We start from the raw sequence: 48,426 nt of genomic DNA, 5'->3' as shown, positions 1-48,426 counted from the left end.
GCTGAAACCACACTCCTCCAGTATCGCAAAATCCACACGTCTAGAACACGACCCGCAGCTTTGATACAACCGAGTTTCATCCTGAAGTTCTCGCTTTCCCAGTTGCATCGCTTCGTCATCACAGCTTAAAAGTTGGCTGATATAGCTCAATCTACCTCGCCCTAATTTCAGGGCTTCGACTGCTGCATATCGCCGCCGAACACGTTCCGTGCAGCGAAGCTCTCTTTTTCCGACAAGGATTGGTAGAAGCGTCGCATTTGTTGTTCAACTTCAGGCGGGTAAGGTTGCATTGATTCACCAGGTCAATCTGAATCTCTTTACCCTAGCATCTACTCCGGTCTTATTTAATCCATAATCCTCAGAGTAGCGATCACACATTCCCTAAAGTCGCGAACAAGCGAAAGCCCTAAGCTGACGTTCACAAGAATGCTCTAATGCAGAAAGAGCAGCTACCTCAGATGAAGTAGCTGCTCTCGAGTAACGTTTAACGAGTTGTAACAGTTCGTTTAGCCCACAAGCTAAAGCAGTGTTTAGATATCCAAGTCATCAAACTTCAGCTTGGAGCCAAACGTTTCAATAAATTCCCGACGAGGGGCAACGCGATCGCCCATCAACACGGTAAAGACTCGATCGGCTTCTGCCGCATCCTCAATTTCAACCCGCTTCAGCGTCCGCGTTTCAGGATTCATTGTGGTATCCCAAAGTTGTTGCGGCATCATTTCACCCAATCCCTTAAAACGCTGGATGTTATAACTAGCGTTGGCTGGAAATTCTGCAATCCGAGCTTGCAAGTCGCGATCGCTGTAGCAGTAGTAGTGATTTCGACCCCGTTCGATCTTGTAAAGCGGCGGACACGCAATATAGACATAGCCTTGATCAACCATCATGCGCTGGTAACGGTAGAAGAAGGTGAGCAACAGGGTGCGAATATGAGCACCGTCTACGTCCGCGTCCGTCATGATGATAATGCGGTGATAGCGCAGTTGCGATGCATCGAATTCTTCGCCCTTGATGCCTAACCCGAGGGCGGTGATCAATGCTTGAATTTCAGTGTTCTTGTAGATCTTGGCATCGTCAGTTTTCTCGATGTTGAGGATCTTACCCCGGAGCGGAAGAATTGCTTGGAATCTGCGATCGCGTCCTTGCTTTGCAGATCCTCCTGCGGAATCCCCTTCTACAATGTAAATTTCTGATTCGCCCGGATCACGCGAAGCGCAATCGGCAAGCTTTCCAGGCAGCGTTGAAGATTCTAGAACCGACTTACGGCGCACCATTTCGCGGGCATGCCGTGCAGCTTCTGCCGCTTTGTAAGCTTGAACTGCTTTCTCAATAATCGCGTCACAAACGCTTGGACGGAAATCGAGATACTCGGTTAAGACTTCGCCGACTAAAGAATCAACAATGCCTCGAACTTCAGTATTTCCGAGCTTCGTTTTGGTTTGACCTTCAAATTCGGGGTCAGGAACCTTCACCGAAATAACGCCGGTTAAGCCCTCGCGGATGTTTTCACCGGCAAGATTGGGTTCGCCTTCCTTAAGCTTGTTGCGCTTCCGAGCGATCGCGTTCAAGGTGCGAGTCAGAACAGCTTTTAATCCTTCTAAGTGCGTTCCACCATCGACGGTACGAATATTGTTGGCAAAGCCAATAATGTTATCGGTATAAGCATCGGAACACCATTGCAGTGACACCTCAACCTGAACGTTGTTGCGCTCGCCTTGCACATAGACAATCTCTTCGTGCAACGGCTGCTTTTCACGGTTCATGTAGGCGATGTATTCCCGAATGCCGCCTTCATAGAAGTAGACTTCAGTATGCACATCCTCGCCTTCAAGCAGGTGGGAGCGGTAGTCAGTGAAGGTGATTTTGACGCCGCCATTGAGGTAAGCTAACTCCCGCAGTCGACCAGAAAGCAGTTTATAGTCGAACTCAATACCCGTGGTGAAGATGGTGGCATCGGGCATAAAGGTCATTGATGTGCCAGTTTTGACGGGAGACAGAGGCTTAACCTCTAACTCGCCCACCGCTATACCCCGCTCAAACCGTTGCGTATGAACTTTTTTGTCGCGCCAAATGGTAGCTTCAACCCAGTCCGACAGAGCATTTACAACTGAAATACCAACTCCGTGTAGACCGCCTGATACTTTATAGCCGCCGCCGCCAAACTTGCCACCTGCGTGCAGGATGGTCATTACAGTTTCGAGAGCAGACTTGCCGGTTCGTTCGTGAACATCAGTTGGAATGCCGCGTCCGTCGTCAGTAACGGTGACAGATCCATCAGCATTGAGCGACACTTCAATATTTTTACAGTAGCCAGCGAGAGCTTCATCTACGGAGTTATCTACAACCTCGTACACTAGATGATGCAACCCACGCGGTCCAGTTGTGCCGATATACATACCGGGGCGTTTGCGGACTGGCTCAAGACCTTCAAGGACTTGGATCTGTTGGGCACCATAGTTCGTCGTCATATGTGAAGCGCTCTTTTAGGGCAACTAAAGCTGGAATTAGTAATGGAAGACTAAAATCTATCAAAATTCTAGCACAAAAGGCTTGTAAGCGATTTTCAGGCAGTCTCGCAGGAAGTTTGAAATGGGGATCGATCAGTCTGTTTTGTATCAGAAGGAAAAAAATGGCTCTTTAGACCTCGGATCAGAGCTTGGCAGGACTCCAGAAAAATCGATAGAAGATACATTTGTACCATTTCTTATTATACTCTGTGGCGCAACGGCATCAGGAAAATCTGGTCTGGCAATTTCCCTAGCGCAGCGTTTGAATTCAATCATCATTAGTGCAGATTCGCGCCAAGTGTATCGAGAGTTTAACATCGGAACGGCAAAACCAACCGCACGAGAGCAAAATCTTGTGCCGCACCATCTAATTGATATCTGTGAACCAACGGAAACGCTGACAGTAGCAGAGTTTCAGGAGATGGCGAGGGAAATAATTGAAGGAAGGAATAAAAGTGGAGAGACACCTTGCGGTATCGTCAGCACCAAGCAGGATGCAAAAGTGAAGCCGAAACACTCTCATCCCTCATCCCTCACCCCTCATCCCTTATTAGTCGGCGGCACTGGGCTGTACATCAAATCGATTGTGCGGGGCATGAAGATTCCGAGGGTTGCTCCTCAAGCGGAGTTACGATCGCAGCTTCAGACATTAGGACAACCGCAACTTCACGCCTTTTTACAACAGGTCGATCCAACGTCGGCTCAGCGAATTCATGCCAACGATCAGGTGAGGACGCTGAGAGCGTTGGAAGTTTTCTATGTTACAGGTCGCCCAATTTCTGAGCAGCAGGGCGAAGAGCCACCCTCGTATCCGATTTTGCAAATTGGATTAGAATCAAGCATTCTAGATCAACGGATTGAGAAACGCACGGCGCAAATGATTGAAATGGGATTTGAAACAGAAGTGAAAATGCTGTGTGAGAAGCATGGTGAGGATTTGCCACTCCTTAACACCTTGGGCTACAGCGAGATGAAGCAGTATTTGCGCGGCGACGTTTCGTTGGCAGAAGCAGCACGATTAATTGTGCTGCATACACGACAGTTCGCGAAGCGTCAGCGCACATGGTTTCGATCGGATCAGACAATCGAATGGTTTGATTCTGACTCACCGGACGTGCTGGAACAGGTTTGGCAGCGTCTCACCCAGTTTTTGCAGGCTCATACAAAATGATGCGGTTGCCGTCTGGATCGTAGGCATAGATTTCTCGACCGTGGGACGGGTGGAGAATGGCTCCGGGCGGTGGGTAGCCGAGAGAAGTCAGGTGCGCGATCGCATCATCCAAATCCTCAACTTCGAGACAAAGGCTGATAGTCGGATGGGACAAGAGTAATGATTCAGCGTCACGGGGTTTGTAAAGTCCCAGGCGGATGTCCTTGATTTGAAATTCTGCATAGACGTTTGGTAGGTGAGTTGTCGCGCTTTGACTTAGCAATTGCCCGTAGAACGTTACAGATTGCTCAATGTTGGAAGCGGCGATCGTGGTCAACGCTCTGCTAATTTTCATCTTCCAAAATTCTCATGAACTACGAATCAGAAATCGCTAGATTGAGAGGGAACCTTCTTGAGGATATGGCAATGACTGCTACACTCTCTGCTCCTCAGTCTATTGAAACGTGGCTCGGTGATGAAGCTGAAGATTTGCTTACGTTTAAAGCGAAAGTGTCAAAAGACATGCTGCATTTGCCTGGAGCAGATTTCGTCGATCGAATATTTGTTGGAAGCGATCGCTCTCCCCAAGTCCTGCGAAACCTGCAACAGCTCTACTCAACGGGACGATTAGCGAATACAGGTTATCTTTCAATCTTGCCAGTTGACCAAGGCATTGAGCATTCGGCAGGCGCGTCGTTTGCGCCAAACCCCATCTATTTTGACAGCGAGAATATTATTAAGCTGGCGATCGCGGCAGAATGTAATGCGGTGGCAACGACGCTTGGAGTTCTGGGCAGTGTGTCTCGCAAGTACGCTCACAAGATTCCGTTCATTACCAAAATCAACCACAACGAACTGCTGACTTACCCCAATCAAGCTGATCAAATTTTGTTTGCCTCGGTTGAGCAAGCTTGGAATTTAGGAGCGGTGGCGGTCGGGGCGACCATCTATTTCGGTTCAGAAAGCTCATCGCGCCAGATTCAAGAAATTAGCCGTGCGTTTGCCCGCGCTCATGAGTTAGGCATGGCAACGATTCTTTGGTGCTACTTGCGAAATCCAGTGTTCAAGCAAGACAAAGATTATCACCTCGCTGCAGATTTGACGGGGCAAGCCAATCATTTGGGCGTCACGATCGAGGCAGACATCATCAAACAAAAATTGCCTGAATACAATAACGGCTATGGCGCAGTGGAAAAGGCGACTGGAAAAAGTTACGGCAAAACGAACGAACGAATTTACACCGATCTGACAACTGACCATCCGATTGATCTGACTCGCTACCAAGTGCTCAACTGCTACGCGGGACGGGCAGGACTGATCAATTCAGGTGGTGCGTCAGGAAAGTCTGACTTTGCGGAAGCCATTCGGACGGCTGTGATCAACAAACGCGCAGGCGGAAGTGGCTTGATTTCGGGTCGCAAAACCTTTCAGCGACCGTTTGAGGAGGGCGTCAAGCTCTTTCACGCGATTCAAGACGTTTACCTCTCTCCGGAGGTCACGATCGCGTAGTTAATTTAGCGTTAAGGTTTCTCGGCTAAGGATTAAGGTTTGAGTTAGAATCCTCTAGAATCCATGCCTGCTTCGGTTAGGTTTTGGATCTAAATTTTCTACTCAACCTTAATTTTTAATATGAAGTTGGCAGCACGGGTCAGTCAGGTTACGCCTTCATTAACGCTTGCGATCGATGCAAAAGCCAAAGCGATGAAGCGCGATGGGGTTGATGTTTGTAGCTTTAGTGCCGGAGAACCTGATTTTGATACGCCTGACCATATTAAACAAGCCGCCGTAGCGGCGCTGCAACAAGGTAAAACGCGCTATGGCCCAGCGGCGGGAGAACCCAAATTAAGAGACGCGATCGCACATAAGCTTCAGTCGGACAACAATCTCTGCTACAGCGCCGACAATATCATCATCACCAATGGCGGTAAGCATTCGCTCTACGGGTTGATGATGGCGCTGATTGAGCCGGGAGATGAGGTGATTATTCCGGTGCCATTTTGGGTGAGCTATCCCGAAATGGTAAAGCTGGCAGGTGGAACGCCCATCATGGTGAACACCACGGCAGAGGCGCACTACAAAATTACCCCGGATCAATTGCAGCAAGCGATCACTCCGAAAACGAAACTATTTGTCTTGAACTCGCCCTCGAATCCGACAGGAATGGTGTATACGCCGGATGAAATTCGCGCGATCGCGCAGGTGATTGTCGAGAAAGATATTCTGGTGGTGTCGGATGAAATCTACGAAAAGCTTTTGTATGACGGAGCCGAGCATCTCAGCATTGGAGCGGCTAGTCCAGAGGTCTTCGATCGCACGATTATTAGTCATGGATTTGCTAAGGCGTATTCGATGACGGGATGGCGGGTTGGATATTTAGCGGCTCCGGTCGAGATTATTAAAGCGGCAACGAAGATTCAGGGACACAGCACGTCGAATGTGTGTACGTTTGCTCAATATGGCGCGATCGCGGCGTATGAAGGATCTCAAGAGTGTGTCGAACAGATGCGCCAAGCGTTTGCAGAACGGCGACAGGCTATTTTTGATCTGATTACTGCTATGCCAGGATTAACGTGCGTCAAGCCAGATGGGGCGTTCTATCTGCTGATTAATATCAGCAAGTTTGGCATGGGTTCGTTGGAATTTTGCGATCGATTGTTAACCGAGCATCAAGTGGCGGCTATCCCAGGAATTGCGTTTGGGGTGGATGATCATATCCGGTTGTCCTATGCAACAGACATGACCACCATTGAACGGGGAATGGAGCGGTTGGCTATGTTTGTGAAGTCTAAACTGTAGAGGATTGAGCGCTATTTTCTAAAATCGTTCTTGTTTAAGCGGCGATCGCACTGCTTCAATCTGCGATCGCTGCCTGCAATTGTGCGATCGCGCTCCCCAAATTTGCAATCGCTGCTGACGATCGTGCTTTGTGTCTTGATCGTTCTTCGCTTGTAGTCTTTGGAGCACCGAGTGCAGTTTCAAAACTCAAGGTAGTCGCGATTTCGCATCAAAGCGTTCTGATTTCTAGCTCTAGAATGGATCTCTGTCTATCCCGCTCGGTTCACGAAAGTGAGTTTCTACATCTCTAAACACGCCGAACAGCAACTAGAGCGGCGTCAGATTCCCATCGAGCTACTCGATTCTGTGTTAGAAAGTCCTCAACAGGTGATTGAGCAAAACGATGGCACCCGCATTTATCAGTCTCAACTCCAATTCGAGAATGGGAGAATTTATTTGTTGCGCGTCGTTGTCTCAGACCGGACAGAACCGGCGATCGTGATGACTGTTTATAAGACAAATCAGATTTCTCGCTATTGGAGGTCGGAATGAAAGTTGTTTATGATCCGGAAGTGGACATTTTAACGATTGTGTTCTCTGAGGCGGAGGTTGAGGAGAGTCATGAAGATCGATCGGGGGCAATTTTAGACTATGATGCGGCTGGAAATTTGGTAGGGTTGGAGATTTTAAATGCATCGAAGCAAGTTAATAATCCACTCCAGTTAGAACATGTGATCACGGGGTAGGCGGCTTGAGGATGCAAGGAAAGATCTCTGCGATCGCACTGCTTCAATCTGCGATCGTGCCCTAATTTTCCGCATTCTGAATCTGTTGCAACAGCGATCGCTTGCAAACTCCAAAGGATTGCTTCGCTTTGTGGAGTGTTGGTTGCACTTGATAGAGCGCTTGTGCTGTCTGGTTATCGGTTAGGTTGGGTGCTTCTGCTTTTGAATGAAAAAGGCAATTCACAGAACTGAGAAAAGGAACCTATACTGAATTTAACGTTGGGAAAGGATGTGAATCAATGCAAACGCCAACCTATGAAGAGGTGTTAGATTTGGCTCAACGCTTGAATCTTGATGAACAAGTTCAGTTGTTGCAAGCGTTAAGTCACCTGATTTACCGATCTGCTGCCGTCGAAGGAAGTGACGAAGTGATTTCACCAGCAGAAATTGCGGAGAGTGAAGCTGCAATACAAGATTATTTGGCAGGACGAGATCGCGGCATCAGTTCAAAAGCGCTAAAACGGCAATTGTTGGGAGAGCATCTTGGCTGATTGGGATTATGTTCTCCTCAGACCTGCTCAGCGCTATCTAAAACGGATGCCAATTGAGGATCAGCTGAGGGTGATTGAAGCGCTCGATCGATTGGTGCAAGATGCAACGGGACTCGATATTAAACCGCTCAAGGGTCGCCCTGAACTGAAATTACGGGTTGGGAAATATCGGGTTTTGCTTGTGGAAGATCAAGAGAATGAGGTTTATGTGGTGACGACGATCGCACCTCGTGGGGATGTGTACAAGTAGCGATCGCTAGGGTTGTTTGGGAAAGGGCGATCGTACCCCTTCAATCTGCGCTCGTTCCTCAATCCGATGCGGCTTGCAATTGTTGGAGGAGCGATCGTGTCATTGGATCATCCGAGAGTTCATCGGTGCGATGCTCTTGCAGGGCGTTTTGGAGGAGCGATCGGAAGGTGTTTGACGCTTCCTGTCTCCAGATATGGTTTTCCTCTAACTTGCCAGACAAAATCGGTAAAGATTGCAGGTAAAGCGTTTCTGCCTCAGCATAGCGTCCTTGCAAATCGTAGAGGTGTGCCAGATGACTCATGACCCTTGCTGTTAAAGGATGTTCCACAAAAAGCTGATTTTGTAGAATGGAAAGTGATCGTAGAAAAAGTGGTTCTGCATCGCTGTAACGTGCTTGAGAACAGTAAAGCCTTGCCAAATTGTGCAGGCTCATTGCCACATCGGGATGGTTATCGCCCAACTGCCGTTGATTGATTGCGAGGGATTGTAGATAGAGGGGTTCTGCTTCCGCGTAGCGCTTTTGGGAATCATACAAGTTTGCTAAACGGAACAAGCTCCTTGCCACGTGGGGATGGTTGTCCCCCAACTGCCGCCGCCAGATTTCTTGAGATTGCACAAAGAGCGGTTCCGCTTCCTCATACCGTCCTTGAAGCCGATACAAGTTTGCAAAGCCGTGTAAGCTTACTGCCACGTGGGGATGGTCATCGCCCAACTGCCGCCGCCAGATTTCTTGAGATTGCGCAAAGAGCGGTTCCGCTTCCTCATATCGTTTTTGAGAATTACACAAAAATGCCAAGTTGCTCAGGATTTCTGCCACATCGGGATGGTCGTCTCCTAATTGCTGTTGCCGGATTTTAAGAGAACGTAGATAGAGGGGTTCCGCTTCTCCAAATCGTCCTTGGCTACAGTACAGTCCGGCTAGAGCATTCAAGCTTTGAGCCAGATCAAGATGGTCGCCTCCCAACTGCTTTTCCCGAATTGAGAGCGATCGCACAAACAGCGGTTCTGCTTCCCCATATAGTCCTTGCAAGCAGTAGAGTTCTGCTATCCAGAATAGACAGGTTACCAACTCAAGCGCTTGCTCTGGTCTTGCTAACCGTTCGGTCGCCGCTTGCAAATGAGCGATCGTCACGGTCGATTCCTGGATGAGCGATCGCTCAGGCTTCTTCTCGACTCTTTCTGCCTCAGCAATGACAACCTCATAAAATTTTCGCTTCAATCCCTCCACATCTGCCCGTTGCTCTCGCTTTGATGCAAAAAATTCCCGCAATAATTGATGGAGTTGGTACATCCCTTGATCCACGCGCTTCAGCAAATTACTCCCTAAAAGCACCTGATCTCGAATCTCCTCCAAGTCCTCAGCATCCATCTCCGGTAAACACTGCTCTACTATCGCCCACGGAATCTCGACTAAGGCAAATAGGCTTAATACCGCTGCCACTTGCTGGGTAGACTCCTCCAATGCCTGCCAACTTAACTCAAATGCGGCGGCAACTCCTAACGATGCGGTCATCCCAGGCTCTGTTTGCTTAAATGCTCTCGCTTCCAAGCGTTTTTCTTGCAACCGTTGCCACAAAAGCTCGATCGATGAATCCCGTTTCTTCGCCAAATACCGCCCGACTAGCTCCACTCCCAATGGCAGATAACCCAACCATTCGCACAATTGTTGCGATCGCTCCAACTGTTGATCAACTCGATCATCCTGCACTAACACTCTCAATAATTCCAGCGCTTTCGCTTCTGACAAGGCATCGAGTTGTAATTCTTGTACTGGCAATCCGAAGTGCGATCGCGTCGTCATCAAAACTTTGAAGCGTGAGTCTTGAGGCGGAAGCATGGATCGAATATCTTCATAGTCCTGCACATCATCAAAGATGAGTAATGCCGTTCCCTCGCGCCACCGTTCCCAACACCACCGCACCTTTTCTGCTAAGTCCAGATCCTCTGGTGGCGTTAAGTCCAACAGCGATCGAGCAAAACTAATAATTTGGGTTCCGACTTCCTCGCGTGCCCGCAACCAGCAGAGTCCACCAAGATAAGATCCCTCAAGACAGTGTTTAAGAGCATATTGCAATGCTAATTCAGTCTTACCAATGCCACCCATACCGGAGATTGCAGAAACCGCTACAGTCGTTCCCTCTTGCAACTGCTCATGCAACGATTTGAGGTCATCCTCTCGACCAACAAATGAGATCGCTCCACTGTACGGAAGGTTGTTAATACAAGACACCTTTTCATTCAAGCTCACAGACCCGATGCCCCGATTGATCTGCGAGCTTTCTAAGGGTTTTGAATCTTCTCCTTCAAAACTGGAATTAAATGTCCTGTAACACCTGCCATTTGAATGGCGTTGCAGCCGAGCTTATACGCAAAATGGATCGACTGTCCTGAACCCAAAGCATCGTAAAAGGCAACCGTAAACTCAATTGCGGCTCTACCATCAATGTCTTGGCTCATGCCAATCACGTATGGAATATGTTGCGCGATCGCCGTTGCTTGGTCTTCGCTATAGCAAGCATTCAGAACTACGCATTCCACACAATCTGCAAATAATTCAAACAATCCTGCCAGTGCTTCTGTCGAAACAAGCTGTGATTTGCCAGCGTCATTCTCCAGCACTAATCCTTGCCCGTCTTCCCCCCGTCCAGAAAACTGAATAATCTGGGGTTGAATATCCAACATCGCACGCCGCACATCTTTTGGACGTACCGCCCACTTTTGCTCAAGCTTAAATTGCTCTCTCTGCTGCGATCGCCGCAAGCCTTCTTCAATTTCGCGGGCTTCTTCATCAAGCCGCAGGGGAGATGTCCCTTTAGGATTCGACGCCAATATCAGAATCTTCTTCGCCGACACTTGTTTCTCCCCGCGATCTGTACGTTTCTCCACGTGTTCCGCCCTAGAAGAGTGATAATGCGTTCCCCCAACAAACGCTGTGCCTCCTTCTATCTTGGTTTGATAGCCCGTACTAGAGCCATAGTTATTCTGGGTCATCGAGCTATTATCTTGAATCTTGCCTGCATTAATTTGCTGCGCCATCACCCGAATTTCATCGGCAAACTTCGGATCATCATCGATAGCCACCTGCAAATAAGCAATGAGCCGATCAAATTCTGCCGTCGATCCTTGCTCAATTGAGGTAATTGCCAATTCCGCAGATGGCTTTCCCCGCATTTTTTCCCAAATCTTCTTGCGAAGGTCGCCCATCCTGACAATTGCACCCTCGGTAAACTTCTTCGCAAGCTCACCTGCCCCCGATTCAATGAATTTTCTGAACGCAAGATCCGCGATCGCAGCAGCCGTCAACGCTGTCACAGGATCAGTCATCACCACTCCTAGGTAGGGCTACTTCTTTTCTACTTCAAGAAGCAAACTTTTTCCGCAAAGCTTCACCATTTTTGTAAAAAATGGCATTCTTCCTATTTGAGATGCCATCATTCCTGTTTCAAGTAGGATTGTTCCTGTTTGAAATGCCATCGTTTCTGTTTGAAATGGCATCATTCCTGTTTCAGGTAGGATTGTTCCTGTTTGAAATGCGATCGTTCTTGTTTCAAGTAGGATCATTTGGGGTCAAAGCTCGATCGTTTGAGCTTAAAGCTTGACCGTCGGAATATGGAGAGCGATCGCAGATTAATAGAGACTCAAACCTGCTCCTTTCAAACCTATCGACAACACAGCGAGAACCCCCATTCTCCGCAATCTAGGGTTTGTCACCGCAATTTTGCGAGATGTTGTCCTCAGATATAAGCTACTTTAGAGATCGGGATTTCTTACGGTTGCTTCGCCAGTTCCGAAGAGATTCGTCACGCGAGATTCCAGCGATCCTCTGGAGCTTGGCAAAGCCAATCGCGCCTCTCCATCTATTTCTTTCAGCCATTAGCCTTCCATGAACATCCTTAGCAACCTGCTTCCAGCTCCCAAAAAACGTCGGGGAATCGAGATCAAATCCCCTCGAGAAATCGAGATCATGCGCCAAGCGGCCAAAATTGTCGCGATCGTCCTCAAAGAAATCTCCGAAACTGTCAAACCCGGCATGACCACTGCTGATCTCGACGCTTACGCCGAAAAGCGGATTCGCGAAATGGGCGCAACCCCAAGCTTCAAGGGCTATCATGGCTTCCCAGCCTCCATCTGCTCCAGCATCAACAACGAAGTCGTTCACGGCATTCCCAACCCCAAGAAAGTAATCCGCGCCGGAGATGTGCTGAAAGTCGATACTGGTGCATTTTACGAAGGCTTTCATGGTGATTCATGCATTACGATCGCCGTGGGCAACGTAACGCCCGACGCTGCCAAGCTCATTCGTGTCGCAGAACAAGCTCTCTACAAAGGCATTGAACAAGTCCGGGCCGGAGCCTTCTTGCTTGATCTCGCCGGAGCCATTCAAGATTACGTCGAAGAAAACGGCTTCAAAATTGTCGAAGACTTCACTGGACACGGCGTAGGACGCAACCTCCACGAAGAGCCATCCGTATTCAATTTCCGCACCCACCAGATGCCGAATGTGAAACTGCGAGCAGGCATGACCCTTGCGATCGAACCGATCGTCAATGCAGGCTCAAAAAATACGCGCATCCTTGCCGATCGCTGGACAGCCGTAACCGTAGACAAATCCCTTTCTGCACAATTTGAACACACGGTTTTGGTGACAGAAACCGGCTACGAAATTTTGACCGATCGCACGAAGATTTAGGGTGGCTCTGAATTGCTAATAAAGCTGGCAGGCAGCGGATCTGATAATAATGTAGCGGACGCCCTCTGCTGTATCTGTTATCAAATCCGCTGCCTGCCGAATGTTAAAGCCTTTCAGCCCCCATTAGCGCTACTCAATCAGCGATGTTACCCAAGTTGTTTCATTTTCAGTCTGCTGCGGCTGAGCCAATCGCCACGTTTTTCCTTCGCGTTGACGCTGCACATACACCTCGAAAGGATTATCGCGCTGGTTGGCTTCTTGAGTCTTTAGTTTAAGCGTGAAATCGTAGGTTCCTTGCACCCGGTAGGACGGCAGATCTTGAATTGTGACCGGAGTTTGCTCAGCAATTTCGACGCGATCGATCTTCAGCGCCGATTTAGGCAACGATAGTTTTAACTGCTGACTCAATTCTTGCTGAGTTTGACCGACCTGAAGCGCGATCGCTTTTCGCACCAAGTTTTTGCTCGGCAATCCATTTCCACTACAAGCGGTTAACAACGCCACTAGCAGCACCGACAACACAACTCGAATCCATCGATTCACGGCTCTATCCTCACCATATCGCTCCTTCTCCTAGCCTATCAGCGATAGCATAAGCCAGACGGGTTTGAGATGGAAATTTCACGATGGCTGAGAAATTTATTAGTTTAAGCGATTCGATTTACGAGTATCTCGTGTCTCATTCGGTGCGAGAGACAGACGCACTCGCTCAACTCCGAGCAGAAACTGCCACTCATCCGCAAGCTCGAATGCAGATTGCGCCAGATCAAGGTCAGTTTATGGCGCTGGTGGTTCGGTTGATGGATGCGAAAAAAGCGTTGGAAGTTGGGGTGTTTACAGGCTACAGTTCATTATCTGTGGCGTTGGCACTGCCGCCCGACGGCAAACTCATTGCCTGTGACGTGAGCGAAGACTACACCGCGATCGCGCGTCGCTATTGGCAGTTAGCAGGCGTTGCCGACAAGATCGATCTGCATATTGCACCCGCTTTAGAAACCCTCGATCGCTTGCTTGAGGAAGGACAGGCAGAAACGTTTGATTTTGCGTTTATTGACGCCGATAAAGGCAACTATCAACACTACTACGATCGCGCTCTGCAACTTATGCGTCCGGGTGGCCTCATCGCGATCGATAACGTGCTTTGGTCAGGTCGAGTTGCTGATCCAACCGATCAAGACAAGATTACCAACACACTCCGGGCGTTTAATCAAAAACTGGCAGCCGACGATCGGGTGAGCCTTAGTCTAGTTGCGATCGGAGATGGCTTAACGCTGGCCCTCAAGAAGGGTTAGGTTGAAAGGCTAGGTTGTGGCAATCCCGTGGATTTGACTCCGTGAATTTGATAGTGGTCTAGAAACTGCTCAAACTCTGGAGTGAATACGTCTACTTGAACCGAGGCATTGACGTCTCGAAGCTTTTCCCAACTGGAATCTAGCGTTGAACGAGTCTGTTGATTCATCGACAGAAACGATAGAGATTTTCCCAGTTTGACCGCCTGCGTCATGCCAGACAGTAAGATGGAAAGTCCAGCTTGGTCGATGGTGTCAATCCAAAGCAAATCGACGACGATAGCATCGGCTTGCGCGATCGCGTCTCCTAAATGTGTTCCAAACGAGGTTTCAGTTAAATCTGAAAGATTGCCGTTCGGCTGCAAAACTACTGTCGTTGGAAAGGTCTTATCATCCGTTGAGCCTAAAATCAATTCACCGTTTATCATGCCGGTTCTTTTGGTTTGACAAGTCTCTGAGTTCTTTAAGGATGAAGTAAATCAGACAGAATGGCGGCGTCATCCGTCACAAAGTACTGGTGTTTTAAATCACACGAAATTCTATGGACGTTCGAGCAGGCTATACGCTTCCGGTATTTGCATGTGCGGCGGCGATCGCGGCGCTAAAACAGCTCCAGACCGCTCAAGCGGTGGCTTCGGTTGAGGTAGATTTGATTGAACCCGCTCGAACGGTGGAAATTGAGATCGAGCAGGTGGCAAGTCTTCAACCCGGAGTTGCGCTGGGAATCACGCGGAGCGATCCGGGTGACAATCTAGATTTGACGCGGAATACTCCCGTCTGGGCGATGGTGAGTTACCAACAGGAAATGGGGGACGCTCGCATTGTGCTAGACGGAGGAGAAGGGGTTGGACGGACGGACGGGGGAGCCGCCATCTATGCCTATGCCAAGCGGTTATTGATTGAAAACTTGGAGCGATCGCTCCAACCCAATGAAACGATTCGAGTCACCATTATTTTGCCAGAGGGACGATCGCTCGCCAAACGCACGTCGAATGAAGCCTTTGGCGTGGTCGAAGGACTGTCGCTTTTGGGAACCTCTGGAATCGCTCAACCGCTCAGCGCTCCCGGTCAGCTAGAACGCTTTCGACAAGAATTGCAGGAGAAAGCGCAGCGATTTGACTGCCTAGTGTTTTGTGTCGGCGAGAACGGGTTAGATTTGGCGACTCGACTAGGAGTTGAACCAGAAAGACTGATTAAAACCGCGAATTGGCTCGGTTCGCTGCTTGTCGAAGCGGGTTTGCAACAGGTGAAGTCAATTCTGCTCTTTGGCTATCACGGAAAACTCGTGAAACTGGCAGGCGGAATTTTTCATACCCATCATCATGTTGCTGATGGTCGATTGGAAATTCTGACGGCTCACGCCGCTAAAGCAGGACTCCCAACGGTAGAGCTACAGAGGATTTTTAACTGTGCCACGACCGAAGACGGCTTGAACTATCTGAGAACTCTGGATGGAGATTGGGTCGAGCGAGTGTATAGCGCGATCGCAGAAACGATCGATCATCGCTGTCAAGCTTACATCTATAACCATGCCCAAGCCTCGGTTCAAGTTGGCTCTGTGCTATTTGATCGGTCTCGTCAGATTCTCATTCAAAGCCAAATTGCAGCCACACTGTTGAAGCAAGTTTGCTAATGTAATTAAAATAGCGAAATTACTCTATATTAAAGACGCATTTTTTAGTGTTCTTCAAAACAACGCTTAGCTAGTTTGTCTACCCACACTCAGACTTTGATCAGGTGAAATTTCCGTGACACCACAGACAGAACACTCCCTTCTTGATACGACCGCATCTACAAATACATCGACTCTCGACAGCCTCAACCGCCAAATGATCGTCATTCTAGACTTTGGCTCTCAATATTCTGAGTTGATTGCGCGGCGCATTCGTGAAACTCAAGTCTATTCTGAGGTGTTGTCGTACCGCATGACAGCTGAGCAACTGCGTCAACTCAATCCGGTTGGAATCATTCTCTCTGGAGGTCCGAGTTCAGTTTATGACAAGGGCGCTCCGCATTGCGATCCAGAAATTTGGAATCTGGGAATTCCAGTTTTGGGCGTTTGTTACGGAATGCAGTTGATGGTGCAACAACTGGGAGGCAAGGTTGAGCGGGCAGATCTTGGTGAATACGGCAAGGCGAGCTTGATGATCGACGATCCGACGGATCTGCTAACGAATGTGGGCGAAGGCTCCATTATGTGGATGAGTCACGGAGATTCTGTCACAACCATGCCTGACGGATTTGAGGTTTTGGCACACACCGCCAATACGCCTTGTGCCGCGATCGCGGATCACGATCGTAAACTTTATGGCGTTCAGTTTCACCCAGAAGTGGTTCACTCGCAGGATGGACAGTCTCTGATTCGCAACTTTGTTTATCACATCTGCCATTGTCATCCGACCTGGACAACCGATGCGTTTGTGGAAGAATCGGTGCGGGAAATTCGGGGTAGAGTCGGGGATAAGCGAGTGCTATTGGCGCTGTCTGGAGGTGTTGATTCATCAACGCTGGCGTTTTTATTGCATCGCGCGATTGGGGATCAGCTAACGTGCATGTTTATCGATCAGGGCTTTATGCGAAAGCTAGAGCCAGAGCGGTTAGTCAAGCTTTTTCATGAGCAGTTTCACATTAATGTGGAATATGTGAATGCTCGCGATCGCTTTTTAGCGGCTGTCGCCGGAGTGGATGATCCGGAAGAGAAACGCAAGCGAATTGGACATGAGTTTATTCGAGTCTTTGAGTCAGAATCAAGGCGGCTGGGCCCGTTCGATTACTTGGCGCAGGGCACACTCTATCCTGACGTGATCGAGTCGGCAGATACCAACGTTGATCCACAAACCGGGGAACGGGTGGCAGTCAAAATTAAGAGCCATCACAACGTCGGTGGATTACCTAAAGATCTCCGATTTAAGCTGGTAGAACCTCTGCGGAAGCTGTTTAAAGATGAAGTTCGGAAGGTGGGACGCTCGATCGGTCTGCCTGAAGAAATTGTGAATCGTCAGCCGTTCCCAGGCCCAGGTTTAGCCATTCGCATTCTCGGCGCAGTCGATGAAGAGAAGCTCGATATTCTACGGGATGCTGACTTTATCGTTCGTCAAGAGATCAATCGTGCAGGCATGTACAACGATTTTTGGCAGGCGTTTGCTGTATTGCTTCCCGTCCGCAGTGTGGGTGTGATGGGTGACCAGCGTACCTATGCTTATCCGATCGTGCTGCGATTGGTGTCGAGTGAAGATGGTATGACAGCGGATTGGTCTCGCGCTCCCTACGATTTGTTGGAAACGATCTCTAACCGAATTGTGAATGAAGTGAAAGGGGTAAATCGAGTGGTGTATGACATTACCTCGAAGCCGCCTGGCACGATTGAATGGGAATAGGATGAGGCGATCGCAGGAATCACCGCTAGTTCATCAAAGGGGCTAATTACATCCTGCATCTTCTAACTCAGCTTTGGTAAAGGCGCAGCATCATAGGTTTGCTGCGCCTTGATTCGTTTCGAGGAAAGTGCGATCGCACTTGCTTTAGGGCTCCTGTGCGCGATAGCTGGGTGCATAGACATTATTGTATTACTGACAAATGCTCAGCTTTTTTATGTCCAGTCCTCGATGGATAGACCTGCAATGTGCCCGAAGTCAGCACTATTTCGAGTCAATAGAACTGCTTTGTTCACCAATGCAACCGATGCAATTTTCAGATCCATCGTGCCAAGCCGTGGATACGCTTTCTTGAGACGCTGAAACTCTTGAGCAGCCTGTTCATCAAACTCAAGAATGGGGATTGAACAGTAATTTGTTAATTGTTGCTTGAGCTGTTTGTAAGGTTCAACCTGCTGTTTGACAGTCTTGGCTTTAGCTATGTAGCTTAACCATCCCCGCATTTGCTCCTCATAACTAATGATGCTTACCGCTACTTGAGTAGAACTAACATTCGCCAATCTTTGCATTAAGCGTTGAGCTTTGACTCCTCCACGCTCTAAAACACTGAGATGATCAGTATCGAAAATATACATCTATACATCTGATGGCAGTGTAGAACCCGGGCGAAGAGAGCTGCGATACTCGCACCCCAACTGCATCGCCTCATCATAAACTGAGTCATCATCAAATGTTCCAGCGATTTGCTCCCACCAGGGTCTAGAGGATGAATCGATTTCTAGTTTGCTTTTAAGCTGTGTATCTTCTTCTAAGGTTGATTCTACATTCTTAATATGCTCCTCAACCTTTAATACAATAAGGCTGCTATAAGCTCTAAGTTGAGTGACTAATTTCGACAATTCTGAGCCGTTCTCAAAGTACTCTATTACATCACGGGCAGAGACAGAAATCGCGTCCTTAGCACCATCATAAATTTGCTTCAGTTCTGAAATAGAGAAGAAGTCTGCAAATACATCAACAACTTCAGAGAGCCGAAGGAAACCTGAAACCATTCTTTCAAGATCAGCTCTGTACTCGCCTATCCTTCCTTCATTTATAAGAGAAAGGCTGAAAAGCAAATAGGAATATGCTATGGAATAATTGCTTAGATGATCAATGTCTTTGATAAGCTCGATCGCCTGAGGAGTGTCCTTGTAGTGCCTCCACGCATCAAAAAAAGATTCAGTCAATCGACTAAATACAACATATCTTTCGTGATACGTTTTTGAATCATCCTTAGCTTGTCCCAGTAAAAGTTCTGCCTCTTGAGTCAAATTTTCAATTAGAGTTTTATCTGAGCTTGTAAGAATATCATCAAGATGTTTTTTTAGGGAGTAAATATCCTCTAAAACAGCTCGACTGAGAGAACTATCAACCCCTTCTATCTGGATGTTATTCATAACGAGTATTTCCTAAACATTAAAGGGAGTTGATGACTATTCTTTCGTTATCCTCATTCACCAGAAGCTTTGTTAAAGGAATTTCAGCATAAGCATTAACAACTCAGCCTATTGCCGTATTTGACTAAAGTGACCGAAAGGCTCTTCCAGCCATTCCATTTTACCGTACACGCCAAAGATATTCAGGATTGCCCTCGCCGTGAATTAGATGCGATTGTACCTGCAACATGCTTTAAGTTAGCCCTAGCATTACGGCGCAGCATCGTGGGTTTGATGCGTCGCAATGCTGAAGCCGGAAATCGTCGCTCATACTCTTCATCAGAGATCTCGGCTAATTCTTCTAAAGTCGGATTCACGTTCCACGGGTAAGGCTGGAAGTCAGAAACATCAGTTTCTTGGGCAAAGCGTTGATTCCAAGGACAGACATCCTGACAGATATCGCAGCCAGCGACCCAGTTGTTGAGCTGAGGCGCGATCGCATCCGGCAAGGTTTCAGAGCGATTCTCAATCGTGTGATAAGCAATACATCGATTCGCATCAACGACAAAGGGTTGAGTAATTGCGCCAGTAGGACACGCTTCGATACATCGCGTGCAGGTTCCGCAATGCTGAGTGTGCGAGCGATTCCTCGGAGCTTCGCCAAGCGAATCGCGCTCTAACTCTACATTCGTCAACACCTCACCCAGAAACACCCACGATCCATACTCCCGCGTAATCACATTACCGTTCTTCGCAATCCAACCAATTCCGGCACGCTGCGCCCAAACTTTATCTTGCACAGGTCCAGTATCCGCATAGTAACGAGCCTCAATGCCATCGCCCTGAGTTTCTAGCCACGATGCCAACGCTTTGAGTTTCTTTTGCAACACGCGATGATAGTCTCGCCCCCAGCCGTAGCGAGAAATTTTGGCGTACTCCTTGCCCTCTAATCGAGCGTGGGACGTGTAGTAATTGAGCGCTACACAAATCAGTGATCGCACCTCTGGCATCACCTGAAAAATATCTTCTCGCTTAGGATTTGCCATCCATGCCATATCTGCCTCATAGCCTTGATCAAGCCACGATCGCAGAGATGCCGTTGCAGTTGTATCGTCCTTAAAATCTTCCACCTGAACGATTCCAACTTTGTGAAATCCAAGCTCTAACGCTTTTTGTTTAATTTGGTTCGTTAAGTCGTGCATTTCAATCTAGGGAGAGAAGATTATGTGCCCGTTGTAGTTCGTAATTTGTAGAAGCGCAATGAGAATGAACTATGAGTGACGTTACTTTAGATTCTACGAGTATTGAGATTGAAACGGTGCAACGGTATTTTGAAACGTTTAACGCGGGCGAGTTTGAGGCAACCGCAGAGCTATTCACGGTTGATGCCATCATGCATGCGCCGTTCAAGACTGAGGTGATGGGCAGAGATGCGATCGTGACCTATCTCCAGACGGAAGCGAAGGGAATGCAAGCCACTCCGCAGACTGTTGACACTCAAGACGAGCAGGTAGAAGTGACAGGCTTTGCAAAGTACGCAGGATTCAAAGTCAACATTGTCTGGACATTTCATTTGAATTCAGCAGAAGAAATTACCGATGTTTACATCAAACTAGTCGCCTCAGCACAAGAGTTGCTGAAGATGCGACGATGATTTGGACGAGACTTTGTAGGAAGCATAATAAAAATTCCTCCAGCGCTACGCTCAGAACACTAGAGGAATTTTTGTTGTGTTGAATTATTCACTAAACTTCGGCTGGAACGGATTGAGGAGCCGATTCGCTAGTGAAAACGCGTGATTCTGAAGAAAGTTCACTCCGCGATCGCTGCGTTTTAACTAACGACAAGTCAGTCGTCAGCAAGAAACTAACAATACACGCAATCAGGATCACCGGAACCATTGATGTACTCGATAAAACGCTGAGAATCACCGTTATACTAATCGGCGTCTTAGTAATGGCTACAGTCACGGCTGCCATCATGCACACCATACTAATCGTCGGATAGAGTTGCGGAAATCCCAATGAGAGGGCAAACCCAACCACTGCACCTAGATGAAATAGTGGAAAAATGAAACCACCTCGAAAACCTGAATGCAAGGTGCAACGATTAGTAGCACATCATAAAATATCAATACATAGCTATTGCGATCATGAAACTCACAACTCGCGGACATTACAGCGTTAAGGCACTGCTTGACTTATGCTTTCAGCCTCAACAACAGCCCGCCCCCGTGAGCGCGATCGCGCAGCGTCAAGATATTCCTGCACCTTACTTAGAAAAGCTGCTAATTGAGATGCGACGGGCAGGACTTGTCCGCTCGGTGCGGGGCGTCCAAGGCGGGTATCAACTGGCAAGGCAGCCTGCTCACATTTCGCTAGGGCAAATTTTAGAGGCGGTCGGCGAGACAGTAGAGCCGTTACCGCGTCACACTCCTGACAGCGCTCAGGCGGGAGATTGGGTCACGTTTGGTCTGTGGAATCGACTGCATCAGAAAATGAAAGAAGCCTTGTACAGCATTTCGTTAGAAGATTTATATTACGATGCGCGAAGCTGGCAAGCGGCTCAAGGGGAAGAAGCTAGTTTTATTGTGTGATGCCAATTTATTTCAATGCAGCAGATTGCAATATCGAGCGAAATCGTGAAGAGACGTTTCGGCGAAACGTCTGTACGATATTTAAGTATTTGCTGAGTTGGTATGAGTTTGGTTGAGGCAGATTTGAAGGATGCAGCGATCGTTCTAGTGAGTGCGGCAGTGTTGGATTTCCTGATTGGTGATCCGTGGGGGTGGCTGCATCCGGTGCAGGTGATGGGTTGGAGCATTGGTCAATACACAACGGCTGTCTTCCGATTTGTTAAACACCCGATATTGCTGAAAGGGGCAGGCGTTGGGTTAGCGATCGCACTCATTGTTGGAAGTAGTGCGATCGCACAAATCATTCTTGCGATCGCTCACTCGATTCATCCAGGATTGGGAATTGCAGTTGCAGCAGTTCTGCTTGCCAGTTGCTTTGCCGGACGCAGTTTGCGCCATGCGGCGGAAGATGTGCTGAAACCATTGACCGAGGGAAACTTGGAAGCGGCGCGATCGCGGCTGCGATTATACGTTGGACGTGATACAGACGCATTATCAGAACCCGAAATCCTCAGAGCCGTGTTTGAAACCGTTGCTGAGAATGCCGTTGACGGGGTTATGGCTCCGTTGTTCTATGCATTGGTCGGAGCATTTTTTCCAGTGGGGAGCGTTGGACTCGCGATCGCGTACAAAGCCGCGAGTACACTCGATTCGATGGTCGGTTATCGAACCGCGCCCTATGCTGAAATCGGTTGGTTTAGCGCCAAAACAGATGATGTTTTAACATGGCTTCCCTGCCGATTGACGGTGATTACATTAGGTCTTCTTTCGGGTAAACCCATTCAGGTCTGGAAGCTATGTCAACGGGATGCGGCTCAAGATCCAAGCCCAAACTCGGGTTGGAGCGAGTGTGTTTATGCCGCTGCGCTAGAGGTACAAGTTGGCGGTGTTAACTACTATCGAGGCGTGGAGAAACCGAAGCCTTTATTAGGCGAACCCATTCGTCCGATTACTCCAGAGCGAATTCGGGCAGCGCTGCGGCTGACGCGCTGGTGTTTTCTAATTTGGCTTGGAGTATGGAGCGTAGCGTATGCGATAGCAGGCAACTTTGGCAGCGGATAGGGCAATAAATGTAAAAGACGTTCACAAGATTTGCAAAAACAACAAGATTTGCGAAAACAAAGTAACAGCAATAGGTTGATGGTATCGTCAATTAAATCTGCATTGATGTCCGTTATGAAACGACTTGCCTTTTCACATTTCTCCAAATTCATCTGCCTCAGCATTTCAACTTCTGTTGCAATTTTTTATCCCTTAACCATTACTGCTGCCATTAGCGCAGAGCGCAACGCTAGAGATATTGCTCAATCCCCCGCTTCCCCGTCTTCATCCAACACTCCCTATCCCTTCCTCGATCGCGCCTCTAAGGGCATGGTTGCCTCTGCCCATCCCCTCGCCTCCCAAGCAGGGCTTGCCATGCTGCAACAAGGGGGAAATGCTGTGGATGCGGCTGTTGCCACAACATTTGCAATCTCTGTTGTCGAACCGTTTTCAGCGGGAATTGGCGGTGGTGGATTTATGCTGGTGTATCAGGCGAACAAGAACGAAACTAGAGCGCTAGATTTTCGCGAAAAGGCCCCTCTCAAAGCCAGCCGCAACATGTACCTCGATGCTCAAGGCAAGGTGCGTCCAAACGCCAGCACTGATGGACATCTCGCTGTGGGCGTACCGGGAACCGTTGCAGGACTGTATGAAGCCCATCGCACCTATGGAAAGTTGCCTTGGAAGACCGTGATGGCCTCCGCGATTCGGATTGCTGAAACTGGATTTCCAATCAGCAAGCCCTTAGCCACGGCTTCGCAAGAGCGCTTAGAAATATTAGGAAAAAATGCGGATGCTCGACGCTTGTTTACCCGCGACGGAAAGCCGCTGCAAGTTGGCGAACTTTTGGTGCAAAAAGAGTTAGCGGCAACGTTACGATCGCTCTCCGAAAATCCCAATAGTTTCTACACGGGAAAAATAGCGACTGCGATCGCGCAGGATATGACGGTCAACGGTGGGTTAATTACGCTCGATGATCTGAAGCAGTATCGTCCGACGTGGCGAAATCCGGTGTGCGGCAATTTCCTCAAAGCAAGAGTATGCTCAATGCCGCCGCCTTCATCGGGCGGAGTGCATTTACTTGAGATGCTCAATTTGATTGGAACAACTGATCTCAAAACATTGGGGTGGCATAGTCCCGACACATTGCATTTGCTAACAGAATCGATGCGAATTGCCTACGCCGATCGCGCGACTTATTTAGGCGATCCAGCATTTGTCAAAGTGCCCGTTGCAGCGTTGACAAGTCCAAAATACGCCCAACTCCGGCGGCAAGAAATTAACCCTAAAACAGCAACTCCGTCGAGTCAAGTCAAAGCGGGTGATCCAAAACTAATCCAGCAGTTGTCTCGCGAATCGAACGAGACCAGCCATTTGACCGTTGTCGATCGCGATCGCAATGCTGTGAGTTTAACGTTCACCGTGAATCTTCGATTTGGGGCAGGTGTAGTGGCAAAAGGAACCGGAATCCTGCTTAACAATGAAATGGATGACTTTGCAAGTGCGCCGAATACACCGAATGCATTTGGGTTAGTCGGCGGAGAGGCCAATGCGATCGCGCCAGGAAAAATTCCGCTCTCCAGCATGACGCCAACAATTGTGACCGAGAATGGACGCTTGCGAATGACCGCAGGTGCACCCGGAGGCAGCACCATTATTACAACCGTATTGCAGGTGGTGTTGAACGTTTTAGCCTACAACATGAGCGCTGAGAAAGCCGTTGCCGCACCCCGTATTCATCACCAGTGGTTGCCTGATAAATTAATGGTCGAACAATGGGGATTTGATTCGTTGACGGTTGCAGAACTGCGACGGCGCGGACATCAGATTGACGAATCGCGACCCAACTGGGGCAATGCAACTGCGATCGTCGTGCAGCCGGATGGAGTGTTGGAAGGAGCCGCCGACCCACGAGGCGAAGGCATCGCCGCAGGATTTTGACCAGCATTGTACAGAACACAAATTAAGCCGTCAGCAATGCATTGCTAATGATGATGACATTGGAGTTTCTTAGATTGTGGTTAAAAACAAAGGCATGTTTGTCAAGGTGCATCTCCGCTTTCTAGGTGCAATTAGAAGCGCGATCGCAATCAACGGGTTAGCTTGATTACGATCGCGCTGTTTGTCTTATTTCCAATCCTTCCAATTCGTATTCAAAATCGATGTGTTTGGAAACGCAGTCGGATTGCCATTCGCATTTAACCGTTTTTGCAATTCCTCTAATTTAGGATTTGCTCTCGGCAGGTTTTCCACTAACTGATACGGCAGGATTCCCGTTTCTAATGAATAGGCGGCTGTCGTTCCTGCTGCCGCACCCATTGACCATTCGATCGCGTGAACTCGATACGCCGAGGCGCTGATGTGACTCATCGCCATGCTTTTTCCGGTCACGAGCAAATTATCGATCTTCGGCGGAACCATCGATCGCAACGGAATTTGAAACGGAAACGCTTCACTGGCTCCTTGCCGTTCTCCAGGACGCTCCTGATTGCCTGGTTTTTCGGGCGGCGACTCGACCATGCAGGGGTGAAAGTCTAGGTTGTAATGACCAATGCCCACACTATCGGGATAGATGTGCGATCGCGCCCGAGTTTCGACCTGCTGCGGCTCAATCTTGCCGCGAATCACATCAATGGTGCGCAATCCCGCGATCGAGGCGGCTAAATTTCGGTAGGCTTCTGGCGTCAGGGTTTCGGTGTAGTAAGGATCTTTAAAGTTCTTGCGCGACATTGCGACTTCATCCACTAAAAATCCGTTGGGGTAGCCATAGGCATAGCGACCTACTAACCGACGAGATTCGCGGAGGTAAGGATATTTCGATAATCCGTGCGCCGTGCCCATCGGAGAATCGAAGCCTTGTAGATAGCGAATGTTGGGATAGGGCTTCTTGATCGGCTGCTTGGCATCGGACGTGCCGGAATGAAACCAATGGAAAAAGCCGATCGCCTGTTCTTCTGCTCCTTTGAGCGTGCTGACCCGGTATCCACCCAGCCATCCCTCCGGTTCAAGTTGTCCGGTTGAACGCAGTTGTTGACGAGTCAGCAAATAGTTATCTGCTGAGGTTCCGGGAGCATAGTCGTTGCCCCAACTCCAGTTCTGCATCGAGATATCGCCTGGAAGCACCGTTTTAGACCCAGAATTTGGCTTTTGGCTGGCGATGCGACGATAGGTGAACACAAGTTCGGGCGACTGAGCGTAACGCTCGTCGTTGAAACTATAGGACTTCTCGTATTGAGCATAAAAATCGGGCGGCTGAGCGGTTTGCGGAGTTTTGGTGGCTTCCATTGCAAACGTGTAGGTCAACGCCTGAGCGCAATAAGGATTGTCAGTCTCGCTCGACGACGACGGATTGCGATACGATCGCGCATCCACTCCCACTTGGTAGGGCAAATCCGCTAAGGCTAATAATTCTCCTGTTTCGGTCGCTTCAACCACAGACCATTTGCCCGACGCAGGCGGCGTAAACCGGACAATCTTCTTCTTGAATAGCTCAGAGTCCGCTTCACGATAGCTATCTTCAATCGTGCGAGATAACGGATACGTATTTAACGGGGGTGCGCCTGCGGCTGGACTGTGTTGAATGCCCCGCACCGACTGAATCTGACTCCCTTCAATTTGTAGCGATTTGACCGCCGTATTTGGGAACAGATAAAGCTTTCCTTTGCCTTGCTTTTCAGCTTCTTTCAAGAGAGATTGTAGAATCTCGTGCCCCTCCTTTGGCAGAAAACACACCAAACTCACCCAACAACTGCCGGGATTTTTGTTGTTATTTTGAGCGAGAATGCGCTGCCGTAGTTCGGCGTAGCCTTGCGGAAAATAAAGCTGCGATCGCTGAGTCGGTCGTTCGTCGAGGGCAGAGGTTCCTTGAGCCGTTAGCTGTCCGCCAATCCAATCCGTAATCTCAGTTAAACAAACCGTTCGACCCGCTTTTAGCGCTTCATAACTCGCCGCAACTCCAGAAATCCCGCCGCCAACAACTAGCACATCACAGGCGACAGCTTGATCTACCGCTTTCGGAGTCGCGCTTTGTGCCAATTGGGCTGGAGCCGCTGCAGTTGAGCTTGACCATCCTGCGATTAGGACTCCACTGATTTGCAGTGAGACTGCACCTAAAGTCAATACTTTCTTCATAACTCACACTTCACGCTAAACAAGCAGCTTTTGCTCAATTCTTCTAACACAATTTATTCGTTCTCAGACAATCGTTTGTAGATCAACCCACTTCACATAACTCCTATCCATCTGTAAGGTTTGCAGTCGTCAACCTCTCTCAAACTTGACTTTGAGAACTGGTAATATTAGTTCGAGTAGAAAAAACACGAGATCTATCTGAATCCGTCTTCTGAGAGCCATTACGGCTTGAAATCAATCCATTAATAAAACGATTGCATTCATAAAAATATTGCATTCTATAGAAGCAGCGTGACGAACTGGGTTAAGTACTTGTTTCAGATTGCCAAAGATTTGACTGTAAAATTTGACTCTGTTTACTCTGGCACATGTGAGATGATATGCAACAATAATACGTTATGAAATTCAGGATTCTACCCGGCGCTATTGCTGCCGTTATCTCACCTCTAATGATACTTGTATCACAAAGCACAGCCCAGCAAGACAGTATCCGGGTTCGAGTAAATCGATGGATTTCAGTTCAGCAGGTCTCTGGCGACGTGAATTATGCGGCTCAAAATGTGTCTCGCCCTGCCCGTGTAGGCGATCGTTTAATTATTGTAGGAGACAGGATCACCACCGATAAGAATTCGTCAGCAACCCTACTGGTCGATACTGGACTTGGGACGATTCGGGTATTAGAGAAAACTACACTCCGGGTGCGAGAACTCAAAATAACTCCAAACAATGGGCGGATTACGCGGCTCGATGTCTTGCAGGGGCAGGTTCGCCTCAAGCTCCGCAGCTTTACCAACCGAGAATCGGAGTTAGAGCTTCGGACCCCAGCCGGGCTAAGTGGTGTGCGAGGAACAGAGTTTGGAATCAGCGTCGAGCCGAGCGGCAAAACCGCGATCGCAACCCTGGAAGGAGCCGTCGCCACCACCGCACAAGGAGTAGAAGTGAGAGTTCCCAACGGCTATCAAAATTTTACAATTTCAGGTGAAGCGCCAACAAACCCAGTACCGTTAAGAGATGATCCGGGTCTGGCGTACCGATTTGACCGACAAATCGCTCGCGGGGGCATTCGGAATGTGCGTCTGGTGGGTCAAGTTGATCCGGTCAATACAGTCACGATCGACGGAGCGCCCGAACCTGTCGATCGCAATGGTTTTTTTCGAGTTCTCTATCTCGCTCCTTCATTCCTGAAGCTTAAAGTCGTTGTCACTACTCCGCTTGGAAAGACACAAACTTATGAACTGGCGCTTTAGTGAACTCGGATGGCGCTTACTCCCGGGTGGCATCGCAGCGATCGCGATCGCTGCCCTACTAGAGTTAGGAGTGGTGAAACCTGCTGAACAGCTTGCGTACACGGCCCTATTTCAGGCGCGGGGTGAAGCTGCCTGGGATGATCGCTTGGTGCTAGTCGCGATCGATGATGCTAGTGTGAAACGGTTAGCGCGATTCCCATTTTCGCGAAAATATTATGCTCAACTCATCGATCGCTTAACTAAAGCAGGAGCAGGTGTCATTGCGATCGATGTTTTATTCTCTGAGGCAACACCAGACGACGCGACTTTAGCGCAAGCGATCGCCCGCTCGAGGCGAGTCGTGCTGGCTCAAACCGACAATCAAAGCGAGTTTCCACTGCTTCCCGTACCCCAACTGCAAGATGCCGCCTCTGGCAGTGGTCACATCCGAGCCAACATGGATTCGGATGGGATTGTGCGAAAGATCGATCCTCGGTTTCAAACCAATCTTGCCTTTGGGCTAGCCGCGATTGAGAGCTACTCGCTGACCCAAGCTCCCGTTCCACCAGTAGATTTAACCCGACCAGTTTGGCTCAATTGGGCAAGCTCGATCAAACGCATTCAGCGTCATTCCTTTGCAGACGTGGTGCAAGGCTTGGTGGGCGATAGTGCCTTTCGGAACAAAATTGTGCTGGTCGGCGCAACCGCTTCGGGTCTCGATCCAGCGCGGACGCCATTTAATCTCAATCCACCTGCGAGCGGAGTGCATCTGCAAGCCACCCTGATTCACAATGTATTGCAAAACAACGCGCTGCATCCTGTGGAGCCTGTCTGGCTGCTGCTGCTGCTAGGAGGTCCGGGGTTAAGCTTGATTCTCAGTTTTTGGCGGTCGGAGATTCAAGCGTTGATTGCCCTGGGTAGTTCTTTAGGTTGGGGGGGAGTGAGCTTACTCTTACTAAAGTTTAATGTTTTGATTCCAGTTGCGTTTCCGATTGGGCTGATTGTTTCAACGACAATATTGGTCGCGTTGACCGAGCGGTTGCGCATGAATTCGATTTTGCAGCAGCAGGTGCGTCAACTGTGGCAGCGCTACGAGTCTGACCTCGTGATTAGCCCGACCACATTCATGGAACCGCAGTCGCTGCCGCCCAACTCGCTAGCCTCGATGCAGCGCGTGATTCAGTTAGCGGCCCTTGCAGAGCGATTTGGGCGATCGCAATCGACCCAAGCTGCGATCGCACGCAGTCTTTCAATGGGGCTTGCTGCCGCCGATTTCGATGGGCTGGTCTGGTTTTGCAATCCGACTGCTGCCAATCTGCTGAAACTTGAGATTGGCAGTCGATTAGAGTTTGAGTTAGTGCCTCAGTGGCTGAGCGAGAGTGAGTGGCAAGACGCCTTAGCCGCATTGCAATCTGAACGTCCTGCCCGACCAAAAGAGCAGTTGCTCGGCACGCGCTGGCACCGTTTGCAGCTAGAGCCGTTGTCCTATCAGTCTCGCTCGTTTGAGAAGACGGAGAGCGATTTTCAGTTAGATGGCATTCTCATTTTGCTCGAAGACATTAGCGATCGCAAAAAGATCGAGGCGAGTTTAGATCAGCAAATTGATGAACTGCATCAGATGAGTCAACTCAAAGACGACTTTTTGAGTACGGTGTCTCACGAGTTGCGAACGCCCTTGACCAACATGAAAATGGCCATTCAACTCCTCAAACTTGTGGGAACGGAGACTCAGCGCGATCACTATTTACAGATTCTCGACAACGAATGCACTCGTGAAACAGAACTGATTAATGATTTGCTCGATTTACAGCGTTTAGAAGTGGGGGGGCAAGTGCTGCGCCCTGAGCGACTTGATTTACAAAGCTGGCTTCCAGAGCTAATCGAACCGTTCTACAAGCGCACCGAGGCGCGATCGCAGGCATTAACCATTCGAGTCGATAAAGAGCTACTAGCGGTTGAGTGCGATCGCTCTAGTTTAGAACGGGTGATTGTAGAGTTGGTGAATAACGCCTGCAAGTACACGCCTCCTGAAGGAGAAATTTTGGTGACGGCAGACGCGGTAGATCCAGAATTTGAAATTACGGTGTGCAATTCGGGCGTTGAGATTCCTAAGGCAGAATTGGGTCGAGTCTTTGATCGCTTCTACCGAGTGCCGAAAGCTGACCCATGGAAGCAGGGCGGCACAGGGCTAGGACTCGCCCTCGTTAAACGCTTGGTCGAATGCCTCGATGGAGAGATTCAGGTCGATAGTGGAGACGGGATGACAACGTTTACGGTAAGGTTACCGTTTAGTCAGGCATAGTCCGCAGCAGATCTCTAACCGTTCAGTTATTCATTAGAGAAACCTTAATCAGGCTGAATCGCAAATCATTTAGAATGCAGAGAACTGAAGTTCAGTTTACAAATTTTCGTGAGCAGATTTTTATGAATGTTGCATCCCTCAACTTGGCAGAAAAGACGTTTGAATTTTTTGTTGATTGGGTTTTAGTTTCTGATGCTCAGGCGATTGAAGCCTACGTTGAGAATCTTCGCGTCAGCTATTCTCACCTCGATCGCAAAGGAATTGCCCAAAAGATTGTTGAGGAGCAAGCGTTTAATAACGGTTGGTTAGGCGCAGCAACGGGCTTAATGGGAGCTGGTGCGTTGCCGTTCACGTTGCCCCTAGATCTCATTAGAACGTGGAAGACGCAGGATTTTATGATTAAAGCGATCGCGTCCGTTTATGGGTACACGCCTTACAATACTGACCTCAAAACCGCCGTTTTTCTCCTGCTTACCAATGGTTCGTTAAATGAACTGAAGGAATTTGCAATGAACGAAGCCTCTAGTATGATGAAATACTCTGCATTTAACGCAGTAGATGTCCTTAAAACGTCGTCAATTCAGGTTGCAACAAAAGAGGCTCCTAAATATTTAGCCGAACTACTGTGCAAATTATCTGGCAGAAAGATGACTGAAAAACTGCTGCAACGGTCATTTGCGGTTACGGTTCCAATTTTGGGTGCAACGATTAGCGGTGGAGTAGATTGGTTTACAACTCAAGCCGTTGGCAATCTGACCATCGAGTTTTTTGAAACGTCTGGATTGGAATTCGTCAATTCTCTTTTTCTTCCACCGGATGTGATGTCTTAGAACGGTAGGGGACTGGGAATTGAACGGGCAATGCGTTGAGCGGTGGCTTTAGCAAAATTCGCTACTTAAAATTTGCTACTTGCGGTCGTGTTGACAAAGTTGATCTAGAGCTACTGTGAAAGGCAGTCGTTCAGATTCTTTCATTCGTCAGCCCTTAGTTCTCATGGAAACCCCAATCCCAACTAGCCTAAACCAACACAAACTCGATCGGATTGCTACTGTTCTTCGATGGGTTGGACTGGCGAGCTTTTGCCTCCAGTTCGTTTTGACTGCTGCTGCTGCCCTGACCTTAGCGTTTGCGATCACAGGTAGAAGCTTTAGTCAGCAGCTCACGCCGACGACGGTTCCAGGCGTCCCGGGCGGAGTTCCAACAGGAGGGGTAACGCCAGGGTTAGGGATTGGCATTTTTTGGGGGGTGTTTGGGGTTGTCGTGCTGCTGGCAAATCTCTATATTGCCTTTCGGCTGACGCGATTTGCGCGACGATTACGGAATCTGAATGCGAGTGTGCATCCTAAGAAAGCGGAAGTGCTACAAGTGCTGAAAGTTGGTGTTATCGCTGGCTTCATTGGGATGTTGGTTACGATTTTGGGTGGCGGAGCAACGCTGGGGTTATTGCTATCTAAAGCGATCGCGCAACCTCAAGGAGTAGCAATCTACGATCCGGCACGCATTATCCGATCGCTCGATATTCTTGTCGCATTAGCAAACATGAATGGCATTGCTGGAAGCTTCGTTGCAGCAGTCAGTACATTAGGACTATTTCAGTGGATTGAGAATCAGCATCGTTAACGCTAAAATTTTATGTGTAATTACGCAAATCAGATTTGCAATTGATACTTAAATCTATTCTTTATAGCAACTTCACTGTTTTCGGTATCAAGTTTACTGTTTCGCGCTAGACACTCCGTATGTAATGTTTGTATGGTTAGTGGTAGGGCAAGCTTCCAATGCACTAAAACCCCCTGATAGTAAGCTATTTGGGAGTTAGAGATACGCTTACTGCCTAGACAGGCGAGATTTGCGCCATCTACGTGTGCTTGTAAAGTTTTTACGTTAATTCTGTAAACATAGGGGCATTCTGGGAACTAATTGCCCTGATGATACGGCTTCGATACATAACCGCATAAAACACTCGAACAATTTCTGAAGCCTTGACGGATTTCAGACGATCTGGAGTGTTAAACGAGAATAAATCAACAAAGGCTTTGAGCATGAAAACGGCAACACTCGAAACTGAAAAAACTGGATTGCGCGGAACAGAGGCTCAAGCGCGAACTCGACTTTTATTAGCGCTTTGGGATATGGGTGGCGCTGATATTAAGAAAGGTGAATTAATGGCACGAGTTGTGGCCCGCCCAAAAGAGAAAACTTCAAGTTATCAGCCGATTTTGAGCCAATTGGAAAAAGAGCAAGCGATCGCAATCTCTGGTAAGCGTATTCAAGTCATCTCACTCTCTAATAAAGGAATGCAACTATTAGACCAAGGACTCAAAAACGCTGAATTCACCTTTGACGCTTCAATTGGCGCAAGAACTGCAAATGCGCTGTTGAAATGGATAAGAGCATCAAATGATAGTGCGGTTCGTATTGCTGAGACAAATGGAAACGGCTCCAATGGCAAAGTTAAAGCTGAGATCTCATCCTATGACGAGTTCAAGACTGAAGCTCTCAAAATGTTTGAGGAATTGAACAAGGGCTGCAACTACAGTGGATTAGTGCCCATTTGGCATATGAGACAAGAAATGGGCAATTGCATTGGCAGGACAGAGTTTAACAACTGGATCATGAACATGCAGGCAGATCAGCTTTTCTATTTACAAACGGGTGAGGCTATTGGAGCAACCGAGGAGCAAAAGCGCAATTCGATTGAGAGTGAAATTCGAGGTCTTTTGTTCTATATCAGCCAACCAACCTAAGTTTGAAGAGAGCCAGCAGTCATGATCGCAGCACCGCAAGATTCCTACACCCTTTTCACCAACGCTCGCAAGAATAGCCCCAACCCTTTCATGCTAGAGCAAGTGATCTCAGCCGATGAAGTTTGGGGTAATGTCATGACAGACTTATCCAGCCTAAATCAGCACGTTGATCAAAAAATAACTCAAGCAATCATCGAGATCCGCCAAAAATTCTCAAAAAAGGTTGGCATTGCTATTAAAGGAGATCGAGGAACAGGCAAGAGCCATGTCATTCATCGGATTTGGAAAAATATTGAGAGAGATGGTCAAGCTGTTTTCTCTTATATTCCTCCTTGTAAAAATCCCAATCGCATCGACTCTCACGTTCGTGTCAGCTTATGTCTTGATTTCAATCGACAAGATGCATATGGTATAACTCAATGGCAGAAACTTGCTGCTGCTGCGATCTCCACACTCAAAGGAACGGAATATGAGAAAGAGTATAAAGAGTATGTAGAAAAGTGTGATCAACCTGATCTACTCAGAAAATATATTATTGCAACTGTCGCTAAATCAGAAATTGAGAATTTCTTTGATAACCTGACAGAAAATATCTTAGAAAATCAACCTGAATTAGACTTCAATTTTCTAAAGGCAGCTCTATTTACTCTCTTCAAAAACCTTAAAGTCGCTCAAGTAGGATTAGCATGGTTGAAAGGAGATGATCACCCTTACATTAAACAAGCAGGTCTACCAGAGTATTCAGCCGACCAGCAAGATCAACGCTCAATTTGGATTATTCAGCAAGTGTGTAAGTTAGCTGAAGTTGTCCGAGCGCCCGTGGTGATTTGCTTCGATCAGCTAGATAGCGTTGAGCCTAATTTGGAGACAGGTGACAGCAAAGCTCAGGTTGTAGCGAGATGCCTAGATCGAATCTACTTCCAATGCAGTAATGTCATTCTTCTATGTTGCGTCATAAGCGACACGTGGAGAGAAATCGAACATATGGGCAGTGGAATTCCTGATCGCGTAGGACAATGGGCAGTAAGCACCAAACCACCAACGGCAGATCAAATAGTAGAGCTAGTCAAACTACGGCTAGATTGGTTTTATAATCAGAACCAACTTAATTCCACTGATTATCCCTATCTCTATCCCTTCGAGGAAAGTGAGCTTAGAAAAGTAGCAAGTGAAGCGGCGGGTGCGCGTGCATTCTTTAGAAACTGGTGTGCCAAGAGATTTGAGGAGCATCAGCAACCTTTTCCTGGGAATCCACCTACTTCGCCTGCACCTCCTTCCGATCCAGATGAAAAGGCTAAGACAGAGTTGCTCAACCTTTACAACGAGCTTCTAACCAAAGTACAAGTCTCGAAAAAAGAAAAGGATGATGATGGATTGGCAGCTATCCTCACATGCGCTATGCGAATGGTGCCAAATAGAGGTACAGCTAATGTAGTTATCACTCAAGTTGAAGAAATTAGAGCTTCAAATCACGATCTCCATTTAGTGGTTTCAGGTTACGACTCGTTACATCAGAAGAAAGTCCGTATTGGCATCAGAGCATGTGAGACGACCAATGGAATTTCTTTCAATGCTGTCATGAAACGCTTACTAGACTACAAGAAGTACAAGCTAACTCGTGGCTGTCTAGTTCGTTCTACCCCAATTCCACTGAATTGGAGAAAAGGCAAGGAGCTTGAAACTCAACTGGTCAACAGACAAGGGGGAGAAGTTGTTGTGTTGAACTATAGTGACCTTAAGCCGCTTGTTGTGCTGGAAAGAATTTATAAGCAAGCTGAGGACTATGGCTTTAAACAAGAGCAGCTAATTGCCCTTATCCAGGAATTGGGATTAGTCACTGACAATCCATTAATTTGCGAAATTCTCAGTGCGCCAGAAGCAGAATGAGTATTCAAATTATCAAAGGAATTCAGATTCCTGCTTTCGATGTAGAAATGTTGAGTCTGGGCAAGCTGATTGCTATACCTTTTAAGCAGTATGTACCAGAAGGCCAGGCATTTTGGCTGTATCCATCTCAGCACATTCCATCAAATCTCACGCGGGAGGAGTACTATCAACCAGAATTCTTGAGTAATGCTCAAGAGACATGCAAGCGCTACTCGAGAGCTCCTGTCCTAATTAAAACCTGGGCAAGTGCTGAGTACCATTGGCACATGCATTCACATACTAAAGAGCTGCTACTTCAAGTTGCCCGTTCAACTGTTTGGAACGTAACTGCGTTGGAGCATATGTTCGAGGAGAATCAAGTTCTGAAACTGCTTTTCCTTAGAGTTCATCGCTTGCCTGAACCTATGCTCGTCAATGCCCCACCACAATCCAGCCCTTACTATTTTCCCAGTTCCGAAGACACTATAGTATCAGCAAGCGAGCAGGACACTCCAGCCATTAGTACAACAAGCTTTATTCGACGCAGAACTTGGTTAGTATCTGGTGTAGTTTACCCTTATACATCATTAGAATCATTAGTGTTGCAGGCGGAAAGCAACGCTAGCGAAATTCTAAATACAACAGTGTTTAAGCATCGAATTAAGCAACTTTTGGGATGGCAGAGCAGCCACATCCAAGTCATTGAGGAGCCAAAATGGATTAGCGAAATCTCTCTTTTAGGCGATCGCAGTAAAGAAGATGACGAAGGCAAGAGTAATTATCAAGCTGGAACAGATTTTGAAAACATTGTTCGCAAAAGTCTTGAATTGTTAGGCTTTAGCATTGACTATTCCCACAAAGGTGGAGCAGGGGGACTAGACCTCTTTTGCTCTCATCCTTATCCTTTAGTCGGCGAGTGTAAGTCAGGCAAGAAGATTCCGAACGATACAGCAGTTCAATTGCTAAATCTAGGAACCATTCGTCTCGAAAATAAAGAAACATTTAGCCAGGCAGCTAAGCTTATTATTGGACCAGGTGAGCCAACTGATCAATTGAAGAGAGCAGCAAGGGTACACGGTATGGCAATTATTACTCCTACAACACTTGAAAAACTTGTCAAATTACACCACAAGTATCCAGTTGATTTGTTAAAGCTGAAGGAACATCTTATAGATGGCCAGGCTGATGAAGAAGTAGAAAAGTTTATTGGTCAGGTAAGTCAAAGCATTAAGTTGAGATCGCATATTGTTGAACTCACAAAGCATTACCTGGAAAATGCTAACGATGAAGATGCAAATGTATCTGCACTTCACGCTATTTATATTGTCTCTAAGCCTCCCCAACCTTTGAGGCGCGAGGAGATGCATGAAATTTTGATTGAGCTTTCGTCACCTCTAACAGGTTATTTAGGACGTAAAAAGGGAAGTGATGGTAGCGATCGCTTCTACTTTCTCCGCGATTTGTCTGTTTAATAAACTCGTGAATGGATCTGTAAGCGGATGAGAGAACTCTATCTTTCATCCGTTTTGCTTTTAGACAAAAGAAAATAGCCCCTAGAGGCTGTTCATGACCATAACAAAGCTTCAGCCGCCTACACTAGCGTATACCGCCCTCCAGCGCTAACAAATCTATCTCAGACAACACAACGTCTCATATTCAATCCTGCTCATCTCCATCTCAACTGAGAAACCGCGATCGCTAAACAAAGTTATCCGCCTACAGGGGATGAAACGAATACAGACTTTAATTATCCCCATGCCTCAATTTGAATCTGGCACACGCCCAAATTAGCCGCTCCACGTCCTTCAGGTGAGGCAACCTTATCTTTGATATGATGCATCCCAAATGCCTGCTGCCAAGCAAAGACTAGAGCCAGCAAATTAACCACTCCACCACCCTCTAATACTCATTCATGTCTTTACCCCCACTGTGGCTGATTTACCCCGCAACGTTGAGCCTATGGGACAAAACCAGTGGAACCTGGATTAACATCGTCACCGTCCTGCTCGGAACCTTTCTAGGACTTTTACTTCAAGACGCATTGCCCCGCAGAATGCAGCGCATCATCACCCAAGGTCTCGGACTGCTCACCCTATTTTTAGGCGTCACCATGGCTGGAAGTTTGCTCAAAGTGCAAGCTGCCCGCATCGACGGAATTATTCTTGGACTGATCACCATTGTGGTCGGTGGACTTTTAGGCGAATGGTGGCAGATCGAAACCTACCTACAAACAATAGGCAATTGGCTGCGTCAACTGTTTAAAGGAGGCGGCAATTTTACCGAAGGATTTGTCGCTGCAAGCCTCCTGTTTTGCGTCGGGCCAATGGCCATTCTTGGCAGCCTTAATAATGGCTTAGCAGGAAATAACACCGTGCTATCGATCAAATCAGCGATGGATGGCTTTGCTGCGATCGCACTAAGCAGTAGTTACGGCGTCGGCGTTGCCTGCTCTAGCCTGATCATTTTGATCTACCAAGGCGGACTGTCGATCGCGGCTGGCATCTTCGCTCAATCCCTGCCCGATCCAGCCACCGCACCCCCTGTTCTGCTTACGTCTGGCGTTGGCGGACTTATGATCATCGGCTTGGGTCTAAACCTGCTCGAAGTCACTCAGCTTAGCATTGCGTCCTTTTTACCCGCGCTGATCTTAGCCCCGTTGCTTTGGGCGTTGCTGCAACAATTCACCTGATCACAACCGCTAACCCATTGGGAATAAGCAGCGCGATCAGGGCAGCGATCATGGGCTAAGAAGCGATAACATACGCCTCACTCCGACTCGTCAATACCAACATTGAAGTAATCACAACGGCAATATAGACAAATTTAGACATTGATTTCTTAAATTTTGGTGCTAAATTAGAAAATGTCTCTATAATTACAGCGATAACAGCGATGCGATACAAATCGCAAACTTCGTAGAGTCGCAAACAACTCTTGAGAGCAGAAATTCAACAATCCACCTCAGCGAGTAACGTCATGTTTGCAGTTCGTTTGCATCTGCAATTACCCCGAACAGGGAACTGCGAAGCAACCGCAAAACTCCACGGTTGAGGTAAATATCGCGCAAAGTTATCACCCTTACCCAGCAACAAGGAACAAAACAATGGCAGCAACCAAAAGAAGATCACCGACATCAACGTTAGTTTCCAAGAACGCTATCAGCCAAGCCTCTACCTCTTTACAAGATCTGCCCGAAAAGCCAAAAGAGATTTGGTCACTCCGAGAAGCGATTAACTTGCTCAAAGATCAGATCACAGTGGCACTCGATCGCGGATATAGCTACACCGAAGTTTCGCAAATGCTATCGAAAACAGGTGTAGAAATCAGTCCATCTACGTTGAAGTACTATCTGTCTTCGGCGCGGAAAGACGATGGGGGTGGCAAAACCAAGACTCGCAGACGCCGCAGAACTCTAAATCTGCCCGCAGAAGCTCTGCAAAATGGCATGTCTGACGCGGCTATGGAAAAAGAGCCTGAGGCAAAAGCAGAGGCTCCTGAGGCTGATGCTAAAACTCCTGCTAAGCGAGGCAAAGCTACGCCTAAAGCCGCTGCCGCCACTAAAAAACCTGCCGCTGCTAAAGCACCCGCCGCTAAAAAACCCGCTGCCGCTAAAACAGCCGCCAGCAGAACTCGGAAGAAAGCGGTAGGCTAGTTGCGATCGCGCATAGGTTTGCACCCAGGAAATCATGCTGTGTGTACCCAGAAAAATCTGCTTTTGATCGGCTACACATGATCTGTGACTAGCACAGGCTGACACAAGAGAACGCACCTCCATTTACGGTATGGTGGAGGGTATCGCTATGTCTGAAGTGATCTGCCATGCAAGACCTTGCACAATCGTTTTCATTGCCAGAGAGCTTAGAGGCTTTCTGGATGCCCTTTACTGCTAACCGGCAGTTTAAAGCGAAGCCCCGGCTCATGGCATCGGCAAAAGGCATGTACTACACCACTGTAGACGGTCGGCAGGTGCTAGACGGAACGGCAGGACTCTGGTGCGTCAATGCAGGGCACTGCCGCGACAAAATTGCGCGTGCGATCGCGCAGCAAGCCGCTACGCTCGATTTCGCCCCAACCTTTCAGATGGGGCATCCGGGTCCTTTTGCGTTGGCAGAACGGCTGGCGCAAATGCTCCCAGGAGATCTCAACCATGTGTTTTTTACCAATTCTGGCTCTGAGTCGGTTGATACAGCGCTTAAAATTGCGCTGGCCTATCATCGAGTCCGGGGAGACGCCAGCCGCACGCGACTGATTGGGCGAGAGCGGGGATATCATGGCGTCGGGTTTGGCGGAATCTCGGTGGGAGGCATTGCGCCTAATCGCAAATTTTTTGGCAGTATGCTGCCGGGTGTCGATCATCTACCCCACACGCACAATTTAGAGCAGAATGCGTTTAGCAAAGGTCAACCTACTTGGGGTGCTCACCTTGCAGATGAGTTAGAGCGCATTGTGGTGCTTCATGATCCTTCTACCATTGCCGCTGTGATTGTTGAACCCGTTGCTGGATCAACAGGTGTGTTAATTCCGCCAGTGGGATATTTAGAGCGGCTGCGATCGCTCTGCACGAAATACGGCATTCTGCTGATTTTCGATGAAGTCATTACTGGATTTGGACGGTTAGGAACAGCGTTCGCGACTGACTATTTTGGTGTGATGCCGGACTTGGTGGCGGCAGCAAAAGGCATTACCAATGCGGCTGTACCAATGGGAGCCGTGTTTGCGCGCGAGGGCATTTACAACGCCTTTATGCAAGGCTCAGAACAGATGATTGAGCTATTTCATGGCTACACCTATTCGGGGCATCCATTAGCGTGTGCAGCGGCGCAAGCAACGTTGGACATTTACGAAGAAGAAGGGTTATTTGAGCGGGCCAACACACTAGCGCCCTACTGGGAGGACGCAGTGCATTCTCTAAAGGGAGCGCCCCATGTCATTGATGTCCGGAACTTAGGGCTTGTGGCGGGAATTGAGTTGGAATCAATTGCTGGACAGCCTTCGGCACGTGCCTACGACTGTATGGTGCGCTGTTTTGAGCAAGGGCTATTGATTCGGACGACAGGCGATATCATTGCGCTCTCGCCCCCACTCATTCTAGAAAAGCAGCACATTGATCAAATGATTGACTTGCTGGGAACTGTACTGAAGCAAGTGTCCTGACCTTCTCGACGAATTGAGAAAGGTTCACCGTTTGCGAACGATGCGTTGGGTCTCTTGAGCGATCGCCCAATCTTCTTCGGTGTGAATCACCAGCACTCGTACCGTTGATGCTGGTGTTGCAATATCTTGATCGACAGGATGGTTTGCATTCCTTTGAGCGTCTAATTCTAATCCTAAAAAGCGAAAGGCTTCGCAGGTCTGCGATCGCACGTCAGCACTGTTCTCACCCACTCCCCCTGTGAATACTAATGTATCAACCCCCTGTAGCGATGCCATCATCGAACCGATTCCCGATCGCAAGCGATGAACATAGATTTCAAATGCTAATTTTGCTTGCGAATGGGTTGCGGCGCTCTCTTTAGAACGACCGATTGCCGCTAGAACTTGCCGCATATCTGATGAAATGCCAGACACTCCTTTCAGTCCAGAATCTTTATTTAAAAGATGATCCAGGTCATCAGGAGAGTATTGTTCCTCCCGCATCAGATGGATCAAGATTCCAGGGTCAACTGAGCCAGAACGGCTGCCCATCATCAAGCCATCAAGCGGTGTGAATCCCATCGTTGTATCAATACTCCACCCCTCCCAAATTGCCGCTAGAGAACATCCATTGCCCAAGTGACAGGTAATCAGCCGCAATTCTTTCAGATCTTGGTTTAACAGTTGAGCCGCTCGGTTTGCACAATATTGGTGACTAATGCCGTGAAAGCCATACTTGCGGATGCCCTTCTCAAACCATGAGTAAGGAATTGGATAAACTGCACTTGATAAGGGTAGCTGGGCATGAAATGCGGTATCGAAAACAGCGACTTGAGGAACGGTTTTGAGCAACTGTTCCATCGCTTCAATGCCTTCTAAATTTGCTGGATTGTGGGACGGCGCAAAGGTAGATAGACGAGCGATCGCCCTTCTTACCTCGGGTGTGATCAGGACGCTTTCTCGATAGTCCTGTCCGCCATGCACAACGCGGTGCCCGATCGCTTCAATGTCCGATAGGTCTTGAATAACCTGAGTATCACCACTCGTCAGCGTTTCCAACAGATGGGACAGTGTACCGATTCGATCAGATGCTGAACGTTCTTCGTGGATTTTACCGCTGTGGGTCTTTACCTCGATTTCGGCGACGCCCTCACGATGCGTCCAATCGATTTTTGCCTCCCAAAGGGGCTGTAACGGGCGATCTGATGCGTCTTCACGCAAATCGTAGAGCGCACTCTTCTGACTGCTTGAGCCTGCATTCAGCACTAAAATTTTCATGGCTCTAATCGCGTAATTGCCTGTTTTGATGTGACCTAAGTTCCGGGCAGATTTTGCAATGCTTCGCTAAGATGGTCGCGATTGCCCAACTGTTCGAGTAATGGGCCATGTTCGTCAAATTTAACAACGCTCACCGATGCCACCGGAGCGGCAATGCGATCGCGGAATCGTCCTAAATCAATGCCTAACAAATTACACAATATGATCCGAATTGTTCCTTTGTGCGCCACAATCAGCACGTTGCCCGTCGAGTGGTGCTGCTGAATTTCGGTAATCACCAGAGCAGATCGACTCGCCGCCTCAACCGCTGTTTCTCCTCCAGTAGGCGGGTTCCAAGCAGGTTCTGCCAACCATTTTACATAGTCATCATGATAGGTCGTTTGCACAGTTTGTACGGTTTCACCTTCCCATTTACCGTAGTTAAGTTCAATTAAGCCCTCTCTCAAGTGCATCTCAGTTTGGATTGCATCGCACAATGGCTTTGCCGTGGCGATCGTGCGTTTTCTCGGACTTACATAAACGGCATCCCAAGTAAACGTGCGATAGCGATCTGCAAAGGCTTGTGCCATTTGCGTACCGGATTCCGTCAAGTCTGGATCGAGAGAGCCGCAGTAAAGATTTGCTCTGCTGAAATCTGTTTGTCCGTGGCGAAGAAAATAAAGTTTAAGAGGCATGAAGAGTATAGAACAGGGGTTAGACGAATTATGGACATTTTGAGCGGTAAGAGATTGAGAGTGCAAAGCGGAGCAAGTTAGATAGAGGGCGCGATCGCGCCCTCTATTGGGTAAATCTACCGCGACGATCGGGCAGCCGAATCATCCCCGACGATCGTTGAATCTGTGCTGCTAGACTGTTCAACTCTTGTTTTCGCGGTCTCTTTTTCTACAGCAGAACCACTATAGTACTGCCATTTCCAGTCTCGAACCTCTGGCATATCTTCACCATGTTCAACAATATAGTGTTGATGATCGATCAGCTTATCCCGAATCAACTGTTTAGTATATGCGCCTGTGTTTCTCAGTTTTGGCAATCGGTCAATCACATCATTCGCTAAATGGAATCGATCGAGGTCGTTGATCACCACCATATCAAACGGCGTTGTCGTGGTTCCTTCCTCTTTGTATCCGCGCACATGCAAATTCTTATGATTCGTGCGGCGGTACGTGAGCCGATGAATTAGATAGGGGTAGCCGTGGAACGCGAAAATAATTGGCTTATCGACAGTGAAAATAGAATCAAAGTCGCGATCGCTTAATCCATGCGGATGCTCGTTTTGTGGCTGTAGCGTCATCAGATCGACCACGTTGACCACACGAATTTTTAGGTCTGGGTAGTGCGATCGCAAGAAATCTACGGCGGCTAGGGTTTCTAAGGTCGGCACATCTCCAGCGCATGCCATCACGACATCAGGTTCTTGATCATCATCGTTGCTTGCCCATTCCCAGATGCCAAGTCCGGCGGTGCAGTGTTTGACGGCTGCATCCATATCGAGCCACTGCAATTCTGGTTGTTTACCCGCCACAATCACATTGACATACTGACGGCTGCGCAAACAGTGATCGGCTACCGATAATAATGTATTGGCATCCGGTGGTAGATACACGCGAACCACGCTGGCTTTTTTATTGAGCACAATGTCTATGAAGCCTGGATCTTGATGAGTAAAACCGTTGTGATCTTGCCGCCATACGTGCGAAGTTAGCAAATAATTGAGCGATCCGATCGGCAGTCTCCACGAAATATCGTTACACGCTTGCAGCCACTTCGCGTGTTGATTAAACATCGAATCGACAATGTGGATAAACGCTTCATAGCAAGAGAAAAATCCATGTCGTCCCGTGAGCAAGTAGCCTTCTAACCAACCTTGGCAGAGATGTTCGCTCAAGACTTCCATCACGCGACCATCGGTAGAAATATGGTCGTCGATCGGTAAGATGTCTCCGGTAAAGACGCGATCGGTCACTTCTAAAACGGCATTGAGGCGGTTAGAGTTGTTCTCGTCGGGAGACATGACGCGGAAGTTGCGGTTGTCCATGTTCAGCTTCATCACATCGCGCAGAAACTGACCGAGAATTCGCGTCGATTCTGCCTCTACGGTTCCAGCATCACCCGTCTCTACAGCGTATGTGCGGAAATCTGGTAGGCGTAAATCTTTGAGCAACACGCCACCGTTCGCGTGAGGATTGGCTCCCATTCTGCGATCGCCGGATGGGGCAAGTTCCGCTAGTTCTGGCTTGAGTCTCCCAGTGTCATCAAATAATTCTTCTGGTTTGTAGCTCTTCATCCACGCTTCTAGCATTCGCAGATGATCCGGTTTGCTACCCAATTTGTCTAATGGAACTTGGTGAGCGCGGAACGTGTTTTCAATCGGCAGCCCATCTACTTCTTTCGGTCCTGTCCACCCTTTCGGCGTTCTTAGAACAATCATGGGATACTGCGGTCGTGCTTTGAATCCATGCGTTCTTGCTTCTCGCTGAATGCTTCCAATCTCAGCTACGATTTGATCTAGCGTTCCCGCCATTAGTTGATGCATCGTTTCTGGATCATCACCTTCTACAAAGTAGGGTTTATATCCGTAGCCAACAAATAAACTTTCAAGTTCCTGATCGCTCATCCGTGCAAGAACGGTTGGATTCGCAATTTTATATCCATTCAAATGCAGAATTGGCAGCACCGCTCCATCTCGTGCAGGATTGATAAATTTATTCGAGTGCCAGCTTGTGGCTAACGCGCCGGTTTCGGCTTCCCCATCGCCGATGACACAACAAACCAATAAGTCAGGATTATCAAACGCTGCGCCGTAAGCATGAGCCAAAGAGTAGCCGAGTTCTCCGCCTTCATGAATCGAACCGGGCGTTTCGGGAGCCGCATGGCTCGGAATTCCACCGGGATAAGAAAACTGTAAAAACAGTTGTTTTATCCCTTCCTCGTCTTGAGTAATGCGGTTGTAGCGTTCGCTGTAGCTTCCTTCTAGGTATGTGTTCGCGACCATTCCCGGTCCACCATGTCCAGGACCACAGATATAGATTGTGTTGAGGTCATAGCGTTTGATCAATCGGTTGAAATGCACGTAAATGAAATTCAATCCAGGCGTTGTGCCCCAGTGTCCGAGCAATCTAGGTTTGACCTGCTCTAGCGTTAACGGCTGCTTGAGGAGCGGATTATCCCGCAGATAAATTTGTCCGACTGATAAATAATTAGCGGCACGCCAATAGGCATTCAGTTTTTGCAGTTCTTCCGCCGTCAACGGCGATTGGAGTTTAACTGAGTTAGCAACGGTCATAAGAGTTAACTCGCGAGTGAATTCGGTAATTATCAGCAATTACCTCGCGATCGCAATCTGTCAGGAGTATGGGGAATGGTGAGTATGTGCAAGAACAATCATCCCTGCTTTCAGGCTGAGAAGTTTCAGACTAAGAAAGAGATAGCTTAAAATGTGTTCATTCTGAATTAGCAATGTGTTTACCAACACATCAACCAATGTTGGTAAACACATCAGTCTATGGTTAAGCATTACAGTTAAACGACCGATATAACAGCGCGATTAAGAATTACGGTTTGTCGCACAGGGTACGATCCTCAGGAGCTTGGTGGAGCCAATCGCTGCCGTCAATGCTAGGACTAGTCCTTAGATAATCTCGCACCCAGTCACACGCGGCTGTCATCGGAGCAAGAGACAGGATTTGCTGTAAGTTCCACAGAATAATAGTTTTATCTGCACTGGCAGATGCTAAAAGTTTACCATCTGGACTAAAGTCAATTCCTCGAATCGTGTCCGTGTGCCCGCTTAGTGTTCTCAATAGCGTTCCATCTAGCTTCCACAATTTGATTGTCTTATCGGCACTAGCGGATGCAATGAGTTGTCCATCTGGGCTAAATTTGACTTCATACACCATCCCCTGATGACCCTTGAGCGTTCTAAGTAATTTGCCGTCAAGCGTCCACAACTTTACCGTCTGATCAGAACCGCCCGTCACCACAGCCCCCTGATTCTTGGGCAAGGCCACAACACTCGGATTAAACGCCACGGCTCGCACGTCGGCTTGATGCTGAGCCAAGGTTGCCAACAGCGCCCCATCCTTGACGCGCCAAAGCTTCGCTGTGCCGTCTAGACTGGCAGAGGCTACCGTTTGCCCATCTGGGCTGACGGCAACTTTCCAGATCGAATCTGTGTGTCCAGCTAAAGTTTTGACCAATGTGCCATCGCGCCCTCGTAGCCGCAGCACCTTCTGGATTCCGCCCGTCACAAACCAGTCTCCCATCGGGCTAAACTGCAAGCTATAAATCGCTTCTCCCGGTTCAGACAGCGTTTTAATCAGCGCGCCGTCTCGGCCTCTTAGCTGAATGTCTTGATCAGATTCAACCAACACAAGCTCTCGTCCATCTGGACTCGCCTTTGCCTCGGTCACCCAACGCCGTTCGTCTTGAATTGTCTTCAATAAAACTCCGCTCTGCGTCCAAACCTTGACCGTTTTATCTTGACTGGCGCTGAGCAACTGTTGCCCATCGGCACTAAAACTGACCGAATGGACAGGAGCTTGATGTCCTTCTATGCGCGTCAGCAATCCATTATCTAATCGCCATACTCGCCCAGTTTGATCCACGCTTCCGGTGAGGGCGTAGTGATAATCGGGACTTAATGCCACGCTCGAGATGATGTTGTCATGACCGCGGAGGGTCGTGAGCAACGTACCATCGCGCCGCCACAGCTTAAGAGTTTTGTTAAAGCCAACCGATGCGATCAATCCAGCGCGAGACGCCGAAGAAACCGTTCCTCCACCCGAACTAATCGCGATCGCAGTCACTCCCTGCTGATCGGCATCAAGACTTTTGAGCAGCGTGCCGTCTCGTTTCCACACTCGAATCTTGTCGTCAAGCCCACCGGAGACAAACGATTGACCATCCGGATCAAAGGCAACGCTCATGACACCATCGCGATGTCCGTCTAAAGTGCGAATCAATTCCGTTTGGTTCCAATGTTTAATGGTTCCGTCTAGGCTGCCCGAAATTAACTCCTGCCCATTCGGGCTGAAGCTAACACTCTGTACGGCGGCTTGATGTCCGGTTAGCGTTTTGAGCAACCGTCCATCCCGGCTCCACAGTTTGATGGTGTTGTCTTGACTAGCTGACGCCAGCAGTTGACCGTTTGGGCTAAAGGCGAGTCCGTTAATCGGCGCAGTGTGTCCGGTCATGGCACGGATGATCCAACCATCATGCGTCCAAAGCCGAATTGTATTGTCTGCCCCTGCCGTCGCGATCGCGCCATCGGGACTAAAAACTGCCGCGAACACGCTCGCCGGGTGTTTCAAAGTAGCAACTTGGGAGCCGTCATGCCGCCACAATTTCGCCGTTCCATCAGCGCTACAGGTGAGCATAAATTCGCTGTTTGGGCTGATGCTAACGCAGCGCACGTCGCTTTGATGCCCAGTTAACCGATTTGCTTCTACTGCAGAATAAATGGCTTGACCCAGTGCCCGTTCGACTTGCAAGCGAATCGCAGAGTCAACAATGCCCAAACGGACGAGTCGTTGTTGGGCACGCAACGCCATCACTAGCGCATCAAGTCCTTTACCCACGCTATATAATGCTTCAGATGTGCTAGCGATGGCCCGGATTTCATTGCGTGCGGCATGGCGATATTGCCCATACGCTAAAGCCCCCATCACGATCGCGGCAACTAACTTTAAAGTCATGCCTGCTAGCAAAAGGCGCTGACGTTTTGTGCTTTTTCGTTCTACATCGAGCCTAGCTTCAATTTCTTGAGTGCGAGCAGCTTCTAAATCACGCTGCATCTCGCGCTGATCAAACCTTTGACTTGCAGCTAAAAATCGATAATCTTGATCGCTCAAGCTTTTGCCAACTGACCAGGCCTGAGCATCAATCAGAGCTTTCCCTCTCAGCAGACGGGAGTCATCGTCGCCTGACGAATGCAGCCAGTTGGTTAGGGCTTCGGCATAGGGACGCAATCGAGCCAACTGCTGTTCAACCCACTCCAAATTAAAGACAGCCGCATAGACCAAATTTTTGACTTGCAGATGTCCGTTGTGTTTTTCAACGAGTCCTGACAGGATTAACTCCATCTGTTCGCGGCTACCATCGGTTCCGACATTGCCCCCGACATTGCCCTCAGTGCTACTTGCCCCATCGCTATGCTGCACTAGAACTGCTTCGCTCTCTAGCGTCATTTGACTCAGCAAGATCTGCTGGTAGAGTCCCAGCAAACGTCCAGCGTGGAGTTCGTTGGTAAGAATGCGATCGCAAATCGTTCGTAAATGCTCCGGCTCATCTTGGGCCTCCCAATTTTCGATCAGGCGAATGCGGAAAAGCTGTTCGAGTTCCGATGAAGACAAAGTCCGTTGGCAAGAGCACGCAGCGCCGTCTAGAAGGTCGCGTTCCCTCATCGCTTCGACCACCAGTTGACACAGTTTTTGGGTCAGAAACGGCTGTCCGCCCGTCCAGGTTAAGATGTGACGCAGCACCGTTTTAGGGTTGCGAACGGTCTTTGCTAACCCCGGTAAGAGCGGCAGAGCATCTGCAAACTGCAATCCACCCAGTTCGATCGCATGACCGATATTAAATGGTGTTCGAGTTTTATCAGCGATCAGATCTGCCGGAGTAGCCACGCCAAGTAGGGCAAAGTTCAGCCGCTCAAACGCTGGATACTCAAAGCGATGGTCGTAGCACGCTCGAATCAGGGCAAAAAAATCATCCACTGAGAAATCAAGGCTCAAAACGCTGTCAATTTCATCAATGAAAATGACAATATCTCCTGGGATCTGTTCTAGCAGAACGGTTCTAAAGAATTCTGCCAATCGATTTACAGCCGTAATGTGAGCGCGATCGCGCCACCACGCTGCCAATCTAATCGTCAGCCCAGCGCTACTCATGAGAGATGCGGCGATCGAGGCGTACCACTGTTCACTTCTGACTTGCTGAGTGCCGATTGCAGTAATGTCGATCACGCAGCAGCACACACCTTGCGATCGTAAGCGTTGCATTGTTTGTACTCGCAGGCTTGACTTCCCCATCTGCCGCGAGTTGAACACATAGCAGAACTCGCCCTTCAACAACGCGTCATACAACGCCTCATCTGCCTGCCGCTTGACATAAGACGGTGCATTGGGCGGCAAACTTCCGCCCACCTGATAATTCATGATTCGCCGTCAACTTTACATTAGGTGAAACGTTTGTAACTAACTCCAGAGCTGGTAAAGCTCTAGTTCAGATAATCCAACAGGGAAGCAACCTTTGACCAACGCCAACTTGTTCTATTGTCCGAAACTGGCCGTGTTCTAGACGTGTGGATTTTGCGATACTGGAGGAGTGTGGTTTCAGCAA

The 48,426-nt window shown here is 48.5% G+C and carries 44 protein-coding genes; 25 read left to right on the top strand and 19 right to left on the bottom strand.

The annotated features are described in order from the left end of the window. Positions 1–530 precede the first annotated feature (530 nt). Complete coding sequence (gyrB, locus tag AC5JLB_RS25945; protein ID WP_495876722.1) at positions 531–2,468, bottom strand: DNA topoisomerase (ATP-hydrolyzing) subunit B; 1,938 nt, start codon at positions 2,466–2,468, stop codon at positions 531–533. A gap of 121 nt (positions 2,469–2,589) precedes the next feature. Between gyrB and miaA the strand changes: the two genes are divergently transcribed. After that, entirely contained in the window at positions 2,590–3,678 is a 1,089-nt protein-coding gene (miaA, locus tag AC5JLB_RS25940) for a tRNA (adenosine(37)-N6)-dimethylallyltransferase MiaA (protein WP_495876721.1), read from the top strand. Here miaA and AC5JLB_RS25935 read toward each other — a convergent pair. Next, positions 3,647–4,012 (bottom strand): VOC family protein, encoded by a 366-nt coding sequence (locus AC5JLB_RS25935; RefSeq protein WP_495876720.1) that lies wholly within the window; start codon positions 4,010–4,012, stop codon positions 3,647–3,649. The genes miaA and AC5JLB_RS25935 overlap by 32 nt on opposite strands. Before the next feature lie 71 nt (positions 4,013–4,083). Between AC5JLB_RS25935 and AC5JLB_RS25930 the strand changes: the two genes are divergently transcribed. Next, positions 4,084–5,166, top strand: coding sequence for a class I fructose-bisphosphate aldolase (locus AC5JLB_RS25930; RefSeq protein ID WP_495876719.1), 1,083 nt, complete (start codon positions 4,084–4,086; stop codon positions 5,164–5,166). A gap of 120 nt (positions 5,167–5,286) precedes the next feature. Then, on the top strand, positions 5,287–6,453 hold the full coding sequence (locus AC5JLB_RS25925; RefSeq protein ID WP_495876718.1) for a pyridoxal phosphate-dependent aminotransferase: 1,167 nt from the start codon (positions 5,287–5,289) through the stop codon (positions 6,451–6,453). A gap of 18 nt (positions 6,454–6,471) precedes the next feature. Here the strand turns inward: AC5JLB_RS25925 and AC5JLB_RS25920 are convergent, their stop codons facing one another. Then, entirely contained in the window at positions 6,472–6,621 is a 150-nt protein-coding gene (locus AC5JLB_RS25920; protein ID WP_495876717.1) for a hypothetical protein, read from the bottom strand. Between the two features lie 102 nt (positions 6,622–6,723). Here AC5JLB_RS25920 and AC5JLB_RS25915 point away from each other — a divergent pair, with 102 nt between their 5' ends. Beyond that, the gene (locus tag AC5JLB_RS25915; RefSeq protein WP_495876716.1) at positions 6,724–6,984 is read left to right on the top strand and encodes a DUF4258 domain-containing protein; all 261 of its coding nucleotides are present in this window, start codon (positions 6,724–6,726) and stop codon (positions 6,982–6,984) included. After that, on the top strand, positions 6,981–7,178 hold the full coding sequence (locus AC5JLB_RS25910; protein ID WP_495876715.1) for a DUF2283 domain-containing protein: 198 nt from the start codon (positions 6,981–6,983) through the stop codon (positions 7,176–7,178). Before AC5JLB_RS25915 ends, AC5JLB_RS25910 begins: the two co-directional genes overlap by 4 nt. A 61-nt stretch (positions 7,179–7,239) precedes the next feature. Here AC5JLB_RS25910 and AC5JLB_RS25905 read toward each other — a convergent pair whose 3' ends face one another. Continuing rightward, positions 7,240–7,401, bottom strand: coding sequence for a hypothetical protein (locus AC5JLB_RS25905; protein ID WP_495876714.1), 162 nt, complete (start codon positions 7,399–7,401; stop codon positions 7,240–7,242). Positions 7,402–7,456: 55 nt separating this feature from the next. Between AC5JLB_RS25905 and AC5JLB_RS25900 the strand changes: the two genes are divergently transcribed. Together AC5JLB_RS25900 and AC5JLB_RS25895 are read left to right on the top strand one after the other, a co-directional pair. Further along, complete coding sequence (locus tag AC5JLB_RS25900) at positions 7,457–7,708, top strand: hypothetical protein (RefSeq protein WP_495876713.1); 252 nt, start codon at positions 7,457–7,459, stop codon at positions 7,706–7,708. Next, positions 7,701–7,958: a type II toxin-antitoxin system RelE family toxin gene (locus AC5JLB_RS25895; RefSeq protein ID WP_495876712.1), complete on the top strand. Its 258-nt coding sequence runs from the start codon at positions 7,701–7,703 to the stop codon at positions 7,956–7,958. The genes AC5JLB_RS25900 and AC5JLB_RS25895 overlap by 8 nt, the downstream gene beginning before the upstream one ends. 58 nt (positions 7,959–8,016) lie before the next feature. Here the strand turns inward: AC5JLB_RS25895 and AC5JLB_RS25890 are convergent, their stop codons facing one another. From AC5JLB_RS25890 to AC5JLB_RS25880, 3 genes are read right to left on the bottom strand one after another with little or no spacing between them, the layout of a single operon-like run. Next, a complete protein-coding gene (locus tag AC5JLB_RS25890) occupies positions 8,017–10,188 on the bottom strand; it encodes a tetratricopeptide repeat protein (protein ID WP_495876711.1) in 2,172 nt (723 codons plus the stop codon). A gap of 50 nt (positions 10,189–10,238) precedes the next feature. Further along, positions 10,239–11,282, bottom strand: a complete 1,044-nt coding sequence (locus AC5JLB_RS25885; RefSeq protein ID WP_495876710.1) for a CHAT domain-containing protein — start codon at positions 11,280–11,282, stop codon at positions 10,239–10,241. A gap of 18 nt (positions 11,283–11,300) precedes the next feature. After that, complete coding sequence (locus AC5JLB_RS25880) at positions 11,301–11,519, bottom strand: hypothetical protein (RefSeq protein ID WP_495876709.1); 219 nt, start codon at positions 11,517–11,519, stop codon at positions 11,301–11,303. A gap of 322 nt (positions 11,520–11,841) precedes the next feature. Here AC5JLB_RS25880 and map point away from each other — a divergent pair, with 322 nt between their 5' ends. Continuing rightward, positions 11,842–12,648: a type I methionyl aminopeptidase gene (gene map / locus AC5JLB_RS25875; RefSeq protein WP_495876708.1), complete on the top strand. Its 807-nt coding sequence runs from the start codon at positions 11,842–11,844 to the stop codon at positions 12,646–12,648. Positions 12,649–12,777: 129 nt separating this feature from the next. Here map and AC5JLB_RS25870 read toward each other — a convergent pair whose 3' ends face one another. Further along, positions 12,778–13,191 (bottom strand): hypothetical protein, encoded by a 414-nt coding sequence (locus tag AC5JLB_RS25870; RefSeq protein ID WP_495876707.1) that lies wholly within the window; start codon positions 13,189–13,191, stop codon positions 12,778–12,780. A gap of 83 nt (positions 13,192–13,274) precedes the next feature. Between AC5JLB_RS25870 and AC5JLB_RS25865 the strand changes: the two genes are divergently transcribed. Continuing rightward, the gene (locus AC5JLB_RS25865) at positions 13,275–13,940 is read left to right on the top strand and encodes a class I SAM-dependent methyltransferase (protein ID WP_495876706.1); all 666 of its coding nucleotides are present in this window, start codon (positions 13,275–13,277) and stop codon (positions 13,938–13,940) included. Here AC5JLB_RS25865 and AC5JLB_RS25860 read toward each other — a convergent pair. Next, positions 13,937–14,365 (bottom strand): STAS domain-containing protein, encoded by a 429-nt coding sequence (locus tag AC5JLB_RS25860; protein ID WP_495876705.1) that lies wholly within the window; start codon positions 14,363–14,365, stop codon positions 13,937–13,939. The two genes, AC5JLB_RS25865 and AC5JLB_RS25860, sit on opposite strands and share 4 nt — an antisense overlap. 113 nt (positions 14,366–14,478) lie before the next feature. Between AC5JLB_RS25860 and cbiD the strand changes: the two genes are divergently transcribed. Continuing rightward, a complete protein-coding gene (gene cbiD / locus AC5JLB_RS25855) occupies positions 14,479–15,570 on the top strand; it encodes a cobalt-precorrin-5B (C(1))-methyltransferase CbiD (protein ID WP_495876704.1) in 1,092 nt (363 codons plus the stop codon). 115 nt (positions 15,571–15,685) lie between these two features. Next, a complete protein-coding gene (gene guaA, locus AC5JLB_RS25850) occupies positions 15,686–17,314 on the top strand; it encodes a glutamine-hydrolyzing GMP synthase (RefSeq protein WP_495876703.1) in 1,629 nt (542 codons plus the stop codon). Positions 17,315–17,526: 212 nt separating this feature from the next. Here guaA and AC5JLB_RS25845 read toward each other — a convergent pair whose 3' ends face one another. The 3 genes from AC5JLB_RS25845 to queG all read right to left on the bottom strand — a co-directional run bounded on the left by AC5JLB_RS25845 (position 17,527) and on the right by queG (position 19,931). Beyond that, entirely contained in the window at positions 17,527–17,946 is a 420-nt protein-coding gene (locus tag AC5JLB_RS25845; RefSeq protein WP_495876702.1) for a type II toxin-antitoxin system VapC family toxin, read from the bottom strand. Then, on the bottom strand, positions 17,947–18,750 hold the full coding sequence (locus AC5JLB_RS25840) for a hypothetical protein (protein WP_495876701.1): 804 nt from the start codon (positions 18,748–18,750) through the stop codon (positions 17,947–17,949). A gap of 182 nt (positions 18,751–18,932) precedes the next feature. Then, a complete protein-coding gene (queG, locus tag AC5JLB_RS25835) occupies positions 18,933–19,931 on the bottom strand; it encodes a tRNA epoxyqueuosine(34) reductase QueG (protein WP_495876700.1) in 999 nt (332 codons plus the stop codon). A 71-nt stretch (positions 19,932–20,002) separates the two neighbouring features. Here queG and AC5JLB_RS25830 point away from each other — a divergent pair, with 71 nt between their 5' ends. Continuing rightward, on the top strand, positions 20,003–20,383 hold the full coding sequence (locus AC5JLB_RS25830; protein WP_495876699.1) for a ketosteroid isomerase family protein: 381 nt from the start codon (positions 20,003–20,005) through the stop codon (positions 20,381–20,383). 91 nt (positions 20,384–20,474) lie between these two features. Here AC5JLB_RS25830 and AC5JLB_RS25825 read toward each other — a convergent pair whose 3' ends face one another. Beyond that, positions 20,475–20,828 carry a chloride channel protein gene (locus AC5JLB_RS25825; protein ID WP_495876698.1) on the bottom strand — a complete coding sequence of 118 codons (354 nt, stop codon included), beginning with the start codon at positions 20,826–20,828 and terminating at the stop codon, positions 20,475–20,477. Positions 20,829–20,881: 53 nt separating this feature from the next. Here AC5JLB_RS25825 and AC5JLB_RS25820 point away from each other — a divergent pair, with 53 nt between their 5' ends. The 3 genes from AC5JLB_RS25820 (at position 20,882) to ggt (ending at position 24,346) form a co-directional block, all read left to right on the top strand. Continuing rightward, complete coding sequence (locus AC5JLB_RS25820) at positions 20,882–21,325, top strand: Rrf2 family transcriptional regulator (RefSeq protein WP_495876697.1); 444 nt, start codon at positions 20,882–20,884, stop codon at positions 21,323–21,325. Between the two features lie 102 nt (positions 21,326–21,427). Then, positions 21,428–22,426, top strand: a complete 999-nt coding sequence (gene cbiB, locus AC5JLB_RS25815) for an adenosylcobinamide-phosphate synthase CbiB (protein ID WP_495876696.1) — start codon at positions 21,428–21,430, stop codon at positions 22,424–22,426. A 114-nt stretch (positions 22,427–22,540) separates the two neighbouring features. Further along, complete coding sequence (gene ggt / locus AC5JLB_RS25810) at positions 22,541–24,346, top strand: gamma-glutamyltransferase (protein WP_495876695.1); 1,806 nt, start codon at positions 22,541–22,543, stop codon at positions 24,344–24,346. A 186-nt stretch (positions 24,347–24,532) separates the two neighbouring features. Here the strand turns inward: ggt and AC5JLB_RS25805 are convergent, their stop codons facing one another. After that, positions 24,533–26,536 (bottom strand): FAD-dependent oxidoreductase, encoded by a 2,004-nt coding sequence (locus tag AC5JLB_RS25805; RefSeq protein ID WP_495876694.1) that lies wholly within the window; start codon positions 26,534–26,536, stop codon positions 24,533–24,535. 449 nt (positions 26,537–26,985) lie between these two features. On the opposite strand from AC5JLB_RS25805, the gene AC5JLB_RS25800 reads away from it, so the two are divergent. The 7 genes from AC5JLB_RS25800 (at position 26,986) to AC5JLB_RS25770 (ending at position 36,149) form a co-directional block, all read left to right on the top strand. Next, a complete protein-coding gene (locus tag AC5JLB_RS25800; RefSeq protein WP_495876693.1) occupies positions 26,986–27,783 on the top strand; it encodes a FecR family protein in 798 nt (265 codons plus the stop codon). Beyond that, on the top strand, positions 27,767–30,064 hold the full coding sequence (locus AC5JLB_RS25795) for a CHASE2 domain-containing protein (RefSeq protein ID WP_495876692.1): 2,298 nt from the start codon (positions 27,767–27,769) through the stop codon (positions 30,062–30,064). Before AC5JLB_RS25800 ends, AC5JLB_RS25795 begins: the two co-directional genes overlap by 17 nt. Before the next feature lie 122 nt (positions 30,065–30,186). Next, on the top strand, positions 30,187–30,894 hold the full coding sequence (locus AC5JLB_RS25790) for a hypothetical protein (protein WP_495876691.1): 708 nt from the start codon (positions 30,187–30,189) through the stop codon (positions 30,892–30,894). A 163-nt stretch (positions 30,895–31,057) separates the two neighbouring features. Then, complete coding sequence (locus AC5JLB_RS25785; protein ID WP_495876690.1) at positions 31,058–31,684, top strand: DUF3611 family protein; 627 nt, start codon at positions 31,058–31,060, stop codon at positions 31,682–31,684. 422 nt (positions 31,685–32,106) lie between these two features. Beyond that, positions 32,107–32,811, top strand: a complete 705-nt coding sequence (locus AC5JLB_RS25780; protein ID WP_495876689.1) for a hypothetical protein — start codon at positions 32,107–32,109, stop codon at positions 32,809–32,811. Between the two features lie 21 nt (positions 32,812–32,832). Further along, on the top strand, positions 32,833–34,698 hold the full coding sequence (locus AC5JLB_RS25775; protein WP_495876688.1) for a hypothetical protein: 1,866 nt from the start codon (positions 32,833–32,835) through the stop codon (positions 34,696–34,698). Continuing rightward, positions 34,695–36,149: a DUF1802 family protein gene (locus tag AC5JLB_RS25770; RefSeq protein ID WP_495876687.1), complete on the top strand. Its 1,455-nt coding sequence runs from the start codon at positions 34,695–34,697 to the stop codon at positions 36,147–36,149. Before AC5JLB_RS25775 ends, AC5JLB_RS25770 begins: the two co-directional genes overlap by 4 nt. Positions 36,150–36,424: 275 nt before the next feature. On the opposite strand, the gene AC5JLB_RS25765 is transcribed toward AC5JLB_RS25770, so the two are convergent. After that, positions 36,425–36,565: a hypothetical protein gene (locus AC5JLB_RS25765; RefSeq protein ID WP_495876686.1), complete on the bottom strand. Its 141-nt coding sequence runs from the start codon at positions 36,563–36,565 to the stop codon at positions 36,425–36,427. A 24-nt stretch (positions 36,566–36,589) separates the two neighbouring features. Between AC5JLB_RS25765 and AC5JLB_RS25760 the strand changes: the two genes are divergently transcribed. The 3 genes from AC5JLB_RS25760 (at position 36,590) to aptA (ending at position 39,831) form a co-directional block, all read left to right on the top strand. Further along, positions 36,590–37,366: a DUF554 domain-containing protein gene (locus AC5JLB_RS25760; protein WP_495876685.1), complete on the top strand. Its 777-nt coding sequence runs from the start codon at positions 36,590–36,592 to the stop codon at positions 37,364–37,366. A 414-nt stretch (positions 37,367–37,780) separates the two neighbouring features. Further along, positions 37,781–38,329: a hypothetical protein gene (locus tag AC5JLB_RS25755; RefSeq protein WP_495876684.1), complete on the top strand. Its 549-nt coding sequence runs from the start codon at positions 37,781–37,783 to the stop codon at positions 38,327–38,329. 167 nt (positions 38,330–38,496) lie between these two features. After that, positions 38,497–39,831, top strand: coding sequence for an omega-aminotransferase AptA (gene aptA / locus AC5JLB_RS25750; protein ID WP_495876683.1), 1,335 nt, complete (start codon positions 38,497–38,499; stop codon positions 39,829–39,831). A 24-nt stretch (positions 39,832–39,855) separates the two neighbouring features. Here aptA and AC5JLB_RS25745 read toward each other — a convergent pair whose 3' ends face one another. The 4 genes from AC5JLB_RS25745 to AC5JLB_RS25730 form a co-directional block, all read right to left on the bottom strand. Next, entirely contained in the window at positions 39,856–41,088 is a 1,233-nt protein-coding gene (locus tag AC5JLB_RS25745) for an acetate kinase (protein WP_495876682.1), read from the bottom strand. Between the two features lie 35 nt (positions 41,089–41,123). Next, entirely contained in the window at positions 41,124–41,762 is a 639-nt protein-coding gene (locus AC5JLB_RS25740; protein WP_495876681.1) for a histidine phosphatase family protein, read from the bottom strand. Between the two features lie 116 nt (positions 41,763–41,878). Further along, positions 41,879–44,371, bottom strand: a complete 2,493-nt coding sequence (locus AC5JLB_RS25735; RefSeq protein WP_495876680.1) for a phosphoketolase family protein — start codon at positions 44,369–44,371, stop codon at positions 41,879–41,881. A gap of 268 nt (positions 44,372–44,639) precedes the next feature. Next, complete coding sequence (locus AC5JLB_RS25730) at positions 44,640–48,242, bottom strand: WD40 domain-containing protein (protein ID WP_495876679.1); 3,603 nt, start codon at positions 48,240–48,242, stop codon at positions 44,640–44,642. Positions 48,243–48,426: the final 184 nt, after the last annotated feature.

This window comes from Myxacorys chilensis (genome assembly GCF_059505265.1).
This window is presented reverse-complemented; position numbering and strand designations above follow the sequence as displayed.

Bases quoted from the DNA above. Each gene is read 5' to 3' on its own strand.
- AC5JLB_RS25760 (WP_495876685.1), top strand. From the start codon at position 36,590: ATGTCTTTACCCCCACTGTGGCTGATTTACCCCGCAACGTTGAGCCTA.
- AC5JLB_RS25900 (WP_495876713.1), top strand. From the start codon at position 7,457: ATGCAAACGCCAACCTATGAAGAGGTGTTAGATTTGGCTCAACGCTTG.
- AC5JLB_RS25775 (WP_495876688.1), top strand. From the start codon at position 32,833: ATGATCGCAGCACCGCAAGATTCCTACACCCTTTTCACCAACGCTCGC.
- map (WP_495876708.1), top strand. From the start codon at position 11,842: ATGAACATCCTTAGCAACCTGCTTCCAGCTCCCAAAAAACGTCGGGGA.
- cbiB (WP_495876696.1), top strand. From the start codon at position 21,428: ATGAGTTTGGTTGAGGCAGATTTGAAGGATGCAGCGATCGTTCTAGTG.
- AC5JLB_RS25840 (WP_495876701.1), bottom strand. From the start codon at position 18,750: ATGAATAACATCCAGATAGAAGGGGTTGATAGTTCTCTCAGTCGAGCT.
- miaA (WP_495876721.1), top strand. From the start codon at position 2,590: ATGGGGATCGATCAGTCTGTTTTGTATCAGAAGGAAAAAAATGGCTCT.
- AC5JLB_RS25740 (WP_495876681.1), bottom strand. From the start codon at position 41,762: ATGCCTCTTAAACTTTATTTTCTTCGCCACGGACAAACAGATTTCAGC.
- AC5JLB_RS25930 (WP_495876719.1), top strand. From the start codon at position 4,084: ATGACTGCTACACTCTCTGCTCCTCAGTCTATTGAAACGTGGCTCGGT.
- AC5JLB_RS25925 (WP_495876718.1), top strand. From the start codon at position 5,287: ATGAAGTTGGCAGCACGGGTCAGTCAGGTTACGCCTTCATTAACGCTT.
- AC5JLB_RS25865 (WP_495876706.1), top strand. From the start codon at position 13,275: ATGGCTGAGAAATTTATTAGTTTAAGCGATTCGATTTACGAGTATCTC.
- AC5JLB_RS25745 (WP_495876682.1), bottom strand. From the start codon at position 41,088: ATGAAAATTTTAGTGCTGAATGCAGGCTCAAGCAGTCAGAAGAGTGCG.
- AC5JLB_RS25845 (WP_495876702.1), bottom strand. From the start codon at position 17,946: ATGTATATTTTCGATACTGATCATCTCAGTGTTTTAGAGCGTGGAGGA.
- AC5JLB_RS25735 (WP_495876680.1), bottom strand. From the start codon at position 44,371: ATGACCGTTGCTAACTCAGTTAAACTCCAATCGCCGTTGACGGCGGAA.
- AC5JLB_RS25755 (WP_495876684.1), top strand. From the start codon at position 37,781: ATGGCAGCAACCAAAAGAAGATCACCGACATCAACGTTAGTTTCCAAG.
- AC5JLB_RS25820 (WP_495876697.1), top strand. From the start codon at position 20,882: ATGAAACTCACAACTCGCGGACATTACAGCGTTAAGGCACTGCTTGAC.
- AC5JLB_RS25860 (WP_495876705.1), bottom strand. From the start codon at position 14,365: ATGATAAACGGTGAATTGATTTTAGGCTCAACGGATGATAAGACCTTT.
- AC5JLB_RS25770 (WP_495876687.1), top strand. From the start codon at position 34,695: ATGAGTATTCAAATTATCAAAGGAATTCAGATTCCTGCTTTCGATGTA.
- aptA (WP_495876683.1), top strand. From the start codon at position 38,497: ATGCAAGACCTTGCACAATCGTTTTCATTGCCAGAGAGCTTAGAGGCT.
- AC5JLB_RS25880 (WP_495876709.1), bottom strand. From the start codon at position 11,519: ATGATCCTACTTGAAACAAGAACGATCGCATTTCAAACAGGAACAATC.
- AC5JLB_RS25780 (WP_495876689.1), top strand. From the start codon at position 32,107: ATGAAAACGGCAACACTCGAAACTGAAAAAACTGGATTGCGCGGAACA.
- AC5JLB_RS25800 (WP_495876693.1), top strand. From the start codon at position 26,986: ATGATACTTGTATCACAAAGCACAGCCCAGCAAGACAGTATCCGGGTT.
- AC5JLB_RS25790 (WP_495876691.1), top strand. From the start codon at position 30,187: ATGAATGTTGCATCCCTCAACTTGGCAGAAAAGACGTTTGAATTTTTT.
- AC5JLB_RS25935 (WP_495876720.1), bottom strand. From the start codon at position 4,012: ATGAAAATTAGCAGAGCGTTGACCACGATCGCCGCTTCCAACATTGAG.
- AC5JLB_RS25795 (WP_495876692.1), top strand. From the start codon at position 27,767: ATGAACTGGCGCTTTAGTGAACTCGGATGGCGCTTACTCCCGGGTGGC.
- AC5JLB_RS25730 (WP_495876679.1), bottom strand. From the start codon at position 48,242: ATGAATTATCAGGTGGGCGGAAGTTTGCCGCCCAATGCACCGTCTTAT.
- AC5JLB_RS25910 (WP_495876715.1), top strand. From the start codon at position 6,981: ATGAAAGTTGTTTATGATCCGGAAGTGGACATTTTAACGATTGTGTTC.
- AC5JLB_RS25885 (WP_495876710.1), bottom strand. From the start codon at position 11,282: ATGACTGATCCTGTGACAGCGTTGACGGCTGCTGCGATCGCGGATCTT.
- AC5JLB_RS25830 (WP_495876699.1), top strand. From the start codon at position 20,003: ATGAGTGACGTTACTTTAGATTCTACGAGTATTGAGATTGAAACGGTG.
- AC5JLB_RS25805 (WP_495876694.1), bottom strand. From the start codon at position 26,536: ATGAAGAAAGTATTGACTTTAGGTGCAGTCTCACTGCAAATCAGTGGA.
- gyrB (WP_495876722.1), bottom strand. From the start codon at position 2,468: ATGACGACGAACTATGGTGCCCAACAGATCCAAGTCCTTGAAGGTCTT.
- AC5JLB_RS25785 (WP_495876690.1), top strand. From the start codon at position 31,058: ATGGAAACCCCAATCCCAACTAGCCTAAACCAACACAAACTCGATCGG.
- ggt (WP_495876695.1), top strand. From the start codon at position 22,541: ATGAAACGACTTGCCTTTTCACATTTCTCCAAATTCATCTGCCTCAGC.
- cbiD (WP_495876704.1), top strand. From the start codon at position 14,479: ATGGACGTTCGAGCAGGCTATACGCTTCCGGTATTTGCATGTGCGGCG.
- queG (WP_495876700.1), bottom strand. From the start codon at position 19,931: ATGCACGACTTAACGAACCAAATTAAACAAAAAGCGTTAGAGCTTGGA.